Source organism: Methanobrevibacter sp. (assembly GCF_017406825.1).
Taxonomy (GTDB): Archaea; Methanobacteriota; Methanobacteria; order Methanobacteriales; family Methanobacteriaceae; genus Methanocatella.
In genome coordinates this window covers 1-57,671 of record NZ_JAFQXT010000017.1, presented here as the reverse complement: position 1 = coordinate 57,671, position 57,671 = coordinate 1, and the positions used below count along the sequence as shown (strand labels likewise).

Here is a 57,671-nt window from a genome sequence, read left to right as displayed (position 1 = left end):
CTTATGGTTTTGACGTGTTTCCTGTGAAATCAACTCAACCAATGTCCTTGTTTTCCCGGTTCCGAAGGGACCATGAATCAGGAAGAAGTTTTCACATGAAAGAGCATTTTCAATTGCTTTTTTCTGTGATTTATTGAGATTTTCATCAATGTATGAGATATATGGAACTTCCCGATTTTTTTTGGGATTTCTTTCATTCAAAATGTATTCGAGGGCATTTTTACCTTTTAGGCTTAAATGGTTTAAATTGTCCTCCATTCGCCTGAATGTAACGTCATTAGCATATAAATCAATTCTAACTTTCTTTTTAACTGCCCATTTCGGAACATTTCTTTCAAAAGCGACTGTGATAAATCTTGCACCCTTCTCCGTCACGGTACCTGTCAAATCACTTCGCAGGGGGTTGTCTGTACTGATTAAAACCATGTCGCCAACTGATATTTCAGTGTCGAAGGTTTCAGATCTTCCGAACTGGACAATCTGCAGGCCCAATTCGGTACCCATTCTTTTTCCCCTGACCTTATTGATGGCTCTTCCAAGCTCTTCTCTTCTCTGACCGGACATTGTGCTGATTTCATAAGTCATCAAGTCGATTTCAGCATCTCTTTCATAATTGATAAGCCTAATCAGGTTTTTAATATATTTCTTCATTTTCATACTTATTTTTAAATAAGAGTTTTACTGTATATTTAATTATGCTTTTCAAAAAAATTGAGGAATTCGGCAATCTTGAAATGTCTTATCTCTGCGATTTTTCAGGGGGATACATTTCACGAAACAAATCTATCATGGATAATTTGGATTTAAACAAATTCACTCAATTTGTACTTGAGAAATGTGTTCACGGAACTCCTATTTTTAAATTGGGAAATAAGGGCACTAGAATATTGATTCTTTCAGGCATTCACGGCAATGAACTGCCTTCACAAATCGCTAATCTTAAACTGTTGAATAGGATGCTGTATAAGGATTTGAATCACACATTATACTTTATTCCATTCGCATCTCCGAAATCCACTATGAATAATCAGAGGACATTAAATACAATGGATTTGAACCGTTCGGCCCATATCAAAGATTCATTAAGTAATTTAATTGTCCGGGCTGTTGAGGATTTGGGGATTAACTTTGTCGGCGATTTCCATTCAACTTCTTTTAACTCAAATCCGGGCATCGAATCTGTCTTTTCATCCAAGTCCCCTTCCGCTGAAAGTTATCTGATTGCAAATTATATTTCACAGGATATTGGATGCACGGTTTTATCAGTGGATTTTGCAGGGTCTTACTATAAAGGAGCGGTCGAGGATGTTTGTAATTTAAATGGAATTCCTGCCATCACAGGTGAAGTGGTATGTCCTTTTGCAAATGTCGGTGAAGGAACAGTTGAAAGGTCCTTCGCCCAGATGGTGAGCTTTTTGGATTATTTTGGTGCATAATTACTTTTCAAATGCTCTCTCATTAACCTTTTAAATATATAAAAACTATTTTTAACCAAGGTGATTTAATTGTCTTCATATAAGGGGCATTCAATATTTGCATTAGTACTCTCTTTGATGTTTTTTCACAATCCTCTAACAGTTGCTTTAACATTGATTGGTGCAAATATTCCAGATTTTGACCATAAATTCAAAAAGGACAATGTCTATAAGATGATTATTTTAGGGTTGATAGTGTTCATTTCACTATATATCCTTAAATTACCTTATTATATTGGCCCGATTATTGTATTTTTAGGCGCAACCTTTTATTTTTCGGAACACCGAAGTTTCACGCATTCGATTTTCGGGGTTCTGACTTTAACGGCAGCAGTTTCATTGGTGCTGATTTGGGCATTTCAATTAATTAATGCCGTAACAATTTTGGATAATAATTATCTGCTAATGGCCATTCTGATTGCTCTTTTGAGCTTTTTATTCCTGAATAGGAAATTGCTGATGATTTTTCTTCCATTATTCTTCATCGGCCTATTTCTTCTTCCGACTGCTGAGATTTCATATATCGAAATAATTCTTAGTGTATTCTTGGGCATATTTTCCCACATCGTTCTTGATTCGTTCACTCCGGCGGGAATTAAAATATTCGCACCCCTCTCTTCTAAAAAGGTTTATAGAAATTTTGGACTGAGCATGATTTTTGTTCTGGCGGTGGCTTCGATAATCTATCACATTCCGGTTCTGTTTAGTCTGTTCGGCAATTATGTTGTGAATTATTGGAACCTGGTGTAGTTGAATTCGTCGGATATATCATGTTTTTTAGTATATGAAAAAATCCTTTAATTTTAATTTTGACTATTGATTTGACATCATTTAATTAATCTGATGCGGATTTTTGTTCATGTATATTTTTTTGATTATTTTTAACAATTGTAATTCAGTTTTCGAATACTTTTTTTAAAAAGCATAACTTTATAATGAATAATCATGATAAATAATAATATTATTATTTAAGGTCAATTTTTGACTTTTTAATAAAAATTTGAAATGGAGCTTGTTTAATGTTTTTGACTAGAATCGGTTACGGAATTATATATTTCCTTGACCTTATTTACGAAATCATAAAAGCAACATTCAACGTTGCTTTTAATGGGGTTATGAGGAGAAATATTGACCCTATTGTCATGGATATTGAAACAGTTTTAGAGAGGCCTGTTTCACAGACAATTTTGGCAAACAGTATTTCATTAACTCCAGGTACTCTGTCTGTTGATTTGGACAGCGAGAATAACATTATCAAAGTAGCTGCTATTTCTCCAAGAAAAAAAGAGGATATCATTCCTTTTGAACCTTATATTAAGAAAATGTTGGAGTAATACATTTTCAAAAAAGTCGAGTGAGATAGTATGGATATATTGATTATTTCAGAATATATTTTGGTTATAGCATTAGTTATAATGATGCTGGCCAGCTTAAGGGCAAGTGCATATAGATCCACTTCAATGGGGCTTCTGGGAAGTTCTGTAATTGTCAACGCCTTTGCTGTAGCATTGCTAATTGGAGGCAGTCTATATAATCTTGAATTCTTTAGAGATATATCATTAGCTTTAATATTCTTTGGTTTTGTAGGAACTATTGCTTTCGCTGTAACGTTGGGAGGTGAAGATAAATGATTGAGTATGTTCAATCAATCCTTCTTATCATATCAGCTTTCCTGATAATCGTATCAGCAATAGGACTTATAAGCTTAAGTGGAAATACTCGAAACGTGGTTTATGGAAGAATCCACATTGTAGGGGTATTTGATATTGCTTGTATTATCGCTATGATTGCTTTAGGCCAATATCTCCTGGCTGGAATTTACTTTATTCTAGCACCATTCACAGCACACGCAATCGCTAATGCTTACTGGAAAAAAGAAGATAGAGAAAATAACGTCGATTTATTGACAGTTGAAGAAGAAGTAGATGAAAATCATCCATTCATCCATCCTAAGGAAAAGATGCAGGCTTTAGAAAGTGAAAACTCAGAGAAACTTAAGGCGGATGACAGATTTTCAGTAACTACAATAACAATTGATGAGGGTGAGTAATAATGTTGGAAATTGTATTGTGTATCATCGTGATATTAAGCGCAATTCTTGCTCTTATTCAAAAGGACTTGCTGAAGGCGGCAATTTTAACCGGATTCAGCGGCGGCGCTCTTGCAGTATTGTTCCAGATATTGCTGGCACCTGATGTTGCTCTGACACAGGCCATCGTTGGCGCTGCAATCGTACCGGTATTCATTGCTTTAGCTGTTAAGAAAACCCAGAGGAGTGATGGCTAATGGCACAAGTTCAACTAGCGATATTGTTAACATCTGCTGCATTGGTCATTATTGGGCTTTATTCAGCAATATTCATTGATAATATCATAAAAAAGATTATAGGTATTAGTTTCATTGAAGAAGGGGCTAACCTGTTCATTGTTGCTATTGGTTATAAGGCCGGAGGAGTTGTACCAATCCTGATGCCAGGAATGGACACTTCATGGTTTGCGGCAAACGCGGCTTATCCTTTGCCTTTCGGTTTAGTGCTTACCAGTATTGTAATCGGCGCAAGTACCTTGGCAGTAATGCTTGCTTTAGTAATGGTTTTATACAGAAGATACGGCACATTATCCACTAAAGTAATGTTGGCCGATACATCAAAACAGGAGGAATACAATGAATGAATTAATCCCCCTTATGGTAATCGTTCCTCTTATGGCGGCATTATTGATAAGCGCATTTTCAAAGTTCAACAAGGTAACTAAGATTTTCGCATTTGTTGTAGCAATATGTTTACCGCTGATTCCTCTATTGTCCAATTACGGTCTTCATTACTTCGGAGGTTATCAGCCGATGCTGGACAACGTCACAGGTGTGATGTATCACCCGGCAATTACATATTCATTCACATTCCTGCAACAGATTATCATTGGCGCTGTAGGTCTTTTAACATTCCTGGTTGTATTCATCTACCTGACCAAGTATAAGAAAGTTTCAGGACCGTACCTGTTCCTTCTGTTCCTGGGTACTGCTGCTGTAACAGCGATGATTTTAACCGACGACATATTCCACATGTTCGTATTCTTTGAAATACTCGCTTTGGCACAGGTAGGTATCGTTGCGGCCTCTTCAATTGATTACAGTTATGAAATGGCTTTGAAATATATGATTTTAGGATCCATCGGGTCTCCGATAATGCTTTTGGGAATTGGATTCTTATTGGCATTAACTGGTAGTGTAAATGTAACAGATATTGCACTAGCTGTTCACACAGGTTTAATTGATGCTACATCTCCAGTATTTTTATTATCACTCGCATTGATATTCTTTGGTTGGTTATACGCGTCAGGTTTACCACCGTTCCATACTATAAAATCTGGAATCTATTCAAAAGCAGAACCTCACGGAGCAGCGCTCCTGCAATCATTTACAGTTGTTTCAATGATTTCAATCGTATTAATAATGTTTAGAATTTACTCTTCACTTCCAATCTTTGAAGTTCTTGTAGTCTTCTTCTCTATCTTAGCTATGATATTGGGGGTCTCTCTTGCGTTAACCCAAACAGACTTCAGAAGAATGATTGGATTTTTAGCAGTAGGTGAATTAGGTTTCATTGGTTTAGGAATCGGGCTTGGAACAAACTTTGCAATTACAGCTGGACTCTTCCAGGCATTAAATGAAATCATAATCACTGCATTATTATTCATAGGTTTTGGTGCTGTTGTTCATGCAACAAATGAAGTAGATACAAGAAAATTAGGTGGAATTCTTGCATACCATCCGAAAGTGGCCATAATGCTTTTAATTGGTGGTCTTGCAATGGCAGGAGTTCCTCCATTAAGCGGTTTCCAATCTAAACTAATGCTTGTTCAGGCATCTTTAAGTTGCGGATTCCCTGAAATATCTATTTTGGCCATTATGGTAAGTATAGCAACATTTGTGGTATTTGTAAAGACATATTATACCATGTTTTTAAAACCAAAACCAAATGACTTAGACCTTGAAGGAAAAGAGGTTCCAAGAACTATGGTTTTCGCAATGGGAGTACTGCTGATTATTATCATACTTTTAGGTATTTTCCCAGATGTGGTTACAAGTGGAATTTCTAACTTTGTAGGAGGGATATTATGAAACTGTATGACCAAATCTTTGATGTTGTAAAGCAATTCAAAAAATTGTTTTCACCTGGACCGGTTACTAATGCCGATGTTTCAGGAAGCATTACGGCCGAGATATTCTTGATTGTATCTTTGGTCATATCTGCAATATTGCTAAGGCATGTAAGTGTTTTGCTTGCAGGATTGGTTACATTGATATTGACTGTCCTGCTGATTTCAAATATTCCGCTGATTCCGAAGTTCAAAATAGAGCAGGAAGATTCACTTGAAAAAATGATATTCTATGCGGTTTTAGTTCTGGCTCTTATTGTAACATTCATGTACTGGGGTGGTAATCTTGTCTAAAACTACAATACGCAATTTACTTGCAGCAGTCTTGACAGCGGTCTTTTCCGTTACTTTGCTTGATGCGATTTACAACCTGAGCAGCATCATAAATCCTGGTGTAAGCAATATTTACAATGCTTTAGGAACTCAGATTGCTCCAAACATGGTAACTGTTGTCATATTTGACTTTAGAGCATATGATACATTAGGCGAATCAATCATATTGTTAACTGCCGGATTAGTGGTCTTGCTGATATTCGGCAGAGGATTATTGGGGGCTAAAAAATGAGTCAGAATAGTATGATTTTAAAACTTATATCTTTACCGATTTCAATTATATTGTTTTGTTTAGGTATAATGACCATTCTTGGAGGCCACATCACTCCTGGTGGAGGTTTCCAGGGCGGTGCAATGATTGCAAGCGGAATTATATTGTCTGTTCTCGTTTATGGAGTAGGTAATTCCCCATTAGAATTGTCACATTTATATATTGAAGTTTTAGAATCTGTCGGTGCATTGGGATTCATAGTATTCGGATTGATAGGTCTTTTTGTAGGAGGATTCTTCCTATACAACGTAGGAACAGACTTGCTTAATGTCGTTCCTCAGGCAATCCAAAGCGTCCTGCATTATCCGGATGTTACAAATGCCGGTATAATTCCATATCTCAACATATTTGTGGGATTGAAAGTGTTTGTAGGATTGTCTTCAATCGTCATTGCATTTGCAGGTTTTAAAAAATTTGTAGAGGAGGGTGAACAATGATATCTTTCGGACCAATAATATTCGGATTGATATTGGGGTTAGTTATCGGGTCACGAATCAGGCTCGACGTCAATGATACTCATTTCACTCTCGGCGCATTTATAATAATACTTATTGCAGGAATAATTGTAGCATGGCAATCCGGCAATTATCCGTTTTACACTGATCTGCCGGCGTCCACTGCATTTTTATCTGCTTTAATAGGAATTTTTGTAGGCAAACTAATATTTGCAAGGAGTAAATAAGGAGTTTTTAAAATGTTTTTATCAACTAATGCATATGAAAAAAGCGAAGAATGTATTAAAACATGTCCTACAAAATCTATTAGGTTAATCAATGGCGTTCCATTCAGCTGTCTGACTTGCGGAATCTGTTATCAGAACTGTCCGAACCATGCAATATTTAAAAATAGCTACGGAGGATATGTTGTGGACAGAGCCAAATGTAATGGCTGTGGAATGTGCATGTACAACTGTCCTACAAATAACATTACTATCGACGACGGCATAGTATATGGTATTTGTTCACGCTGCGGCGTATGTGCAGAGCAATATCCTGAATATCGTGTTGACGGATTTGAATTTGAAAAGGAAAAACAGATTCAATTGATCAAGTCATTCAACATTTTAAATCCTCCATTGGATGATGTTCCTCATAAAACCGAAAGCGAAGTCAAGGTGGTTTCAAGAACCTACTTCGGAACTGACACTGAAAAATGTATTTTATGCGGAAGGTGTGAAGAGTACTGTCCGATGGGAGCAATTCATGTTAAAGTCGACAGGGATGAAGGAATCTGTAGGGAATGCAGATTATGTGCTGATGTTTGTCCAAACGAATCAATGAACAAGCATCAAATGGTAAACACTTCCTCATGCACACTTTGTCTTAACTGTATGAAAGCATGTCCGCACAATGCGATTTCAGTTGATGATTTCAGAATAGTTATTAATAAGCTAAATCAGGATGCGACCGGAAAGATTGTATCCTGTCTGAATTGCGGATTATGTGCAGATTTATGTGAAAACGAATCTCTTAAGCGTGACGGCGACAAATTGAGATATGACCCAACAATAGACACTGAAAATATCACTCATGATTTGGCTATTGGCCATTGTCCTATTCACACATTGCGTGAAGACGATGAAATGTTTATCTATGATGAATATAGTGAAGAGGAGTTCCCTGCATTGACAGGTTTCTGTGTGAGCTGCGGAAAATGTGTCCAGGTCTGTGATGAGGCAGGGGCCCGTCAGGTAATGACTCATACCTGGGACGGCAAGGTCACAGAGGATTGTATTTCCTGCGGAATCTGTGTTGAAATGTGTCAGGAGGATGCAATCACATTATACCGGGGAAACATTTCTGTAAATATGGACAAATGCATATTATGTGAAAATTGTGCAGTTCATTGTCCTGTTGACGCAATTCCTAAATCAACAATGTATAAAAATGAAATCAAAGACGGATTCAATTTCATTGAGCAAAAGTTATGTATGCATTGTGGAGTCTGTTATGGAATTTGCTCATATGATGCAATTGAAAAAGTTGACGGTAATTACGTGGTTAATGAAGAGAATTGTACTTATTGCGGCGCATGTAAGAATGCATGTCCTGCAAGGGCATTTTTATTCGAAAGAAATTTTAAAGATTCAATAGAGGGTATTTAAATGAGCAGTATACTGAGAATAGCTCTTGAAGGAGCATTTACTAACTTTAAAAGAATCTTTTTTGCAGCTGATAGGGTTACTGATATGGAAATGAGAAATCAGATTGCAACGCTGTCAGTGGAGGTTGATGACAGAGTTGATGAGAAGGCCTGTATTGGATGTGCGGGCTGTGCTAATGTCTGTCCGACCGGCGCAGTTGAGATGAAAGAATTGGCAAAGCCAGTTAAGATAACTGACGGATGGATTAAAACCGAAGTACCTGAAATTAATCTTGAAAAATGTGTTGTATGTTATTATTGCCATGATTTCTGCCCAGTATATTCACTTTATGGTCAAAAAGGAACCATACATCCAAGTAATGTTGGAGACCAGGAAGTTGACATTGGGCAAACCATGAGTCAGCCGTTTAAAATTTCTGATGACAAACTTAAGTTCATAGCACAATACCTTTCAGACAATACGGTATTGAAGAACAGAGAGGAGGGTGATTAGATGGGACTTAAATCATTTTCAAGAGCAAGAGCGATACATGTCATGCTGGTTTACACCGGCGGATGCAACGGCTGCGACATTGAAATTGTAAACTCAATTCTATCACCTAGATTTGATGCTGAGCAATATAATGTGTTTTTAACATGGAATCCTCGTGAAGCCGATGTGTTGGTTGTCACAGGTCCTGTCACACATTTGAATAGAAAACCATTGGAGGCAATTTATGAAGCCATTCCTAATCCAAAACTGGTTGTGGCTGCTGGAAGTTGTGCGCTGATGGGTGGTGTTTATAAGAATTGTTATGGTGACATTCCTTCAGAGGAAATTGAAGGGCCAGTTGAAAATATCATACCTGTAAATGCTAAGGTGCCGGGTTGTGCTGTAAGGCCTCAGGATGTTTTGGCTGGAGTTGTATCACTTTTACCTACATTATTAGATGCGGATTAGAGGGGATTTGATGGATAAGAAAGTACCAAGAAGCAATATTATCGAAACTGAAATTCCAATGGGTACGGTTCACCCTGCTGCATTGGAGCCATATAGGGTAAGGTTTTTTGTAGAGGATGAGATTGTTCAGGAAGCCGAAATCACTATTGGTGTTAATCATAGGGGTATTGAAAGGATCATGGAAGGCCTTCCGGTTGAAAAGGCAAATGCCCTTACCGAGAAAATCTGTGGAATCTGTTCAAATGCACATATATGGAACTCATGCAGAACAGCTGAATTAGGATTAGGTATTGAAATTCCTGAGAGGGCTTTATATATTCGCGTAATTATGAGCGAACTCGAACGTTTGCATTCACATTTCTTGTATTTGGCGCATGGTTGTGAAGTATTGTCTCATGAAACATTTTCAATGAGGGTTTTCTACCTGAGGGAGATTGTCATGGAACTGCTTGCGATGATTGGAGGAAACCGTGTGCAATACGGTTGTTCAGTCCTAGGAGGAGTAAGGCCAAGATGTGATTTGAATGAAGCTAAACTCTTAAGACTTAAAAACGACATGGACAAAATAGAGGAAGGACTAACAGGTTTTGTCGAAAGGTTTTTAGCAGATTCCATAGTAATGTCAAGGATAACCGGAATCGGAGTCTTGCCTCAAAAGCAGGCTATTGAACTTGCCGTTACCGGACCTACCCTAAGGGCAACAGGCGTTGCAAGGGATTTGAGAACCACAATGTTTGAATACGACGATTTTGACTTCAATGTAATAACCCAGCCTGACGGAGATGTCAAATCAAATCTTGTCATGAGGGCATTGGAATCATTCGAAGCAATAAAAATCATAAGACAAGCTATTGCCAACATTCCTGAAGGCAAAATTGTAAATCGCGACTGGGAAATGTTTGACACTGACATTAATGAAAGTTACATTGAAGTTCCAAGGGGAACCCTATATCATTCATATGCCTTGGAAAGTGGAAGAGTAAGGCACTGTATCATCAGGACTCCATCAATGGCGAATATTGGTGCAATGCAATACGCATGCATCGGAGACCAGATTACAGATGCGCAATTATGCATCGTACAATGTGACCCATGCTTCACATGTACCGATAGGGCAATTGAAATAATTAGGAGATAGAGAAATGTTGGAAAATATACTCACCAATCCGATTATTGCAGTAGTTCTTACAGTCCTGGTTTGTTTTGTCATTTCAACATTGCTCCCAGGAATCGAAAGGAAATATATTCATGCAAGGATTCAACAGAGAATCGGACCGATAGTAATCGCGCCCGGAATCATGGCTCCAATCAAATTCATGTTCAAGGAAAATGTAAATATATCATCTCCTGTTCCTAAGTTGTATAAGGCATTGCCAATCCTATGCTTTATTGTAGTTTTATGTATCTTGATTGCATTAACTCCTCAGGCTTATAAAATCCCGGCTCTTTCCAGTTTGGTGGCTATTGTAGGATTTTTAAAAGTGGAAGAAATCTGTTATGTCTTGATGGGGGCATTGTCAAAATCCGTAATGTCCGTTAGGATGCCTTTCCCTGATAGGATTAAAGGAGCGGTTCACATCAAATCAAACCGCTCATTTGTGGAGGATATAAGCGCAAGAAGATCACTCAGAATGATTACATACGGATCATTCCCATTGTATCTTGCATTATTTGCACCTATCACAGCGGCAAGAAGCGTATTTCTTCAGGATATCGTAACTTATCAGCAGTTAAACGGACCATTCTTATTCACGGTGGCTGGAGGAATTGCAGCAGTGGTATTTTTCATCGGTTATATGATTATATTGAACGAATATCCATTTTCAATTATCAAAGCCAAATCCGATGTAATTGAAGGGCCATATATGGAATATGCGGCAAAATATAGGGCAGTTGTCGTATTGACAAGAGGATTCTTCATGTTTGTTCTTGGTGCGGTCTTTTCAGTATTGTTCATTGGAGTTCCACCAACAATTTTATCATGGGGAATTGTACTAAATATTATTGTAGCGTTAATATTCGTAGTCTTAATGGGAATATTTTCAGCATTTGCTCCTGTATTTACAAATAGACAGTTATTACCATCTATTTTAGGAGCCACATTGCTAGGAATATTGGCTGTTGTAATAGGATTATTATAGGAGGAATTATTTATGAAATTTGTTATGAGGCCATATCATATGGTAAGTCTTGGAGGATATATTGTCGAATGGGATTTTCCTTACAGGAATCTGATTGTTGTAAATAAAACCTCTGAACCAATTAAAATAGAAATACCTGTATTTCATGAGGAATGGATTCAAGAACATAAGGAATTGGGTCTTGAAGTGATTCCCGTTACAAAGGACGATAATTATTTAAGCATGTGGAAAAGAGCGCATGCTGAACTAGACAAAGTAAGGCCATAAAATGACTGATTATACCTTAACAATCAAATCTGACGAGAAAATGGGAGTTTTGGATGACATTACCGATGTCATCACTGCTCATGGTGCCAATATCAGTTATGTCAATCTTTTCGTTGAGAAAAATAACATGGGTTCCATTAACCTGGAATTGGAACATGTTGAAGATATTGATGAGTTGGTTTCAGATTTGAATTCAATTGAAGCAGTAAAATCAGTGGAATTGCATGGTTCACAACTTGACATTTACGGAAAGCGTATAATCATTGTCGGTGGCGGGGCACAGGTATCCCAAGTGGCTATGGGTGCGATTACCGAAGCAGACAGGCATAATATACGAGGGGAACGTATCAGCATAGATACAATTCCATTAGTTGGAGAAAAATCTTTAGCCGAAGCTATTGAAGCAATATCAAGACTTCCTCGTGTGAGTGCTTTGGTTCTTGCAGGTTCTCTTATGGGTGGAGAAATCACAAAAGCCGTTAAAAAGGTTAAGGAAGAAAGCAACCTGGTTGTTATTTGTCTGAATATGCCGGGAAGCGTAACCGAATACGCCGACTTGATAATTACAGATCCTATTCAGGCAGGAGTTCTTGCAGTGATGTCAATTGCAGACACGGCCGTTTTTGATATTAAACGTTTAGGCGACAATATTAAATATTGATTCATGTTTATGGACGTATAGGATAGGGAGTTATTAATTAACTCCCTTACTATTTAATTTTTTAAGCAAATATCTTTATATTCGCATTTTTCACATTTTTTAGGGCTTTTTTTAACATCAGGCTTCTTTTTATTTTCAATTATCTCCTTAACTTCGCGAATTATATTGAAATAAGACTTTCTCAAATCAACATCCATTACTACCGGACGCCTGTCGCCTATTTTTTCATAATCCACAAAACCAACGTATACGTCGGTTGCAAATTCCTCTTCAATTAACAGGGCATATGCTGCCAGTTCAATGGCATCCTGATCCCAAACCCCTTTAAGAGGTGGAGTCCCGCTCTTAAGAAGTATAGGGTAATATCTTCCGTCATTTATTTCAATCTTATCGCAGATTCCGATTATATCCAACCCTTTATCTTTTATCAAATAGGAGTACATTGAATTTGGAAAGAACATGTCAATCACTTCAAAAGCATTTTTATCAAGAATTGTCATTGCCTGTTTTGTTTTTAAGGAGGTCATTTTAATGCTGAAATATGCATTTTCAATTATTTCATTAATCTGTGATGATTCAAGTCCCAAATTCATTGTTTTAATCGATTGGACAGTGCCTTTGATGTACTGGTCAATGTTTTCTGACAGCATACATTCGATTTCTGAAATTGTCATTTCCTTTTTTACTTTACGCATATTTTTCTGAATCAAGTCCTGAACATCGATTTTAAGCTTTTTAATCTCAATTGCCAGCTGGTAATCCTTGTTTTCTTTTGAATCTAAATGTATCTGGTGATATAATTTCAGTGGGCAGTACATATGTTGTTTAATTGAAGAAACTTTTATCATCTCATAACCTCTTAAAATTGTAATTATTAGTTTAAACTTACTAATATTTAAATTAAGAAGTTATAAATACCGTAAATCTTTCTAAATAAAATAAAAAAAGTAAATAGCTAATAATTTAGCTATCCACTATCAATTTAACTATTTGCATCATGAATTGCTTTTTGAAGGCAATACTGAAAGGATAACCGGAACAATAATCAGCACGATACATAATATAATCCTAACTATAAGGCTATTTACATCTCCGCTTGTTAATGTGGAATAAACTCCTTGCATCCAAAGGAAAAAGATACAAACAGGCAAGATGTATTTAATTACTATTTTCCAAAGTTTGCCTACTTTTACAGTGGAATATTGATTTAATGTGGCAATCAATTCATCGAATTTGTAAATCCAACCGAATATTATGCATTCCAGAAGCACTCCCAACAATAATGCGAAGTTATTTAAGAATGAGTCAAATATTCCTAAAATCATGCTTCCGGCGCTTGTTGCAAAGATGGATGAAATTAGAAATCCTGCAATGCACGCTATAGTAACTGCCTTTTCACGGCTTGCATCAAATTTTTCAGATAATGAATAGGCAACTCCTTCTAAAAGGGCTATTGCGGAGGTAATTCCAGCAAACAATATGCATAGGAAGAATAAAGGGCCAATAAGATATGCCCAATTGCCCATTATATTAAATACCTGTGGAAAAACAACAAATGCAAGGCCGGTTCCTTCTGTAACAAGTTCATCGAATGGGATTCCGGAAGTAAATGTCATGAATCCTAAAATTGAAAATATTCCTATTGAGTTAAAGACTTCAAATCCGGAATTGGAAAATGCTACAACAAGAGCATTATCAACTAATTTAGCTCCATCAGGCAAATAACTGGCATAAGTTAGTGCAATTGCCATGCCCAAACTTAATGAGAACACAATTTGTCCAAATGCAGCTAACCATACATTAGGATTTGTCAGCGCCGACCAATCTGGGGTGAATATTTGGGCATAACCGATTGATGCGCCAGGTAACATCAGTGAAAATGCAACGATTATCACTACAATTGCGCATAAAATCGGCAATAATATTCTACAGACTTTTCCAATTCCATCATTCAAGTCCCGTTTAACAATGAGCCATATGACAATCCATATGACAAATATTGAAACAAGAACATTTGGAACTATAGTTGCGAGTCCTGCAAATGAATCATTTGCATGCAAAACATGATTTGCGAAATATAAATCAGGATTGGCTCCCCACGCTTTTGTAAAACTCAAAACAAGATAAATCAAATCCCATCCCACAACACAAACATAATATGTTGTAATCAGGAATACGACTAATAAAATAAACCATGCTACCGGTTCTAATTTGCTATTAATGGAATAAACTATCCGTGAAAGTGATGTTTTGAATTTATATCCGACGGCATATTCCACCAGAACAAATGAGATTCCAAGGAGAAATAGGGAAACGATATACGGAATCATGAATGACCCTCCACCATTGGAGTACAATACATTTGGGAAACGCCAAATGTTTCCAAGTCCAACGGCGGAACTAATCATGGCCATGATAAATACAATATTGTTATTCCATTGCGATCTTTTTGAACTACTCATAATATCACATATTTCAGACTATAATATATTTTTGTCATCAATATTGATAAATGATTTGTTCTCAAAAGAGGTTAATGGGGATGGTTTAATATAATTTCGTCTTAGGCAGGGCTTTCCTTAAGCTTTAAATATTCATCAACCGCTTCACGGGTAGTTCCAACAACTATACGATAATGGCTGAATTCACCATTAACGATAACCTTTTCCACTTTTCCTTTTGCGACTACATGCTCTCCATCAATCACTTCGCCGGCATAGGTGTGTGTAAATGAAACGACTTCAGTTAGCGGGACATCGACTCCATCTATAATCTCCACATTTTCGATAGTGTAGAGTGAAGGGTTGTCAAATGCTCCAAGAGCACTTACAATGTCACATTCAATCTTGGCGATTCCCTGAGGTTCGTAAACGGTATCTCCCCATGTGCCTTCAATTTCATCGTAGTCTTTTGTGGCCAGAATGTCAAATAATGTGCCGTTGATGGTTCCCCTGTTTGCTTTCCTGTTTTCATACCATCTGAACTCCTCCTTGGTCAGGCTTTCATCGAACATTCTCTTGTCGTATACGAAATCCCAGTAATCGTTGGTGATTCCTTCAACGGTAATGTGTTTGTCGACCTCTTCAATATAAACTTCCTTGCCCCTATGTTCCTTGAAAGCGGCAATAGCCCTTCTGTGATTGTCAAGACCGTAGACAACAAAGTCCAGGTCTGAAACGTCACTTTTTTGAAGTCCCGGCAAGATCGAACCTGAAATTCCCAAATGGTCGTATGGAATGTCCGCCATGAAATGGAAGAAGTCGGCGACATCCATTAACTTTGCAATGAGTTCGGGGTTTTTGACTTCACCTCCGGATTCAAAGGTCTCTTTAAGTCCTAAAAGCCTTTTTTCCGGTTTGATTATTCTTTCAACTTTTTCCAGGGGAACACCCATCATTTCAACATTTGTGACATCAGAAAAATATAAATAATCAGGATGGTTTTCTCTAAGATAAGCGTATGCTTCCCCAGAACCAACTTTCCTATATCTTCTGCCGTCTTTTTCACGGTCTCCTTCAGGATCGGGAATATATCTTAGAAATGAAATTACTCTGTCTTCAGGGTGAATGTAATTGGTTGATGCGAAGTATAAATCGTCGCTTGTGTATATGAAATCTCTTGTTCTTACTTGTTCCATAATATTAACTCCTAAGTTAATTTTGTATTTTATATAATTAAATGATATTTATTTATATTAAATTTGTATAATATTTAATTGTTTATAATCATGGGGGGAATATCTATAAAACCAGCAATAATTCCTACAATGCTTTTTCTTTTTGTCTTAATAAGTTTAGGTTCTGTGGGCGCTGCCGATTGTAATCAAATAAATTTTACCATGTAGGATTACGATATGATTGCAGATGAAACATTACAGATGAAACGGATGTCGGCAATTTCACTGATTTGAATAACCTGATTATTGAGTCCGAAAATCAATTGATATTAAATAAAAATTATAAGTTTGACCCATCATCTGATAAAGATTTTGATGGATTTACAATTGCTAAAGATAATTATATTGTTGATGGACAAGGCCATACTGTAGACGGTTCAGGCCAAGTGAGGATATTTACTTTTACAGGATCAAATGTCACACTAAAAAATATTAATATAATCAATGCAAATGGGTCTAAGGGTTCAGCAGCAAATTTTGCTTCTTTAGCGATGGTCGATAATTGTACTTTTATAAATAATACGGCTTCTGGCTCAGGAGGGGCAATATACATTAATAATGCTGTTGAAAATTCTAAAATCAACTCCACTTTCATTAACAATACTGCAAATAATGGTGGAGCAATCTATTTCAACAATGAAACAATTAATACTTCAATAAATGGATATTATGAAGGAAATGCTGCAGAAAGAGGTGGTGGAGCAATTTACATTAAAGGAAAATCCACAAATAATAATTTCACTGCAGAATTCTACAATAATGTCGCAAAAGCTGCCAGTGGCGGGGGAATTTTCTTTTACTCTTTTGCTGAAAACAACAGATTTGAAGGTGTATTCAGATACAATAACGCAAGTTATGGTGCAGGAATCTTTTTTTACTTTAAATCAAACAATAATAAGTTCAACAGTGATTTCAGATTCAATATAGCAAAGTCTTGTGGCGGAGCAATGTTTTTCTACAATACCACAGATAACAATAGCTTTACAGGTTATTTCATAAATAACTCTGCTCTGGGACAAATCGACACCGAAAACGGAAACGGCGGAGCAATAACGTTCAAGGATACATCAACCAATTGTGTTTTTACCTCTTATTTTGTAAACAACACCGCGCGTCTATATGGAGGGGGTGTAAACTACAGGCAAACTCCCTCCAATATAACATTCAACAGCAATTTCATAAACAATGCTGCAGAATATGGGGGTGGAGTCAATTTCTTCGAAACTTTTGAAAAAATTGTTGTAAGTTCACCAACCAGTGTCATTGTTGACAGGTCCAAAAGCAAACATGAAGACATTCGCAACTTCAATAAGAGATTTTCATCAAGTCTCAATAATTCTGAGGGTCATTTGATAAACATAACTCATGCCAATTCCATTAAAGAAAAGGGATTGCAGATTGTTGACTTGATTGCATGGTCAATTTTTCAGAGTTTAGAGCATGGTGATTCTAAATTCATTGATTTGATTAAAAATAAGGACATTGATGAAGTCTTTAAATGATTTTAAAAGTAGAATGAGAGACTGAAGAACCTACAGCCAACTAATTGACCTATGAAATATTTATTTCATGGAAAGTCGCCACCAGCGGTGACAATGACATGTAGGCTGAGCCAATATTGGCTTTTACCTTCCAATCTTCAAATTGTATTTAGGCATGTTAAGATATATAAATATTTTCATGATTCGTTGAATTGCATCTAATCATAGTGGAAACAGTTGATGCTTAATTCAATTATTAATTCGCTTTTTTGGTTGAATCGAATCATAAGTAAATGTCCAAACATCTACTATTTTTTTCAATTCAGATACGATACTTTTTTAAACACTGTTAACTATATATTAATAGGTAATTTAATTATTATAGGTTATATCATGACAATTACTCACAAGCATGTTGACGAAATATTTGAATATGATGGAAGCCAGATTAATCCTTCATGGGCATTTCAGGAGTTTGGAATTTACGGATCATCAATCATAACATGGATTGGTCCGGTCAATATCACTCCGGATAACCTAAAGGATTTTGCCGATGTCGGTTTGGAAATCAAATCAAGCAATATGGTAAATTTCATCTGTGAATTCTTTGACCAGCAGCCTCCAAACATGAGGGTGGCTTATCTAAGGCAAAGGCTTCTTGTCATGATATTCACAGAGATATTGGCAGAATATGGAGTTCAGACAAAAAGGGAAGGCGACGACATCTTCATTGAGGACAGAAAGTTGTCCATTTCAATTGCAAGCATTTCATTAAGCTCTGCAAAAATACATTTCGCCTTAAATTTAGAGGATAAAGGAACTCCCGGTGATGTTGAAACCATTGGTTTATTTGACATCAGAATTGATAATAAACAAATATTTAATCACGATAATTTATTGGAATTAATTAACAAAACTGTCAATAGGTTCATTGACGAACTGGAAACTATTGAAAATGACATAAGCAAAACCAAGGTGTTATGATGAAAATTTTAGTTAATGGTATTCAATCAAATTTAAGATTCTCTTCAGCCCACGTGATTCCGGGCCACGAATCCTGCGGCTACATTCATGGGCATTCCTACTTTGTTGATGTTGAAATCGAAGGGGAAAGGGCAGGCGAATTTGAATTTGTAGTTGACTTTAAAGATGTGAAAGGTTATACCAAGGCGATTTGTGACGAACTGGATCACAGATTGCTGATTCCCGTTTATAATGATTTAATTGAATTTAAAGATTTTGACAAGAAAACCGATTCAATTTTTAACTTGAAAAAGAAACATTCAGTTCACTTTAAAATCGACGGCAAGGGATATTCCCTTCCGGGCGTTGATTGTGTGTTTTTACCGCTCCCTTATACATCTGCTGAGGAGTTGGCAAAGTTTTTCGCGGAAACTTTGGCCAAAAAGTTATCCGAGACTTATGACAATCTTGAATATGTGGCGGTTTGCGTAAATGAGGGAATCGGCCAGGGTGCCGAATATAGGAAAGAGTTATGATGAAAGCTCCAATCATTGAAATATTTTCATCCTTTCAGGGGGAAGGTCTTCTGATAGGTGAAAGACAAATTTTTGTCAGATTTGCGGGATGCAATTTGAATTGTAACTATTGCGACACCAATGACAGTAAATCCGAGAAATCAGGAACCTTAATGACTCCTAATGAAGTGACGGAGGAAATCAGAAAACTCATGACTCCTGATTGCAGAACCATTTCATTTACTGGAGGTGAGCCTAGCCTATACCCTGAATTCATTTCAGAGGTCGGCAAAAACTTCAAGTTAAAAATCATGCTTGAAACTAATGGAACTTTGCCTGAGAAAATAGACTTAATTGAGAAATTGGACATCGTTTCTTTGGATATAAAGTTGCCGGAGCATTTTGATGGCGATTTTGACAGTTCCATTTTTTTTAATGAGATTAAATCATTAAATTTATTAATTAAAAAATCTATAAATGTATATTGTAAAGTAGTTATATTGCCATCAACAAAAATAAAGTCATTTAAAGAGGTAGTTGATAAATTATCACAAAATATTTCAAACAAAAGCAACCTTAAAATAATTATCCAACCTTCTAGTCCATTGGGAGAATGGAAAGACATTAATTTTAAATTATTTGAGTTTTCCGAAGTTGTTGGGCAATATTTTGAAGTTTCCACCATTCCTCAAATCCATAAGATTTTGGATATCGAGTGAATTTTGTTTTTAATATTTATTCTGATTTTATTTTCGAGATGGCAATTGTAAATGAGGTGTGTAAATGAAAGATAAAACATCTATTAACAGAAAATCAAACACAGGCGCAGTTGAACGTGAAACCAAAGTTCATGATAGGGAAGGAGACATCATGGCTATTGCAACCAGAGACGTGGTTTCAATTCCTCCTTCAAAAAGTATCAAGGACACTGCTAAAGTAATGATGGAACATGAATTTAGAAGATTGCCGATAACTGACCCTGGTTCTGGAAAATTATTAGGTATTGTAACCGTAATGGATATATTAGATTTCTTTGGTGGAGGAAAAAAATTCAACATTATTGAGAAAAAATACGAAGATAATTTCCTGGCAGCTATCAACGAGCCAGTAAAGGAAATCATGACTCGTAATTTAATCACTGTGTCCAACAAGGCTTCAATCGGGGACACTCTTGAAGTGATGCTGGCTAATCAATTAGGAGCTATTCCTATTGTCGATGCTGATGAAAAACTTGCAGGTATCGTGACTGAAAGGGATATTGCTTTATCCCTGGCAGGCGTTGCAGGCAAAGACATTGTACAGGATTATATGAGTCCTAAAGTATTTACCACAACCCCTGGAACTTCTTTAGGAGACGCATGCAAAATCATGGTTAGAAACGGTTTGAGAAGAATTCCGATTGTCGGCGGCGAAGCCGATATCTCCAAAGCTGCTAAAAAATTATTGGGAATTCTAACTTCCACTGACGTCATCAGATACTTGAATGCAAAAGAATTGTTCGACCACCTGAATTCCAATTTGGCAAGCGATGTGCTGGAACAGACAAAAATTTCAGAAATCATGGCCAAAGACCCAATCACAGTCGAAGCAACCATGACTATTGGAGACTTATGCCAGCTCTTTGCCGATGAAAATATTGGTGGAGTTCCGGTTGTTAAAAATGATGATGTAATTGGAATCATCACTGAAAGAGACATATTAAACGCAGTTAAAAGATATTAAACTTTATAGGGGATGATAATATGCAAATTAAGAATTTGATGTCTGAGGACATAATTACCGTAGACAAAGATCAAAATCTTTCTGATGCTTTAAAGCTATTGCGCAAAAACAATGTTTCACGTTTGCCGGTAGTAAACAATAAGGAATTGGTGGGCATTATTTCTGAAAGGGATATTGCCGCTAAACTCGGTTCCTCAAAATATGAAAGTATGCCTGCATCAAGACTTCATATTTCCTCCGTAATGGTTAAAGACGTATGTACAGTTCCTCAAACAATGCAATTAGGTGAAGTGGCAAAAATCATGTTGGAAAAAGGCATCGGATCTGTTCCTGTCATGAGCGAAGACAAGATGGTTGGAATAGTTTCCAAGGCGGATTTTGTTACACTTGCTGTAGGAATTGCTTTTGACAAAGTAACTGTAAAAGAGATAATGACCAAAGATTTGGTAGCGGTTTCACCAACTGATAGGTTAATCCATGCAAGACGTCAAATGATGGAAGCCCATGTAGGTAGGGTTCCTGTCATCGAAGATGGAAAACTGGTGGGTATGGTAACTTCCAAGGATTTGATGAGAGCATTCATCGACTTTAGAAAAACCGTGCCGGAAAAATATCAAAAATCTCAAATAAAAGAGGTTTTAGTTGAATATATCATGTCTTCTAATCCAACAGTCACATCAAAGGACGCTACAATATCTGAAGTGGCTAAAATCATGATGGAAACCGGTTATAACGGATTGCCTGTCGTTGAGGATGGTGAAGTCGTTGGTATCATAACACAAACTGATATTTTAAGACTAATTGAAAAATTAGAATCTTAAATATCTCTTTTTTCTTTTTTTTGGAGTGATTAATATAACATCAATATCATTTTTAGGCCCAAAAGGAACATTCACTCATGAAGCTGCGAATATTTTAGGAGATGACTTGATTCCATACTGCACAATACCTGCCGTAATGGAAAGTGTCGCCAATAATGAAACGGAATTCGGCGTGGTTCCAATCGAAAACTCAATCGAAGGACCTGTTGGAATAACATTGGATTCGCTAGCACATAAATTCGATTTAAAAATATATAAGGAAATCATCATTCCGATCAATCAGAATCTGATTGTCAATCCCGGATGCAAGCTTGAGGATATTGAAGATGTTTATTCCCATTCCCAGGCAATAGCTCAATGCCAGGAATTCATTAACAGGAATAGGATTCAGCCTCATTATGCGGTAAGCACAGCCAATGCCGCAAAAAATATTGTAGGGGACAAATCCAAAGCGGCAATCGGAAACCGCAAAGCCGCTGAATTATATGGATTGGAGATTCTTGAAGCGAATATTCAGGATACGGATAACAATGAAACAAGATTCGTAGTCGTTTCAAATGAGGCTCATGAGCCGACTGGAAAAGACAAGACTTCAATCATCTTTTCAATTTATGAAGACCGCCCTGGAGGATTATATAATATTTTGGGAATTTTCCAGAAAAACAACATCAACCTGACAAAAATTGAATCAAGGCCTTCCAAAAAAGGCTTGGGCAAATATCTCTTCTTTGTAGACTTTAATGGCCATATAAATGATGAGATAATTAAGAATATACTTAATGAAATTGAAGAAAATACTTATTTTTTAAAAGTTTTGGGGTCATTTCCCGAATTTTAAGTAACATTTAAATTAATGTTTAAATATAATTTACATTATAATATTTTCGGGGAGGGTAGGCATGACAGAAGAAAGAGACAAACTTCTTCAGATAATGAGCAGTTTAGAATCAGATTACAAATCTGGCAAAATTTCACCTGAAAAGTATAGATACTTCCGTTCCAAATATGAAGACAAGCTCAATTCTATTGATGCATTGGAAGCGACCAGAAGAATCAGATCTATGCAGGGCAAACCAAATGCTCCTAAAAACGATAAAAAGAGAAGTAAACCTACCAGAAATAAGAAAAAACAAGAACAAGACTTGGTTCAGAAATATATTATTAATCCTAAAAAGGAAGATGCTAATTATAATAAACAGAAAAAGTCATCAATGAGCGGTGGCACTTTCAGATTTGTAGCGATATTGGTTCTGGTTATTGCATTCACGGCGGGTGTCGCATATGGTATATTTAATCTGGATACCGAAACAATTGCGGATACCAGTGTGGTTGCCATTGTTGAAGATACGGCGTTCCCTGAAATTGTAGCCGTTGTAAATGATACTCAGAAAAATGTCACTGTAGATGATAACCAGACCGTTGAAGAGGAAATTGAAACCACAACGGAAACCACTACGGATACAACTGATACGGATGATTCATCATCTGATTCCGGTTCAGATTCAAGTAGTGATGTCACTCCTACACCTTCTCCTTCTCCAGATGATGGAGGTGGAAGCGATGACGGCGGAGGAAGTGACGATGGAGGCGGAAGCGATGAGGGATAATTTCCATTTTAAGGTGATATTATGAAAGGTAAAATTTTAAGGGGAAGCATTATTACAATCATCCTGATTGCATTTTTAATAGCCAGTGTTAGTGCAGATACTAATTCTGAAGAGCCTACCACTATCCAAACTTTATCTAAAGGAGGTTTGGTTATTCATTACCCTTCAGATTGGGGTTATTCCCAGGCAACCTCAAATTATTCTATAATGGCAATCTCCAAATTGGATTCAATCGATGTTGCAGGCGTAGGTCAGGTCAATATCAACATCGAGAAAAAACCTATTGAAGGGGAATTTTATTCATTTGTAAACACTTCTTATAAATCCATGCAGCACGATAAGACATTCACTTTACTTTCTTCCGGTGAATCTGTCATTGGCGATAGGACTTCATTGGAATACATCTATATTTCTAATGACAATGGAACAGAACGTGAACATAAGGCTGTTTGGTTTGAAAAAGGTGGTCAGGCATATGTTTTATTATACAGTGCTCCACAGGACCAGTTTGAAGAAAATCTATATGTATTTGATTACATTATATCAGATATTCAAATCACTTAAGGTGTTTTTTTATGATCATATTATGTGTTACAGGCAGCATTGCAGCTACTGAATCTATTAAATTGGCACGTGAACTTAGAAGAGAAGGTGAGGAGGTTAAATGTTTCATGAGTGATTCGGCTTGTGAAATCATTCATCCGAATGCCATGGAATTTGCAACAGGCCATGAAGTTGTAACTAAGTTAACCGGAAAGATCGAGCATGTCAAGTATGCACAGGAGGATTTAATTCTTGTAGCTCCTGCCACTGCCAATACGATTTCCAAATTTGCTTATAAAATTGCGGATAATCCTATCTCAACCTTATTGATTACCGCTCAAGGTCATAATACTCCGATTATTTTTGTTCCATCAATGCATGATTCAATGTATGAGGCAATTAAAGAAAACATTGATAAAATCAAAAAAGAAGGTTCAGCATCTTTCATTAAGCCTAGAATGGATGAAGGCAAGGCGAAATTCCCCGCTAAAGAGGACATTGTTCTTGAATCATTAAGAACCATTAATTTAAATAAAGATTGATATGATTAAAGGCAAAAAGATTTTAATAAGTCTTGGGGGGACTTATGAGCCCATTGATTCTGTAAGGGGTATTACAAACAAATCCTCAGGTAAGATGGGATTGGCTCTTGCTCGTGAAGCATATATCCGCGGTGCTGACTTGACATTAGTCGTAGCCAAGGTCAGTGTTGAGATTCCATCTGTTTTTAATGTCATTCATGTTGAAACCAGCAATGAGATGAATGATGTGATTTTAGATTTAATATCCGATTTTGACATTTTCATATCTGCAGCTGCGGTTTCTGATTTTGAGTTTCGAAAGAAATCCGACAATAAAATCGATTCTTCAAGTTCGCTGTTTTTAAACCTGAAGCCAACAACAAAGATTATCCGTCAGATTAAAAAAATCAATCCGGATATATTTTTGGTCGGGTTCAAGGCGGAGTTCAATATTTCAAAATCTGAAATGATTGAATGTGCCCGAAGACAGATTGAAAATGCCGGTACTGACTTGGTGGTGGCAAATGACATTTCCAATGACAATTGTCATTTCGGATCGGATAAGAATGAGGTGTTGCTTGTCGATGAGGATGTTTTAACAATACCTTTGGCTTCGAAAAGGGAAATTGCAAAATGCATATTTGATGTAATCTCCAAAAAATTATAAGTTCATCTATCTATCCCATCAAGATTGGTTTATTTTTTTCTAACATATTATTTTTATTTAATTTATGCATAATTATTTGATAAGTTCATTGTGCAGATATTAATTTTATCAGGTTTAAAATCCATATAATTGAATTAATTTTCCAACCTCTCCGTTGCATGTGTTAAAAAAATTTGGCATGACTAAATTAATTTGTGGATGGCCTATTTCATCATAATATTTCTATACTAATTTTGTTTTTTGATTGTAATTTTATAGTTGGTGTAAAACTAACTTCATGCCTTAAGTTCAAACAGTTTAAATTTTTGGTAAAATCCACAAATCCATAGGCAATAATAAGCTCATTTGAGTAATACTTTTTTGATTAAAATGCTTTAAATCAATCTCGAAAAAAAAGTTTTTTTAAAATCAGTTATTTTAAAAAATAAGTTCATGCCTTTAGGCTAGAGTTAAATGGAGTGATTAATAGAGTGAATCAACCTAAAGGCCGTTTCAATGAACTTTTATTTTATTTGCATTAGCATTTATTATTTTTAATTTCATAGTATAAAAAGGTATCTAAGTAATACTTTTTCGCGTTTTTTGTAGTAATTTTTTAAGTTTCTCACAGCCATTTTTTTTACAAATTCTGTTGTGAAAACTATGTATTTTTTTTAAAAATTTTTTTCTACAAGCAATGCAATATGGTCTTTTTCGTAAGGTTCCAGTTTCACTTTTTCAATAATTTTAAAACCTTTCTCTTTCAATTTCTGTTCTTGTTCCTTGAAAACCTTTTTAGGCTTTTGTACAACATCAATACTTCTGGCTTTAATCATTAAAAGACCTAAACCATTATCCTTTCCAAACAAATTCATGTTTCTCATGAACAGTTCTGTCTGTGTCGGTTGGGCGACATCGCAGTATACCAAATCCGATTTTTCGACTATATTCAGATATCCTTTAGGTTTGGTTGCATCACCTAAAATCGGAGCAATATTAAGCCTTTGGCGTGAAAGTTGCACTAATTTTTTAGCCGTGGTGGGTGAAAACTCAACGGCATATACTCTACCATTGATTACAATGTCTGAAATATGTGAAACAGTTGTCCCGGTTGAAGCACCAAGGTATAGGACTTTTGAGGTGTCCTCAAGCTCCAAATTTTCCAATCCATTTAAGAGAGCTGCTGCCAATTTTGAACGTCGGGGATTCCAAATTCTATATTCTTCATCCTCTCGAATTAATTCTTCACCATAAACTGATATCCCTGGAGTTAAATTTTTGGTTGCAACATTTCCATCTTTAAAATAAACTTTCATGACCTATCTCCTCTTCCTTTTTTTCTTACCTTTTCTCTTCTTATTTTTCCCTTTTGAGTTTTCTTCTTTTCGTTTTTTGGTTGTTTTAGTTGGAAAAGGATTGCTTTTTTCTATTTCTTCAACTTTCTGCTTAAACTCTTCAGCAACATTCTCACCGATAGTTTTAGTAAATACGTCCCGTCTCACGGCCAGGGATATTTTGCCGGCCAACATCCGGGCTATTTTCCCACGATTCCACCATTTTGCGCCACGGACTTGGGGATGCTGATAAATCAGACCATATTTGGGAGGTCTGTCTCCGCTTTTCAAATGCCTGAACAACGCTTTTTCAGCACCCATTATCTGAACGGTACTTGAAGGATACATCGCAAGCCTTTTAATTCCTCCGGCATGTGATATTAATTTGGCGCCTAATGTGGATCCGACCAATAACCTTAAATTCGGTGCAATGCTTTCCATCTTATTGTCAATATACTCTTCAATATTTTTCCTTGATTTTTGGAGTTCATAGATGGATTTTGCATAATCATTCATTATTTCCAAGTCTAATGGATTGATGTCCTCCTCCAAATCAATAATATCCTGCGGGAATGCTTCAGGCTTTGCTTTTAAAATTTCTTCTTTTGTCTTGTTTTGGGAGATTAGTTTGATGTAGGTTTCATTGTTTTTGATAACGTCCATTTCAGGAAAATACAATGCATACCATTCGCGAATTCTCTCAATCAATTTGGAAATGCTTTCATCAATCTCATCAATGGAATTGACGGCCTGAATCAGATGCCTGTCTTCGCTTGCAGATTCCTTCTTGATTTTATATATTGCAAAATTCTGATAGATATTGCTCAATTCATCATCGTCCAAACCAAACTTCTCATAATTGCTTCTCAAATACTCTCCTGCCTGATTTGGGGTTTGGATGCTGATTTTATCGCTGTCATAATCGGATAATCTTTTATTTGATTCAATTATGATTTTATCATAAGATGCATCGACTTCGTTGATGATGTCCAATTCCTCTTTTACAATTTGTTTGTCATCAATTTCAGCCAGTCTGTTGATTATCTCATCTTCGGGAAATAATTTCTCACAAATCAGCTCATTTTCATCATTAAAAGCATAGAATCCTTTGACACAATAAGTAATATAACATTCCATGCAATAATTTATTCATTTTATTTTTAATAAGTATTTTTATGATGAAATTTAAACTATTAATATTATGTCAAAGCAAAGTTTTAGAGATTTGAAAAATGAGATTGAACTCAAAAATGCGGAAATCGATGAGTTGTCGATGGAGTTGGATGCGAAAAATGAGGAGATCAACAAGCTGAAGCTGTACTCCACCAAGCTCAAATATGAAAAGAAGAATTTGGAAGATAAGCTTGACACTAAGATAGATTACGATAAGGCACACATTAAGGAATTGGATGACTTGCAGGAAAACATCAAGCAAAAGGATGAAATCATAGAGGACAAACAGGATCAGGTCAGATATTTGAGGTCATTGATTGACGATTATAAGGTTCAGGTCAAGTCAAACTCTGAAGAGCTGGAAATACAGCTTAGAAAAATCTCTAAAACCTATGATGATTTGCTGTCCCAAAAGGATTCAATCATCGAAAAGCAGGATGAAATAATAAATAATCTAACCAAAGCCAATGAAGAAATGGTGAAATCCAATAAAACCAATATTATCAGTTTAAAACTACAAAACGAAAAATATCAGGAAATAATTGATAAATTTACAAAAACTAGTTAAACAATTAAATACAAAGTTGATATTATGTTGAAAACAAATATTTGCGGAGTGGAATTTCGAAATCCTTTGATGCTGGCGGCAGGCATTATGGGAAGCAATGCTTCATCAATGAACTGGATTTTAAAATCCGGTGCAGGAGGAGTTGTATCCAAGTCATTTTCACTAAATCCTCATCCGGGATATGTCAACCCTACAACAGTTGCCGTCGATGGGGGAATCCTCAATGCAATAGGCCTTTCAAATCCGGGTGTTGAAAATTTCAAAGAGGAACTGAAGAAAATCGAAAGGGAAAACAATGTTGTCATCGCTTCAATTTACGGTGCAACACCGGACGAATTTTCAACACTTGTCAGTGAAGTGCAGGGCCTTGTCGACATGATTGAGCTGAATATCTCTTGCCCTCATGCGATGGACGGTTATGGCGCATCCATTGGTCAGAGCTGCGATTTGTCCCATACAATCGTTTCAGCTTCTAAAGATGCGGCAGATGTGCCTATAATTGCCAAATTAACCCCTAATGTAACGGACATAACCGAAATTGCAAAAACCTGTGAAGATGCAGGTGCCGATTGCATTTCCTTAATCAACACTTTAGGTCCTGGGATGAAAATCAATATTGATGTTGCAAAGCCTGTTTTGTCAAATAGATTTGGCGGAATGAGCGGCAAAGCCATCAAGCCAATTGCAATACGCAATGTGTATTCGGTTTATGAGGCTGTTGACATACCTCTGATCGGTGTAGGAGGAGTATACACTTATGAAGATGTTGTGGAATTCATTTTCGCCGGAGCCCGCGCGGTCCAGATCGGTACAGCAATCATGGATGAAGGTGTAGACGTGTTCAGTAAAATCAACAGTGGCCTGGAAACTTTCATGGCGGAAAAAGGTTATAATTCAATTGACGAAATGGTGGGGATTGCACATGATCAATGAGCCAAAAATCGTTGAAATTAAAGAAATAATCACTGAAACTCCTACAATCAAGACATTCAAATTCAATTGGGATTTTGATAAACTCGGAAAACCTAATCCCGGCGAGTTTCTAATGATTTGGAATTTCAAAAATGAAAAGCCAATGTCCATATCACAGATTAATGATGACGAACTTGCAATAACCGTAAAGAATATCGGGGAATTCACTTCCCAGCTCCATGAACTTGAAGCCGGAGACCTGATAGGTGTCAGAGGCAGTTACGGCAACGGTTTTGACAATACTTTCAAGGACAAACGGATTATCGCAATAGGGGGTGGAGTGGGTATGGCTCCTGTCAATGCTATTGCAACCGATTTGGCCAAAAGTAATGAGGTTGAAGTCATTTCCGCTGCTCAAACAAAGGACGAATTGCTGTTCATAGACTCTTTGGAAAAATCCGGTGTTGATGTTCATGCATGCACTGATGACGGAAGTTTCGGATTCAAAGGATTTGCGACAGATTGTCTAAGCGGTTTGCTTGAAAGTTCAACTTACGATTATGCATTTGTATGCGGTCCTGAAATAATGATGAAGGGAATATTTGAAATCCTTGAATCTTCTTCAATACCCGGCCAGTATTCTCTTGAAAGATATATGAAATGCGCACTTGGAGTGTGTGGCCAGTGCTGTGTCGACAGCGAGGGATGGAGAATATGTGTGGAAGGGCCTGTTTTTGAAAACGATAAGATAGAAAAGATCACAGAATTTGCCAAATACAGAAGAGACGCTTCCGGTGTAAAATACTAAATTAGGGATTGATGAAATGGGAATAAATATTGAAAAGCACTTGACCCCGCCACTTTTATTGGTGATATTCTTATTAATCGTTTCACTGATTTTCATGTTCCCAGTCTTAAATATGGTGGTTTTAGGCGCAATACTTGCTTATGGTGTTCGTCCGGTAGCCCGCAACATCCAATCCAAATTAAAGTACAATTCCATTTCAATTATTCTTGCAATGATAATTGTTTTAATTCCTTTAATCATATTATTTGCCTATATTGCAATAGAACTGGTGGGATTGGTATCTTTGATTTTGGCATCCAATACTTATGCTGATGTCAGCAGTTCCATAACCGCAATAACCACATATATTCCTTTAAACCTGGATGTGCATTCATTATCCGCATCCATTTCTTCATCCATTCAGGAAATTGGAGGCTATATCTTAAATTATCTTGTTAAATTCTTAAGCAGTCTGATGAATATTGTTCTAGACTTGTTTATCCTATTCTGTTCAGTGTTTTACTTTGCCCGTGACGGGGATAAATGTCTGAACTTCATCATGTCATTTGTTCCTGCGGATTCAAAACATTTCTTCGACACCACCATTGAAGCGATCAAGGATGTTTTAAGAAGCATATTCTACGGACACTTCCTGACATCCGTAATAATAGGAATATTTGCTGCGATAGGTTATACTGTACTGGGATATCCATATGGAGTATTTCTAGGTGTTATTACAGGCATTCTACAGCTGATTCCTGTATTCGGGCCATGGCCAATTTATTGGATTCTATTTTTCATCGATGTCCTTTCAGGCAATTACCCAAGGGCAATCGTGGTTCTGCTTTTCGGATTTTTCTTAAGTACTGTGGATATGTACATCAGACCGGCATTATCAAGCCATTATGCAGATATCCATCCATTAATCCTGTTAATCGGATTCTTATCAGGGCCTCTTGTTTACGGAATTGTCGGTTTTATAGTGGGTCCTTTAATTTTAGGAATAACTTATGCAGTTCTTGATAATTACAGAAAGGAGTTTATCCCGGGTGATGAATAAATGCAGAGAAATGTTGTGATTTTGGACATAGATTACGTAACCTATGAAGATAAACCGGTAATCAGATTGTTTTCAAAGGACGGCGATAAGAACATAATCCTGATAGATGACACTTTTGAACCCTACCTCTATGTTGTTTCGGACGATATCGAGGAATGCATATCCGAAATTGAAGACAATCTCGATGTTGTCAATATCGAAAGGGTAGTAAAAAAGGATTTTCAGGTTGAAAGCGAATTTATCAAAGTCACATTCAAGCATCCTCAGGAACTGGCCAAAAACCGTGATGCCTTAAGGGATTTGGAGAGCGTCATTCAGATTAGGGAATTCGATATTCCATTCTACAGAAGATATCTGATGGACCGTGATGTGATTCCAATGACTGAAGTCATTGCAATCGGAGAAAAACTGGATAAGTTTCTGGATTTGGATTCAGCAAAACAGGATATTGAAATAATTAAATTAACAGAAAGATTAGAACGAATAGCGGATTATCCTCAACATTTCAGAATATTGAGCTTTGATTTGGAAGTAAGAAATCCTCATGGAATGCCCGATTCTGCTGAAGACGAAATCATCATGATCGGTGTGGCGAGCAACTTCGGCATAAACCAGGTCATTTCAACAAAAACAAATTCCAAAGATAGGGACGATTTTGTAAAACAGGTGGCGTCCGAAAAGGAAATGATTGAGGAATTTGTAAAGATAATCAAGGACAATAATGTGGATATCATTGTCGGTTACAACTCGGACAATTTCGATTTCCCATATCTAAAGGACCGTGCAAAGATATTGGGTGTCGATTTGGATATTGGAATGGATGATTCAGATATCAGATTCATTCGCAGAGGATATGCAAACGCGGCATCATTTAAGGGATTGATTCATGTTGATTTATATCTTGTCATGAGAAGATATATGACATTGGACAGGTACACTCTTGAAAGAGTTTACTATGAGTTATTTGGAGAAGAAAAAATTGATGTTCCAGGAGATAGGATATGGGAGTTCTGGGATAACGGCGGCGAAGAGCGGGATACATTGTTTGATTATTCGCTTGACGATGTCATTTCAACTTTAAAAATTGCCGAACAGACATTGCCGCTCAATTTAGAGCTCACCCGTATCATAGGCCAACCGCTATTCGATGTGTCCCGTATGGCCACAGGACAACAGGCCGAATGGTTTTTGGTAAAACAGGCATATTTTGATGATGAAGTTGTTCCGAATAAGCAGGGATCAAATTTCGCCGACCGGGCTTCTGCCGAAGACAATGAAGGCGGATATGTAAGGGAACCTGAAAAGGGACTTCATGAGAATCTTGTGCAATTCGATTTCAGAAGCCTGTACCCGAGCATAATCATTTCTAAAAACATATCCCCCGATGTGATGACATTGGGTGATGTTGAAAACGAGGAGGATTATAACATTTCTCCAGAACACGGTGTCAAATTTAAGAAATCCCCTCAGGGATTCATTCCATCCGTCATAGATAAGATTCTGCAGGAAAGATTCAGAATCAAACGTGAAATGAAGGCATCCACTGATGAAACTGAGAAAAAGGCTTTAGATGTACAGCAGCAGGCTATCAAACGACTTGCAAATACCATGTATGGGATATATGGTTTTCCGCGATTCAGATGGTATTCATTTGAATGTGCAAAGGCCATTACTTCATGGGGCAGGCAATACATCAAATCATCTATAAAAAAAGCGGAAGAATTCGGTTTCTACACAATATATGCAGACACTGACGGGTTTTACGCCAAGTATAAAAAAGATTAATTTTTTAAAAAAAGAAAAGGGTTAAGAGAAAATTGATTTTCCCTTATTTTTTAATTTTAATAGTTGATTTTGCTTGTTTAGCAGTACAGTATTTGTTAGCGGATGTAACAACTACTTTGTGTGTTCCAACTTTTAATTTGTTTGTACAGATTTGTGCAATACCTTTTGAATTGGTTTTAGCAGTATAGGTTTTTGCTTTTTTACCTGTATAAACTTTAATTTTAACTTTAACTCCTGCAATTACTTTTTTGGTCTTTTTGTTTTTAACAGTGACCTTGAAGTATTTTTTAGCTCCTTTTTTAGCAGTCAATTTCTTAGGAATTAATTTTGTTGGAGCCTTTTTGATTACAATTTTTGATGTAACTTTCTTAGCGGTAAATGCTTTGGAATTTGCACCTGCCACTTCAACTTTATATGTTCCCGGTTTCAAAGTGTTAAGCAATAATTTTATTTGACCGTTTGATCCGGTGTTGCCGTTATAGTTGTAGTATTTGTTGTTGGTTACATAGATTTTGATGTTGAGTTTTGCATCATAAATCGCTTTTTTAGTTTTGGAGTTTGTTAATTTCACAGTCAGGTATTTGACACCTTTATAGTAATCAGTTACTTTCGGCGCTTTGATGGTTGCACTGGCCTTTTTAACGGTAATTGTTTTTGTGACTGTGCTTCCTTTGTATCTTGTGTCTGCTGTACTTATGACTAGCTTATGTTTTCCAACAGTTAAGGATGCTGCAAAGGAGAATGTTCCTTTATTGTTGGTTTGGAAAAGATAAGTCTTTTTGGAATCACCATCAATTTGCACTAGCACGATTGCTCCTGCCACCGGTTTACCTGTTGATTTGTCGGTAACTTTGATAGTTGCGGTAGTTCCGCTGTTGAAATAAATTGTCAAGCTGCTTGTAAGTGAGATTACAACAGGTTTTTGAACAATTGTAATTTTGGTTTTAGCGGAAGTGTTGTTTATGTTTTTAGTGTCATTGTTGCTTACGGTTACATCATATTCTCCACCAACCAATCCGCTAACGCCGATTTCACTGGTTCCGTTGGAATTGGTCTGGAAGTAGTAATCTTTTCCAGAAGTCTGCGGCATGTATAAGTGAAGAATGATGCCAGGAACTGCTTCGCCGTTGTTTGCATTAGTTACGGTAATTTTAACTTTTTTGTCGCTGCCGTAGTATTCTTTGTACGGGTCAATAGTGATTATGATGTTAGCAGGGACAATAGTTAAATTGGTAGTGACTTTCTCGGATTTTAGATTTCCGCTGGTACTTAATTCAACGCTGTAGTTTCCAACTTCTAACTGTTTCATGCTGAATCCGCCACCACTTTGATCAAATATGTATAAATTACTAGTTTTAAATGAAGCGATACCTTCATCATTGGTGGTTGCAGAGTGTCCGACTGAAATATTTCCTTTTAGCAATAAGGATAATGTTTTACCTTTTAGAGGAGTTTCCTCATCGTCCTCATCAACTAATCTGAATGTAAAGTTGCCGTTCTGATACTCATTGACTGTATTGATAATTTCGATTCTAACGTTGAATATTCTATTTATAGTAATATTCTTTGTTGCATTGCCATTTTTATAATCAATGATCATTGTGGCGGTAGTGAAATTTGCATTTTCAAGAGTAAAGGAAATTGTGGAGTTGACCAAGTCCCATTCACTAACAGTAATGTTTTTGGTTTCGTTTCCATCTTTGTAGAATACGGTAATATTCAAGTCGTCCTTATTGAAATCAAAAGTGTCTACACCATTGGTGATATTGATAATTTGAATTTCGCCTTTTTTAGTGGAATTGACATCAATTGCAGTGCCGTTCGTATTGATTTCCGCCGCACCGTGAACATTGATTAAGACTGTAGCGTGAGAGGTATTGTTAACATCGTTGCCTTTGAATGTAACGGTTAAATTGTAAATACCCTTTGTCATATTAAGCAATGTCAATTCACCGGTTTCGTTATTGAATTTGTTTTCAAATCCAGTTTTTGTAATGGTTAAATTTTTGTTAACAATATAAATTTTTTGTCCATCTGCTCCATAAACAGTTACTGTGAAGGTGGCATTTTGCCCTTCAGTAATATTGATCACTGTTGGATTTATAACAAATTGAGTTCTATTTTTAACTGTAATCTTTTTAATGATTGAAATGCCGTTTTCAGTATAGTTAATAGTTAAGGTTGTAGGAACTGTGGTTATGTTATTGACGGTCAGGACATTACCGGAAATTTCCCAATCTGTAAGGGGTACGTTATTCTCCCCATAAGTAATGTTGGTATTTGAACTGTTCATAAGGCCGGTATTATCATCTATACCGTTTGTTAAGTTAATTGGTATTTCCACACTTGTAGCATTGGTGTCCACTACTGTAGGAACGTCCAATGTATTGTTAGTATATATTTTTAGAGAAATCAGTATTGATGAATTGGTGTAATTTGCATTGCCCAAGTAACTAATCAATAAGTTATGTTCCCCAACTGATAGTTTGTCTTTTATTGTAATTATTGAGTTATTATAATCAAAACTGATGCTTTTGTTGTTTTCAGTAACTGTTAAATTACTTTTTGTTATTTCAAGCACATTGCTTGCATTGTCTTTAACAGAAACGGATATGTTTTTGTCATTATCATCTTCATGATATTTTGTATTGTTTTGAGCATCAATAGTTGTATTTGTCTTTTCTTGAATGGAATCCCCATTGCCACCACTCTCATTTACAAGAATAATATTGGTTTCTGTACTTGTTAGCGCTGCATCATCATCTGCAGCGACATCATCACTAGCGCATACAGAACCTATGCTTATCAATAGGAATATTGCCATTACCATTAATAAGACATATGAATTTTTAAGTTTCATAAATTTTTATCCTCCCTTATTGAATAATTTATAATATTCTAAAATTCGGAATTTGATATTAAGATATTAATTTTTTTTAACATTTAAAGGTTTGTTTATTTTAACATATGCTTTAAAAAGATTCAGATATTTTTTAAAATGTTCATGAAAAATGGGTAAAAAATAGTGCATTAAATGTTAAAAAAAGAGTTTGTGAAGAATAGTGGTTATTCTTCAACATAAGAATCTATGTCAATATCTAAATCATCACAGATTCCTTTTAATTGTTCGTATAATTTTTCATCGATTGCCACACCATTGGCTTCCGCTTCAGCAATTCTTTTTACTTCCAAATCTCCCGGAATGGCTACGGTTTCACCGGTTGCCCTGACTTGTGAGATGAAGTCTTCGGTATTTGCTTTGAATTCATCAAAGTCACCAAATTTGGAAGGGTCGATTACAACATATAAATCCCCTTTTGTACAGTCCTTATCTGGTGAAGCTGTACCGGATACTCCAAGGCCGTATCCTGCCTGTACCAATGGACCGGTTAAGATTTCAATCAATAAAGCTAATGCGTATCCCTTAAATCCTCCAAATGGCAAAATGGATCCTTTAAGTGCTGCTTCAGGGTCATTTGTCGGGGTTCCATTTTCGTCTAATGCCCAACCGTCAGGCAAATCAAGTCCTTTTCTTTTTGATTCGATTATTTTTCCACGGGCAGTAACTGAAGTCGCCATATCCACAGTGATGTATGAATCGGAAGGTATGCCCAATGCAAGAGGGTTGGTCCCGATTAATGCATTTTTACCGCCTAACGGAGCAATGGCAGGGTCTGTATTTGCAAGGACAAGTCCAATACAGTTTTCCCTTAATGCCAAATCTGAGTAAAATCCGGTAACTCCGAAGTGATTGGAATTGTGAACTCCAACACATGCAATACCAACTTCCTTGGCTTTTTTAATTGCAATCTGCATCGCCTTATATGATACCGCTTGTCCAAATCCGCTGTTACCGTTGATTAATGCAATGGCAGGGGTTTCTTTTTCGATAGCGATATTGTCTTCCAGATTGATTGTGCCTGCTTTGATACTAATTAGGTATTGTGGGAATCTTCCAAGCCCATGTGATGTAAATCCTTTCAAATCCGCATCCACTGTTGCTTCTGCAACAAGTTCCTGATCTTCTTCGCTGGCTCCAAGCTTAGCCAATATCTCTTTTACAAGAGCCATTTCCTTATCTTTCATTATCTTCATGATTTCACTCCCTCTTTAATTAGTATTCAATTTCAGATCCTTCAAAAGCTTTAACAGTAATCTTTTCATCATCGGTTACATTGCCTATTATTTGGCAACTACAATATTCGTTTAAAGTTTCCATGATCTTGTCTGCTTCCTCTTCGTCGCAGATGACAACAAAACCGACACCCATATTGAAAACCCTGTACATTTCCTTGATGTCCACGTTTTGTTCATAAATAAGTTTAAATATTTCCGGAACTTCCGGAAGGTCGGTGATGTCATATCCCACACCTTTTTTCAAACGTCTAAGGTTGGTGAAACCGCCTCCGGTGATATGGGCAAGTCCGTTAATATTATATTCTTTTTCAAATAGGCTGACAATAGGTTTAACGTACAATTCAGTTGGTCTGAGCAACTCTTCTCCAATGGTGGTTTCGCCATTTGGCATTTTATCGTCAACGCCAAATCCTGCATCATCGAATAACGCTTTTCTGGCTAGGCTGTATCCGTTTGAATGAATACCGTTACTGTTTATACCAATCAGAACGTTTCCAGGCTGAATGTTTTCACCGCTGATGATTTTATCCACATCAACAAATCCGATACCTGTTCCGGCAATGTCGAAGTCTTTGATAATTCCTGGCAGTGATGCAGTTTCCCCACCGATGATTGCAATTTTTGATTCTAAAGCTCCTTTAACTAAACCGTCTGCGATTTCTGCCGCTCTTTCAGGGTCAGGTTTTTCAACGGCAAGATAATCAACCAATGCGATAGGTTCCGCTCCAACACACAATATATCGTTTACAACCATTGCGATACAGTCGATACCTATGGTATCGTATTTGTTCATCATTTCAGCAATTAATATTTTACTTCCGACACCATCAGTACTCATTGCAATGGCTTTGTCGCCTAATCTTACCAAAGCTGCATAATGACCACTGTCGGTGATTATGTCTCTACACTCTAATGTTGATTTGAGTTTATCTGCTAATTTTGAAACAGTAACAGCTTCTAAATCAATATCCACACCAGATTCTGAATAAGTAACCATGATTACACCTATTTAAAAATAAAATTTATGTTGTAATGAGTTTTACAACATATCATAATACAAATTTTGTTTTATATACTATATAATTATTATTAATGTATTCTCACACAATCTAAATTAATCGGTGTTTTAGTCTCAATCTTATAGCTTCTATGAATTGATGAGGCCAAATCCACTGCCTTGTAAGGGTCTCCGTGACATGTGATGACCTTTTCAGGTCTAGGATTGAGTCTTTTAACATATTCCATTAACTGTCTTCTGTTGGAGTGACCACTAAATCCATTGATGGTTTTGACTTGCATTTTAACACAGAATTGCCTGGTTCTTCCATCATCATCTTCAAGAGGAATTTCCTTCCAGCCTTTTTGGACTCTTCTTCCCATTGAACCTTCAGACTGATATCCTACGAATATGATTGTGTTTCTCTCATCTTCACATAACCATTTGAAGTACTCAACGGAGTTTCCTCCGGTCAGCATACCTGATGTTGACAGGATGATTGCAGGCTGTTTTGCCTCAACAATGTCCTTTCTTTGGTCACGGTTTTGGACCTTTTCAAACATTTCGGAGACGAACGGGTTTCTTCCCATGTGGAAGATTTGGTCTCTTAAATCCTTGCTCAGGTATTCCGGCCTTGCAGTATGGATTGCTGTAGCTTCCCATATCATTCCGTCAATGTAAATAGGCACTTCTTCAATCATTCCATGTCTCATGTACTCTTCAAGCACAACCATCAATTCCTGTGCTCTTCCCACTGCAAATACCGGAACCAATACTTTTCCGCCACGTTTGAGTGTTTTGTAGATGGTTTTCATCATTTCTTTTTCAGCATTGTTTCTGGAAGGCTGCACGTCCTCTTTTCCTCCGTAAGTACTTTCCATAATTACGGTTTCGGCACGTGGGAAACGGATTGTTGCAGGTTCAAGCAATCTTGAAGGTTCATATTTGAAATCTCCAGTGTACACCAGGTTGTGAGCTCCGTCTCCGATGTGCATATGGGAGATTGCTGAACCCAGGATGTGTCCTGCATTGTGTAATGTTAATCTTATGTCGGGTGAAATGTCAGTGACTTCACCGTAATCCAATGTAATTGTATTTTTAATTGCTTGCTTTACATGTTTTGATGTAAATGGAAGGGGATTGCCTTCCCTGTGAGCAATATCTAAGTGATCAAACTGCAATAGGGTTGTCAAATCCCTGGTTGGGGTTGTACAGTAAACAGGTCCGTCATATCCATAATGGAAAAGATACGGTACAAATCCGCAGTGATCTAAATGAGCGTGAGATATGATAACTGCATCCAATTCCTCAATTGAAAATTCAGGCGCATTCAAATAAGGGAATGCGCTTTTGTTATCCGGTGCAGCAACATTGACTCCGCAATCGAGTAAAACACGGCTGTTAGGTGTTTGCAGTAACATTGATGAACGTCCAACCTCTTTAAATCCTCCCATGGAAGTTACTCTGGCCCAGTCGTTCGGGTATTTGCTTCCCTGGTGAATCTGACGTCCAAGCTTTTGCAATAATTTTTTCCTGTCCTTGCTGCTGTTCTTTTGAATATTTCTGATTTTTCCAATAATGTCTGAACTGATTGGAGGTGTCCTTAAGATTTTCGGAGCCCATCCGGTATTCTTGACAATGCTTCTTGAAGTCACACCGTATTTTCCAATGACAAGTCCAGGTTTTTTAGCGGTAATAACCACTTCACAGGTTACAGTATCAAAGTAAATGTCTGTAATTTCAGCACCGTCCGGAACAATTTCATGAATTTTGTTGATTGTTTCTTCCGGTTCAAGCAAAGCGCTCTTGTCGGATCTGATAATGATCCTTTTTCTAAGTTCTTTTGCAAGTGATCTTATAAGATCGCCATTTTCAGTAATGATTTCCGGATTTTTAGTGTAAACTACTACTTCAGGTCCTTCGAATTCAACCTTTGAAACCTGAATTTCATCAGGCAGTTTATCTAAAATCTCTTTTTTAATATCTTCTAAAATATCTGAAGTCATATAATCCCTTCAAAAAAAGTTAGTGTAGTATAATAGTTTATGAAAGCATTAAGCTATAATAAGTAAAATTTCATAAACTATGTACACTTTTTTATATGAAAAAAACAGTTAGTTATGAAAAATTAGCTTACTTATATTTTTTCAAGAATCTCATTAATTTTTTCATTGTCTAACATTTCAAAGCCGTTTTTATCCACTTTAGCAACCAGATATCCATTTCCTGAATAAGTGTCACGTTCAGCAGCGGCTCTAATAGCTCTTATGGCTATTTCAATTCCTTCGTCAGTTGTTAAATCATCTCTAAACCTGTCTTCAAGAACTCCGTATGCCACGATAGAACCTGATCCGGTTGAGATATAAGTATCTTCAATCATTCCACCGGCCGGGTCGAGTGAGTAGAGAGATGGTTTGTCCCCGTCCATTCCTCCAAGTAATGTCTGAACATACATTGGTCCTGAACGTAAGATGTTGGCAGTCAAGGATGCGGCTGCTTTGACGCTTATTGAATCGTTGTTTCTCATTTGGTAAAGAGAAACTTCAGCTTCAATAACTTTCATTAAACTTTGGGCATCTCCAACGGAACCAGCTATGGTGGTTACAATATGATCATCAATTTTAAATATTTTTTCTGCTACTTTGTGAGCTACAAGGTTTCCCATACTAGCCCTTCTTTCGCTTGCAAATACAACACCGTCTTTACAAGTGATTCCAACGGTTGTTGTACCTTCCAGTATTTTATCATCCATTTAAATACACCTCATATAAGTATTTAAAATATCTAATTTCAACTACTCATAGGTTAATATAACAAAATATAAACTAATCTGCAAGATTAATTTTATTTAAAATCAGAATCAATAATTAGTATAAACTAACAATATTAATATTAGCTATTTGCATATATAAACTTTTCTTTTGAAGGTGGGAAATGAAATATAAAAAAATTGGTGATATCCTAATTTTAGATAATAACAGCCGAAATGAGGATTTTGAAGGCCTATCTAAAAAACATAATGTCAAAACCATAATGAAGATTGACCATATTCAGGGAACAAGAAGGGAACCAGTTTATGAAGTCCTGTATGGAAGCGAAACAGAAACAATAAATAAGGAGAACGGATGCCTTTTTAAATTGGACCTGTCTAAGGTGATGTGGTCAAAGGGAAATAACAATGAACGGCTAAGGATAGCCAAGCTAGTCGAGGATGGGGAAACAGTAATTGACATGTTTGCAGGAATCGGTTATTTTTCTATTCCCATTGGAGTCCATGCTAACGCTCAAGAAGTGATTGCAATCGAAATCAATCCCAATTCCCATTATTTCCTATGCCAGAACATAGAATTGAATAAGTTAAATAATATCACTCCGATTTTGGGGGACTGCATGGTCGAGACTCCAAAATTCAAGGCGGATCGCATCATAATGGGATATGTCAAGACAACCCATCACTATCTGAAAGCGGCTTTGGGCAGCTTAAATGAAGGGGGAATCCTGCATTATCATGAGACTGTCCCTGAAAAACTGATGGAAACACGCCCTATTGAGCGAATAGTTTCTCAAGCGAACGGGCGTGATGTTGAATTGCTAAAAATAAATAAGATTAAAAAGTATTCTCCAGGAGTAATGCATGTGGTTATTGACGCTCGGATATACTAGCAATTTTTTCTAAAAGGGTTTCATTCAGCCATTCGCTGTTGACGTATTTTTCATAAACACATAATCTCTCAGTTAGCTCAAATCCAGCATCTTCAGTTAACTTACGCAATTCTTCAATTCCCGGCCATGGTGAAGTTATGTTTACATAATCAGGACTTACCGGTGAAACTCCACCCCAATCATCAGCACCGCACAAGAGGAATATCTGGGCGGTGTCGTTGTTTAGATTTGGCGGGACCTGAATGCTGACGTCAGTATCGCCAAACAGTAATGTTCCTGCAATAACAGTTCTAATCATATCTAAAAAGCTTGGTTCTGGCCAGTTTTCCATTTCAATTCCAGGAATTGGAGTAAAATTCTGTATGATAACTTCCTGAATATGACCATATTTGTCGTATAAATCTTTAATGGCAAGTAATGATTCGGCTATTTCCTCTCGGGTTTCGCCAATTCCAATCAGGATTCCTGTGGTGTATGGTATTTTAAGTTTTCCCGCATTTTCAATGGTTTCAAGTCTGATTATAGGGTTTTTTCCAGGGCTTTTGTTGTGGGCGGGCAATTCCATTAGTCTGGATGATGAATTTTCAAGCATCAGACCCATTGAGGCATTGACCTCTTTCAGTCTTTTTAAATCTTCAAAGGAGTAATTTCCTCCATTGGTATGGGGTAAAAGGGAAGTCTTTTCAAGGGTCATTTGGCAAATATCGACAACATAATCAATCATTCTGCCATAACCGTACTCATGCAATTTTTGACGAACGCTTTCTTCCTCGTCAGCATCTTCACCAAATGTAAACAATGCTTCTTTGCATCCGTATTCTTCAGCTTCCTTTAAATCAGCCAGCACTTCTTCTTTGGTTTTTAAAATTATAACGTTCGGGTCTGCAGGATTCTTCTTAAAATTACAATATCCGCAATCATTCCTGCAGATTTCAGTCAATGGTATGAAAATGTTTTTAGAATAAGTAATAAGATTATTCTCCCTATATCTTACAGTTTCAGCCATATATCTAATTATATCGCTATCAGTTGCATTTAATATTTGGAGAATATCATCTTTAGTTAAATTTGATTTCATTTCAATCTTCACGTTCAGAAACAGTAACTTCTACATAGAGTGGTGGAAGTTCATTCTTATCTTCCCAAATTGCAATAATCACATCAAATTTTGGAAGTTCGAACACTTTGTATTCAACAAAAAGCCCCATGGATTCCAATTCCTCTTTCATTCTGACAAGTCCATGGCTGTCCATGTCATTAGTATTTGATTCACTTCTTTTGATGTTCTTGTCCCCAACTTCGAGAATTTTTGAAACTTTCTCGGATGTGGCGTCCACTTCAGTTGCCCCAAGAATTTCACCAATTTCTGCAAGTTTTGATTCAAATTCATTAAGAGGAATGATTTTTCTGGATTTTCCTCTAACGATCAGTATTCTTTCATTATCTATTGCAGGTCTTGATCCTTTAAATGAATCAAAAAATCCCATCACTTCTCCTGCAATTTCATAAGTTTTTTTCATTAAATCATTTCCTTAGATATTTAATTCTTCTTTTAACTCACCGAGTGTAGTTACTTTTTCGGCAAATGCATTGTGCCTGTGAATACTTTCTTGGTTTTCTTGACGGGCTGTGATTAATGTGTCATCTGGGAAATCAGCATATTTCTGAACAATCTTTTCCATCATATTTCTAACACAGTCTTCAACAAAAACAGGTTTTCTGTGGGCATTCATCACTGTTGCATTTTCATCAGGTCTTTTAAGCAATTCACACACTGGAGAACTCATTGAGGTTTCTATGATTTCAATTAGGTCTTCTGCTTTAACACTTTTATCTTTGGGAACTTCAATTAATAATGTTCCTAATCCCCTTTGGTTGTGAGAAGCAAAAGTAACTGTATCTAAGACTTTTTGAGTTGTTTCTTCATCTAAGAATTCTAGTAATTTAAGTTTATCAGATTCCCTAACGGATTCCTGTGCACATGGACATACTGTCATTCCAATAAGTTCTGCACCAATACTTTTTCTAATCTCAACATTGCCTTCATCATCTCTGTATCCGATGGCCTTTGCTTTTAGCTGGGCCATCTCCTGAGTTTTATTTTTGGTAACTGGTGATTCCTTCATGAACATAAAATCGGTTGTCATTGAGATTTCAACACGTCTTGCATATTCGTGTTTTGTCATCATTCTTTCAACGATTTTTGCACATAATGATTCGACATCTACAGTGGAGTCTTCAGCGACTGTTTCGAGAACTTCGCTGATGGCTTCCGGGTTCCTAGACATATGTACTCCTTTTTGATCACTTGGCAAATCGACAAATGCATCAAAAGTAGGAAGTAAAATTATTGGTCTTTTATTTGTTCTTTCAAGTTGTAATAATTTTTTTACTCCAGTCACGCCTACTCTGGTCAATTTTATAGGTACATTTGGAGTGTCGTCTTGAGTATCGGGTAAGCATACTGCCAATTTAATTACCTCTTATTAATTAATTAAACATGATTATTTTTTGTTCTTTTCATTTATATATTTAAATGATTTTAGTGTAAAATTGTAAAATGAATGTTTCATTAAGAAATGTGCTTTCTAAAATTAAAAAAATAAGAAATTTAAAGTAGTTTTGAACTACTTTTAAAAATTTTATAAGATGTTTGAAGATCCCATATCTTCTTTGATAACATCAAGAACAGTTTGGGTATAAGTTCTTTCTATAATTGGGTCTTTTAATAATTCTTTAATAAATGCGTTTAATTCATTTGTGTTTCTGAATTTGGCGATTAAAAATGCGTCATATTCTCCGGTAACATCATAAATTCCTACAACATTTTTATTGAAGAATGTTTTTTCTTCCCAATTCTTTAGCTTTCCCCCTTTGACTCTGACGCCTATAATGGTTGTTAAGACAAAGCCTAATTTTTCATGGTCAATGACTGGTGAGAACTTTTTAATCACTCCGGATTTAACCATTTTATCAATACGATTGTGGACGGTTCCTACAGAAACATCTAAACTGCGGGATATTTGTCTGTAGGATGTTCTGACATCTTCATTGATAATTTTTAGGATTTTGACGTCAGTATCATCGAGTTTTATAAAATCATCTTTGGTTTTCATATTAATCTCCTTAATTAATTTTAATAATTGGTTAAAATATTAACCTTTATTATTTTATAATAATGTTTTTATGTTATATAAAAGTTCGTGTATTTTTTTTATTATTTTGTAATTTTTTCTATAAAAATTAACAATTGTAATGTTCATATCATTAGTTTTTTTTAAAAAATGATTAACATTTAAATGGGATATTGATTATTTTATTTAATTTTAATAAAATTAAAAAATCGTATACATTATTTAGATATCATTAAGTTTCATCAAAATGTTTTTAATATTTTCAATATCTGCATCAGTTTTAATGCCTATTGGATTAAAATGAGTTTTGATGGCTTCAAAACCCTGATTTTCAAGTTCATCAAGAATCAAATCGAATTTAGGAGCACTAATTTTCAGAGATTTGCAAATGCTGTGCACATCAAAAAATGTGGCGGGAGCGTCTGATTCAATGAGGCATTTATTCAGCAACTTTAGGGCTTCCTTTTCAGTATTGATTTTTTTATTTGCTGATTCATCAATCATTTTTTGAATAAATTCTTTATCCTGAATACTTCCTAACCATAAAGGTCCTGCATGCACCAGTTTTTCACCGCAAACAGGACAGACATCATCAATCGGACTTGCCAGTCCGTTGCTTGTTTGGCGGTGCAGACAATTTTTGCAGTGACTGATATATCCTATGTTTTTCAAGGATTCATCAGTTTTTTTCGAACCCTTTTTAATTTCAAGGTATAATCTCATATAATGTTCAGTGCTGTGAGACATTTTCACTTCAATGTATTTTGCATATTTTGAAAGTGTCAGCGCAACAAAACCGGCCAGTATCCGGATTCCATTTTCATGGCAATATTCGCTTTTGTAAGGTTTAGAATTATACTTGCGAATGCAAGGTTCTTCGTACGTTCCGCATAAGGCAGAAGTGTCTGTTGCAGTAACGCATAAAAGTGAGTTTCTACGAGCGCAGTAGCCTGCCGAATCCAGAAACGGTGAAGGGGTTCCAAAAGGATCAATGTCAATAACATCAAACTCCCCACGTTTCATCCTTAAAAACATACTGGCGTCATGCTGATACACTTCGATATCTTTCAGATTGTTCAGCTCTATGTTGTGTCTTTCGTAATGGTTGGCGGTTTCACTGATGTCATTAATGGAAACTTCACCCACTCCCTCTATTTCATTTTTATATCTCACGCCTCTAATTCCGCTTCCTCCAAATAAATCGCAGATGTTTATTTCACGGTTTTCTTGCTTTTGGAATACTTGGATTGCTAGAATGGATAAATCCCTATTCAGTTCCATATGTGGATTATAAAAAACAGGAGCTTGTGATGAAACTTTTTCAAATTCTGGAAATTCGATTTTGGTCAATCCCTCAGTAATACTTTTTATTTTATATTTCTCCATTACTTCACACTCGTAGTTTTATTTGATAACTAATATTTTAAATATTATTAGATTTAAATATTAGTATAGTAATTTATTCTATTTGGTGATATTGTGTCAGAAATTAAAGTTCCCATTGCAAAACCAATAATTGGCGATAAAGAAATTGAAAATGTAGTTGAAGTATTAAAATCAGGAATGATTGCTCAAGGTCCTAAAGTTGAAGAATTTGAGCAAAAATTCGCCGAGTGGGTTGGTGCGAAGTACGGCATCGCCGTTAACTCAGGAACCGCTGCATTACATGTTGCTTTATTGGCGTGTGGCATTGGTGAAGGGGATGAGGTAATCACAACTCCATTCACATTCATTGCAAGCGGAAACGCAATTGTATACACCGGCGCAAAACCGGTTTTTGCAGACATCGATTTAAAGACTTATACTTTAAATCCTGATGCAATTGAAGATTTGATAACTGAAAACACCAAAGCCATTATGCCTGTTCAGTTATATGGGCAATCTGCAAATATGGATAAAATTAACGAAATCGCTGAAAAACATGGCTTGATTGTCATTGAAGATGCTGCACAGGCTCACGGCGCAACATGCAACGGCAAAAAAGTAGGCAGCATAGGGGACATGTCCTGTTTCAGTTTCTATCCAACAAAAAACATGACCACCTCTGAAGGGGGAATAATCACCACTGATGATGCAGATTTGGCTGAAAGCGCAAAAGTATTCCGGGCACACGGAGCAAGCGTGAGATATCACCACGATGCAATAGGATACAACTTTAGAATGACTGACATTTCCGCCGCAATCGGCCTTGCACAATTGGAAAATATCGACGAATTCAATAAAAAAAGAATTGATAATGCAGCATATTTAAATGAAGGTCTAAAGGATGTTGACGGAGTTGTAACTCCATACTGTGCTTATGGATCAAAACATGTATATCACCAGTACACAATCCGTGTGGAAAAAGGAAACCGTGATGATTGGGTGGATATAATCAATGACTGCGGTGTGGGAACAGGCATCCATTATCCTATTCCATTATACAAACAGCCAATCTATAAGGCATTGGGAATTGAAGGAAATTGTCCGAATGCGGAACTTGCTGCAGATAATGTAATTTCACTTCCTGTTCATCCTTCCTTAACCAAGGAAGATTTGGATTTAGTTATCGAAGCGGTAAAAACCGCTTCCCATGAGTTAGATTAAACACTAACTCATTTCAACATTTTTTCTACAGTTTCAACTTTAGCGTCCAATGTTCTGTTTTTCAAATCCCTTCTGTCATCTACTTTTATGACAGTGTATACTCTGCCAAGTCCAAGTTCAAAAATCGCTTCTTGAGCGGCGGCTATTGCCGAGTATAATTCTTCAAGGTTTTCAGCTTCAATTTGGGTTCCCATTCCGGTCAATTGATAGTTTAGTCCTGAATCTTTAATTGACTGGACGGCTGCGGTTACATAATCTTTACATTCTGTAGTTTCTGTTCCCACAGGCAATATCGCAAAATCACATGTAATCATTTATTTCACCTGAAAAATTATTTATTTATCTTTCTATAAATTATTTTAGTAATGGTGAAATTAGATAAGGATGAATTCAACAAGCATATCTTTACAAGAATAAATAATTTAATCTCTGATTATGAATTAATCAGGGAAGGAGAATTAATAGCTGTTGCATTGTCTGGTGGTAAGGATAGTGTTCTGACTTTGCATGCCCTAAAAAATTATAAACAGTTCCTTGATTTTGATTTAGTGGCCATCAGTGTCGATGAGGGCATCGAAGGCTATAGGCAGCACGGCATAGATTCGGCTATTCAAAACGCCAAGGAATTAAACGTTGAATTGGTGCAGAAATCATTCAAAGATGAGGAAGGTTTCAGTCTCGATGAGATTTGCTCTAATTTTAAAAGTGCATGCATCCCCTGCGGAGTATTTAGGAGAAATATTTTAAATAAGACAGCTTATGAATTGGGTGCCTCTAAAATTGCTACCGGACATAACCTGGATGATGAAATTCAATCATTCTTAATGAGTTTTGCTCGTGGGGATACGATAAAATTTTCAAAATTCGGCCCTGAACTTGATGTGATTCATCCGAAACTGGTTCCGAGAATCAAACCTTTATGGAACACTCCCGAAAAGGAAGTTGGTATGTGGGCCGTAATAAACAATATTGACATTCATTTGGAGGAATGCCCTTACTCCCATTTGTCATTAAGAGCAAAAATCAAGGAATTTCTAAATGTCAGCGAGGATCAATATCCAGGTGTTAAAAGCAATGTGATGGAATCCTTCAAACAAATTTTAACATTTGAAAATGACATTAATACACGCCTCAATGAATGCGAAATTTGTGGCGAGCCGACATCATCAGATATATGTAAGGCATGTGAGCTGAAGGAATTGCTCAGGACATAGTGTAACATATATTAATCACTTCCAATTAATACTAATTATAAAAAAGTTTTTCATTGATTAAGATTAAAAACTTGTTTTACACAACTTTAAAGGAAACTTAATCATGTCCGAGGATAAAAATGAATGGGGCAGTAATTTATCATTTATTTTAGCAATGATAGGTTCTGCTGTAGGGTTAGGAAATATTTGGAGATATCCATACGTATTATACTCCAATGGTGGGGGAGCATTCTATATTCCATATATTGTAGCCATTCTTTTAATGGCCATACCGTTTTTGATTTTAGAATATGGGGTGGGATATAATTTCAAATCATCATTTGCAAAGGCTATCCGGAAAATTAACCCTAAATGGGAGTATCTCGGATGGTTTTTACCCGTTTCTGTTTTCATGATAATGATTTATTATTCGGCCATTCTCGGTTGGGATGGAATTTATGTAGTATTAAGTCTGTTTAAAGGATGGGGAGCCGACCCCAATACTTATTTTACTTCAACTCTATTACAATCCACAGGTTCTAATATTGGGTTAACCAGTTTCATTCCGGTAATAGCCGTTGCAATGCTTGTTGGTTGGGTGATCGTTTGGCTCATATCACACAGGGACTTAGAAAAAGGTCTTGGAAAAGTTTCAAAATTTTTGGTTCCATTATTATTTGCCATTATGGTTGTGATTGTCGGATTTTCTTTAACATTGCCCGGCGCTTCCGTAGGTCTGGTGGAACTTTTCAATCCCGATTGGTTACTTTTAACCCATTTTGATATTTGGATGGCTGCATTTGGACAAATCGTGTTTTCCTTAAGTTTGGGAATGTCAATCGCTTTTACATATGCAAGCTATACCAAGGATAATGCCGACCTCATTACCAATACTATCTCAATCGCTTTTGCAAACTCTTTATTTGAGAATTTTGCCGCTTTAGGGGTATTTTCAATTTTAGGATATATGTCTGTTCAGTCAGGTACTCCTGTAGCCGAATTGGTAACTCAGGGAACAGGGCTAGTTTTCATAGTATATCCAATTGTATTTAATGTGTTGGGTCAATGGGCCTATGTTTTAGGACCTTTATTCTTTATAACAGTTTATCTTGCTGGTCTAACAAGCATTCTATCCACTATCGAACCTTTGTCTTTTTCAATTCAGAATAAGTTTGGCCTGTCAAGGAAAAGAACCATGACTATTTTAATTGTCATTGGGGCTGCGGTTTCCATGATTTATGCTACAGCAATTGGAAGCTATGTTTTAGGATATGTTGATACATTCATTAATCAGATTGCCATATTGTTAGGAGTTATTTTTGAATGTATTTTATTTGCTTGGATATTCAAAGCCGAAAAACTTATAGATTTCCTAAACGCCAGATCCAAAACCATTAAACTTGGCAGATGGTGGATTTTAATAGTGAAATACATTCTACCGATTTTCGTTTCAATCGTTTGGATTGGAGGAATGGTTGATGTGATCAGTTATTCTTCCTATGATCAGTTAATCGTTACTGTAATCGCTGCGGCGGCATTGTTAATTGCAACTTTCATATTTACAATATTGCCTGCTAAAAACCCTGACTGGGACAGTGTTGATGAAAGAGTTTGATAAAAAAAGTAAATTATAAAAAGAGAGTATGATAACTCTCATTTCTATTTTTTTTAGATTAATTTCTCATAATTGCAAATGCCATATATATTATGAATAGTGCAATTAATATGATTCCTTCTTTTTTGTCGTATTTGTCTTGGGTTTTACCGAATATGAAGCATAATACAGTTACTGCAAGCATAAAGATAACATCTATCAGCATGCCGGAATTGATTGGTATTGCACTTATTGCACTGCTTGCACCAAGTACGAATAGGATGTTAAACAGGTTTGAGCCAATAACATTACCTATAACCAGCTGGTTTTCTCCTTTCTTTAAAGCGGTAATTGAAGTGACAAGTTCAGGTAAAGAGGTACCGATTGCCACAATGGTCAATCCAACAAGTGTTTCGCTCATTCCAAGTGCAATTGCTATAGCTGAAGCGCTATCAACAACGAAATCTCCACCAAGAATAATTCCAACAAGTCCGAGAAGCATTAACACTATACTTTTTGGAAGGCTGAATTTCGGTTTTTCGACAACATTGGATTCACTTGATTTCCTTGCATTGCGAATTAGATAAAATAGGTATGCAATTAATATCACTAACAGGATTATTCCTTCAACATTGGAAATGTCCCCTCCAATGAATATGAACAGCGCAAATAATATTGTAATTCCGACAAGGAACGGCAAATCTTTTTCTAAAACGTTTTTTTCCATTAGCAGGTTACTGAGCAATGCCGCTACACCAATTACTATTAGCATGTTAAAGAGATTGCTTCCTATAACATTACTTACAGCCATTGCATTGTTTCCGGTCAATGAAGATGTAATTGAAACAGCGGCTTCAGGTGCACTTGTTCCAAATGCAACGATGGTCAAACCAACAATTATTGTAGGCACTTTCAAAATTGAAGCAATGCTGCTGGCCCCATCAACAAAAAAGTCAGATCCCTTAATCAAAAATACAAATCCTACAAGCAATAAAACAACTTGAATAATTATTGATGCATCCATTTCATCCCTCGGTTGTAATAGGTTCTTCAGGTCCCAAATCAGTCACAAGGACCTTATCAATTTGATGGCCGTCAATATCAATAATTTCGAAGATGAATCTTCCACATTCATACTTGTCTTCCTCATTGGGAATAGTTCCGCTTAAGCTTAAGATAAAACCGGCCAAGGTAGTGTAATTGTCCTCTTCCTCATCAGGCAATTTGTCTTTAAAGTCAAATAACTCTTTGAATTTATCAATCGGGTATCGTCCATCGATTAGCCAGGTTCCGTCATCTCTTTGGACAGCTTGAGGTTCGTCTTCCTCATCTATTCCAGGAATGTCTCCCACAATGCCTTCAAGCAAATCGTTTAATGTAATCAAACCCTCGACACTGCCGAATTCATCAACAACAAGGGACATGTGAACGTATTCCTGGTTTTCTTTGAATTCTCTAAGCAACTCCAGGGTTTCAAGATGTTCGGAAACCACCAATGGTTCTTTCACGATTTTGTAAACATCAAATTCCTCCTCGCTGAACATGACTGAAAGAATATCTTTTGCCTGGACAACTCCAATGAAATCATCCAATTCTCCCTTGGCTATTGGGAAAATGGATCTTTTGCTTTCAATGATTTTAACTTTATTCACATCCCTGTCATCTTCAAGGTTAATCCAAATGATTTCATTTCTCGGGGTCATGATGGTTTCAACTTTTTGGTCATCAAGTTTGAAAACCCTTTTGATAATGTCCTCTTCCTCCTGTTCAATGGTTCCGTCTTCTCTTCCTTCCTTAATCATCAGTTCGATTTCCTCTTCGGTAACTGTGTCATCATTTTTATCCTCTATTCTAAGCAACCATAAAAGAAAACTGCTTGATTTTGCAAGAACAAAACTGACTGGTTTTGAAACTTTTTCAAGAACCACCATGCTTTTAGCGACTCTTAAGGCAATTCTTTCGGGGTCATTTAAAGCGATGACCTTCGGAACAATTTCCCCAACAACCAATGTCAGGTAAGTTGTGACAATTACAACAATTGCAACACTTACAGGTTCGCTGTAAGGGATAAAGGAAATATGCTTTGACAGGGGTTCGGCTAAAGTTACTCCACCGAATGCACCTGTTAAAACGCCAATTAGTGAAATTCCAATTTGAACCGTTGATAAGAATTCATTAGGGTCTTCCAATAAATCAAAAACAATTTGTGCGTTTTCATTACCTTCTTCTAAATATTTCTGCATTTTCGCTTTTCTTATAGATACAACGGCAAGTTCTGCCATTGAGAGATATCCTGTAAGAATTATTAAAATTAATATGATAATTATTTCGAGTGTCGTTCCAATCATTTTTAACAACCATTAAAACTAATTATAAGTCACTGGCTTTCATAAAACCGGTATTATTGTATATTTTATCTTGCATTTCCTGTACTGCTAATGAGGCATCTTCTCTAGTGGCCACTTTTTGAAATATTCTTCTTGATTTGACTTTCAATGTTTTTCCGCATACACATTTGCGTGTTGCCACTCCTTCCTTTGCATACAATGCCCTTCCGCAGTCGCAACGAAATATAAGATACATGATTCTTCCATTAAAATTAATTGTAATTATAAATTTATCAGTATGTTATATAAAATTAATTATTACATTCCGAATATTTTCATAAATAATGGTATGAATACTTTAGAGGGCAATATTACTAATGTAGCTAAGCTAACTCCCAGGTTAGTTCCTATAACTACTAGAAGTATTCTGAATATGTTGTTTTCCCATAAATCCCTAAAACTTTCAATGTGGGCTAAATTCTTAATATCTCTTTGTCTGACCTTTCTGAATTTTGCTTCACACAATCCTGAAAACCATCCTGCTGCAAGCAATGGGTGAATGATTGTCAATGGCGCAACCAGCCCTCCAACAATTGCGGATTGGATTTTTGATCCTGAAAGAATGGATCCGATAAATCCCATTATCATGCTGATCACGATGAAGTCGTAGATGTTCCAGGCGATATTTATCCCATTAAAGTATGCCAGAAAAAATATCACAATGAACAGTATTGGAATCATGGCTAAAAATATTTTAAGCCATGGAATGCCTTTTTTGTCATCGATAACTTCCAAAGACCTCAAATTCGGTAATGTTTCAGGATTGTCAAGGTATCTTTCGATTCCGGGTTTGTGTCCTGCCCCGACAACGGCAATGACATGGTCTTGCGGCAGCATCATTATGCTTCCTGCAAGATACGCGTCTCTTTCATGAACAAGGACTTCATGGACATTTGGAGCCTCATCCTTGAACATTTCCATTAAATCATCCAAGTTATCAGGATTTTTCAGCTCTTCAATGTCGACATCCTCTTCATCCCCAAATCCTAAAACTGAAGCGATCAATCCATATAGGAATTTCATTTTTTCAATAAAGCCCATTTTATTCAAGGCTCTTTGAAGGGTAACATTAACGTCTCTGTCGATGAGGGCTATGGGAATTCCCAAATCTTCGCTCGCTTCAATGGCACCAATCATTTCAGAACCCGGCGCCACATCAACTTCCGCTCCGATTTTGGACTGGAAATAACCTAAAAGTGTGCTTGTGAAGAATAACCCCACTTTGTTTTCTTTGATGATGTCGGTTACGGAAATGCTGTCGTCCTGTTCAATACCCATCATTTCCTGTTTTAGTCTGTGGTATCTGTTCCTGTCAAGTTCAATTGCCACAACATCCGGATGCTGTTCATAGATTGCATCTTTTACTTCATTAACACTTTCTTCAGATACATGGGCGGTACCGATTATGGTTAAACATTCTCTTTTCACAAAAACACTTCTTCTAAATTATTCTATCTAATATTATGAGATTTAAATATATAAAGTTAATTCCCCATTTTCGTATATTGCAACATTCCCGCTAATGTTTTTCAAACAGCATAGCTCAACATCGTCAAGGCAGCCCAGTTCAATTAATCTCTTGGCAGTCTTTGAATTTATAAAATCCTTCTTCAGGGATTCATAATCTCTGGTTTTTAAAATTGCATCTTCAGCATATTCACTTAACTCGCAATCCTCCAGGTTTTCCCTTATCCAATATAATATTTCACCTGCCGCAAGAAAATCCTCAACTGCAAATTTTCCCTTGACCCCCGCCATCACGACATCGATATGTTCTCCGGCCAATTCGATGCTTTTCAGGCCAACGGCTTTAGCATTTACCAGACATCCCACTAAAACTTTTGAGGTCATGTTTTCAAGTATTCTTGTTCCGTTGGTTGATGTGAAAATTAGCGTGTCATGTTCGGGTCTGAAATCCTTTATAACATAAGGGCTGTTTCCAAGTTCGAACCCTTCGATTTGTTTTCCGTTGCGTTCGCCTGCAAGAACTCCTCCAATATTCTCTTTCAAATCCAGCGCTTCTTCAGGTGTAAAGCAGGGAATTATTCTTTTAAAATTATCCAAGGCTAATGTAATTGTTGTGCTTGCCCTTAGGGCATCAACCATAATGGAAACGTCACTGCTTGCACTTTCCTCAAAACTTAATGTCACTTTCATGAAGTAATTTATACTCGATGAGATATAATAATATTATGAAAATTGTCACTACTCCCATGTGTGAGGAAATTGTTAAATTGGCAGGCATTAAGGATTATGCGGTAAACAGATTTCCCGATGAAGAGGAGGGGGATTTGGCGATACTGCTTTCGGAAAGCAAAGTCAAGATGAATTCTCTGCCAATCAAAATCAATACGGCCACACAAATATTTGAAAGTATTAAAAAGGTTTGTGAAATCGCGGGAAATGATTTGACGGATGATGAAATACTTTCCTTTTTTGAGGATTACGAGCTTTGCAGGAAATATTTGAATTCGGATTTTAAAAGGAGCGTCAATGTTAAGGTTTATTCTGAGTTTTTAAAGGACATAGTTTCCGATGTGGGATTTAATATAGTTTCAGATAACTTCAATCATGTAATCTATCCTGATTACTTGAAGGATAAGGTAATTGAAACGGACAATCTTGTTGAAATCCCATCACACAATGACATTTCTAAAAATCCCTTTAAAAAAGCAGAATTAAGATACTCCATTTTAGAAAATTTAATATAAGAAATAAATTATAAATTATTATACTACATAATTGCATTTTTGAGAGTTGTTAAGATGTATGAAACATTGATATTTACTGGTGGAGTTCACAAAAGTGAAGAAATAAGAGAATTAATTGAAGATTTAGGGGGCTTTATTCTTCAGGACAGCATTCAACAAATGGAACTGGTTTTAAATATGGCTGTTCCTTTGGAAGACGTTGATAAGATTGAAGAGAAATCCAAGGAATTGCTTGCGAAATTATCAGTTGCCCCTATGGCAGGTTCTGAAATAGCTATCGTTTCACCAACACTTGCAAGACACCATTTGCCTCATGCGGCATGTGACATTTCCGAATATCTGCGTGAATTCGGTGCTAAAGACAATATGATCGGTCTTGCAAGAGGGGATGGTAAAGGAACTGCAGGAATCACTGAAGAAGAAAAAGACTTAATAGAAGAGCATGACATTGTCATTTTTGCATTAGGCAGTTTTGAAAATTGCATTAAAGAAAAAGCTTTCCTTTATGATGATATTGATATACCTGTAATAGTAACAGGAGCACCAGAAATCGATGTTGAAGAACTCCCGGGTGCAGACGCATATGTCGGAGGACTTGGAAGAATCCCGAGAAGGCTTAGAAGAGGTCCGGATATACGTGCACTTGATAAGTTAGTTGAAACCATCGAACAAATCTTAAATGATAAAAAACGTGAAATGGCATTGGATCCACCATTGGTGCCATCCATCGTTGTTAAAAATGCAATTGAAAATCAAGTGAAAGAAATAAAGGACGTAATTTCTCCAACACCAGTAACCTCACAGCTCGACGGTGTCCGTGTGAAGTTGAATTATGATAATTATGCCGATACAATTGCAGATGTGGTTATTGACGGTAAGAAATTATCCGAACTTGCAGAAATCAAAAAATCAAAAATGTATGATTATATTTTAGTGAAAATTAATAGTGAGAGTTCTCTTGTCGAGGATTCTAACTAACTCCTTTTTTTTAAATCAATCTCATTCCAAAGAAGTTAATGGCATCCACTAGGTCGTTAAAGCGTTCTAATTCTCTTTCAATGACATTTTCATCTGTCATATCAATACTTAATTCACCATCAACGGTTAATGTATCAGGGCCACGACCAACAAGCCTGTCGACACCATCAGCACTTAGAATTCTTTCAGCGTCAAGCTGATGAACAAAAGATCTGCCGGGTATGATTACGGCATCCTTAATTTCGCTCAAGTCAAGTTTTTCCAAATCTTCCTTTGTTATTAAACAGGCTATTTCCTTTTCGCAGGCGACAATATTAACGCTATCCACCTGGAGTTTTTCAAATATATTTGATATGTATGGCGCGGCGATTTTTGAAGTTATCAGTGTTGCTTCACCTGTAACCGGCTTAATGAATTGCAGGAATACTTCATTTTCGTCTTTTGCTATTGCAAATGGTCCTCCAGTTTCAGGGTCACATATAGGTGTTCCGCTAACCCTGAATTTGTATTCGGAATTGATCTGTTTAACAAGTTCTCCGAATTCTTCAACGGGCTGGGATTCAATGCCTTTAATGATAGGTTCGTTTCCCAATATAAGTCCCTCGTTGAATGTGTTTGCAAATCTCATCAGAAGCATGCCCTTTGCACCCCATTCTTCAAGAGTGTTGCAGGTTTCTCGCAAGACGTCTCCGTCATTTACTCCAGGTATGATTACTGCTGCACCTGTCAGGTCAATGTTTTCGCAAAAAATCTGGCATGCCTTAAGTGCTTCGGCAGGATTCGGGTCTTTAACCCATTCTTTTCGAAGTTTCGGATCGGATGAAAAAATAGTAAAGGAAACTTCTTTAACGCCATTGTTTATTAATCTTGTAGCCATTTCGCTGTCGTTAATGCCTTTTCCGCATGTATACCCCAGTACTGAAGAGATGGAAAATTGATTTAGGCTGGCGGTCAGGTTTTCAAGGTGGGGATAACAGCTTATGTCTCCTCCTCCGCTAATGTATGCGCTAACTTCTCCCTGAGGCATTCCCATCATCAATGCGGTCTGTACCTCATTCATCACTTCAAAGGGAGCTTTAAAATCGCCTTGTGAATCGGCAACGCCTTTGCTGCATCGTTCACACCCAATTTTATTGGGCAGGCAATGTGCACAGCCAAAAGTTTTGATCTCTTTTACCTTTCTGAAGTAACAGTATTTGCAAAAACCGTTACAGTCCCTTCCAGGTATACCTCCAACATCCGCTACAAGTTGCATATATTTTTAATTTTTATTTCATTTTATTTATAAATTCATGATTTTTTGTTTGACTAAATAATGTATTACTTTTAGTATTATTTATTACTTCCAAGCTTGAAAGTAATAATTTTTTATTTATCTTTATTTTTAAAAATTTTTGTTATTTGATATTAATTCATCTTTAAAATTAATTTTAATGCGATTTTTTTATAAAAAATAATTAAAGAGATAAAAATTATAAAAAAACAGATTTTAATCAATAATAAAAAGTATTACTTTCAGACGATTTTTTCTTAAAGAAAAAATATTTTATTATACTTTATAAACTTTTCTAAAATATCCCATAGGTAATCTTTATATTATATCTTTTATAAAATAAAATTTGTATACCATATGGCTGGCTATTGCAAAAACTTGCTTTGTAGCTAAAAACTCAATTTGGTAAAAAAATTTACCATTGAGAGTGGTATATTAGTTAAACTCTATTTATTTAGGAGGGAAAAAATGGCAAAGTTTGATGATAAAATCGATTTATTCGATGATAGAGGCAACGAAATTGCATCTGACGTACCAATCGAAGCTATCAGTCCAT

General features: G+C 36.4%; 65 protein-coding genes (1 of these 65 running past the window's edge). 42 read left to right on the top strand and 23 right to left on the bottom strand.

Annotation, left to right across the window (positions count from 1 at the left end; genetic code table 11):
* Positions 1–651, bottom strand: the start of a protein-coding gene (locus tag IJF99_RS02945; RefSeq protein WP_366931245.1) for an IGHMBP2 family helicase. It extends 1,272 nt beyond the left edge of the window; only the first 651 of its 1,923 coding nucleotides appear in the window; it begins with the start codon at positions 649–651; its stop codon lies off the left edge, out of view.
* A gap of 44 nt (positions 652–695) precedes the next feature.
* Here IJF99_RS02945 and IJF99_RS02940 point away from each other — a divergent pair, with 44 nt between their 5' ends.
* The 19 genes from IJF99_RS02940 (at position 696) to IJF99_RS02850 (ending at position 12,348) form a co-directional block, all read left to right on the top strand.
* Positions 696–1,436 carry a succinylglutamate desuccinylase/aspartoacylase family protein gene (locus IJF99_RS02940; protein ID WP_292791884.1) on the top strand — a complete coding sequence of 247 codons (741 nt, stop codon included), beginning with the start codon at positions 696–698 and terminating at the stop codon, positions 1,434–1,436.
* A 69-nt stretch (positions 1,437–1,505) separates the two neighbouring features.
* The gene (locus tag IJF99_RS02935) at positions 1,506–2,225 is read left to right on the top strand and encodes a metal-dependent hydrolase (protein ID WP_292791881.1); all 720 of its coding nucleotides are present in this window, start codon (positions 1,506–1,508) and stop codon (positions 2,223–2,225) included.
* 269 nt (positions 2,226–2,494) lie between these two features.
* Positions 2,495–2,809, top strand: coding sequence for a monovalent cation/H+ antiporter subunit E (locus IJF99_RS02930; RefSeq protein ID WP_292791878.1), 315 nt, complete (start codon positions 2,495–2,497; stop codon positions 2,807–2,809).
* A 30-nt stretch (positions 2,810–2,839) separates the two neighbouring features.
* Positions 2,840–3,106 (top strand): hypothetical protein, encoded by a 267-nt coding sequence (locus IJF99_RS02925; protein WP_292791875.1) that lies wholly within the window; start codon positions 2,840–2,842, stop codon positions 3,104–3,106.
* Positions 3,103–3,525: a cation:proton antiporter gene (locus tag IJF99_RS02920; RefSeq protein WP_292791873.1), complete on the top strand. Its 423-nt coding sequence runs from the start codon at positions 3,103–3,105 to the stop codon at positions 3,523–3,525. The genes IJF99_RS02925 and IJF99_RS02920 overlap by 4 nt, the downstream gene beginning before the upstream one ends.
* A 2-nt stretch (positions 3,526–3,527) precedes the next feature.
* Positions 3,528–3,761, top strand: coding sequence for a DUF4040 domain-containing protein (locus tag IJF99_RS02915; RefSeq protein WP_292791870.1), 234 nt, complete (start codon positions 3,528–3,530; stop codon positions 3,759–3,761).
* Positions 3,761–4,147 (top strand): cation:proton antiporter subunit C, encoded by a 387-nt coding sequence (locus IJF99_RS02910; protein WP_292791867.1) that lies wholly within the window; start codon positions 3,761–3,763, stop codon positions 4,145–4,147. Before IJF99_RS02915 ends, IJF99_RS02910 begins: the two co-directional genes overlap by 1 nt.
* Positions 4,140–5,594, top strand: coding sequence for an energy conserving hydrogenase EhbF (ehbF, locus tag IJF99_RS02905; RefSeq protein WP_292791865.1), 1,455 nt, complete (start codon positions 4,140–4,142; stop codon positions 5,592–5,594). Before IJF99_RS02910 ends, ehbF begins: the two co-directional genes overlap by 8 nt.
* A complete protein-coding gene (locus tag IJF99_RS02900; protein WP_292791862.1) occupies positions 5,591–5,926 on the top strand; it encodes a hydrogenase in 336 nt (111 codons plus the stop codon). Before ehbF ends, IJF99_RS02900 begins: the two co-directional genes overlap by 4 nt.
* Positions 5,919–6,197: an EhbH gene (locus tag IJF99_RS02895; RefSeq protein ID WP_292791859.1), complete on the top strand. Its 279-nt coding sequence runs from the start codon at positions 5,919–5,921 to the stop codon at positions 6,195–6,197. Before IJF99_RS02900 ends, IJF99_RS02895 begins: the two co-directional genes overlap by 8 nt.
* The gene (locus IJF99_RS02890) at positions 6,194–6,673 is read left to right on the top strand and encodes an MnhB domain-containing protein (protein ID WP_292791856.1); all 480 of its coding nucleotides are present in this window, start codon (positions 6,194–6,196) and stop codon (positions 6,671–6,673) included. Before IJF99_RS02895 ends, IJF99_RS02890 begins: the two co-directional genes overlap by 4 nt.
* Positions 6,670–6,918, top strand: a complete 249-nt coding sequence (locus IJF99_RS02885) for an energy-converting hydrogenase B subunit J (protein ID WP_292791853.1) — start codon at positions 6,670–6,672, stop codon at positions 6,916–6,918. Before IJF99_RS02890 ends, IJF99_RS02885 begins: the two co-directional genes overlap by 4 nt.
* 12 nt (positions 6,919–6,930) lie before the next feature.
* Positions 6,931–8,340 carry a 4Fe-4S binding protein gene (locus IJF99_RS02880; protein ID WP_292791851.1) on the top strand — a complete coding sequence of 470 codons (1,410 nt, stop codon included), beginning with the start codon at positions 6,931–6,933 and terminating at the stop codon, positions 8,338–8,340.
* Positions 8,341–8,832 (top strand): 4Fe-4S dicluster domain-containing protein, encoded by a 492-nt coding sequence (locus IJF99_RS02875; RefSeq protein ID WP_292791850.1) that lies wholly within the window; start codon positions 8,341–8,343, stop codon positions 8,830–8,832.
* Positions 8,833–9,279 carry an NADH-quinone oxidoreductase subunit B family protein gene (locus tag IJF99_RS02870; protein WP_292791847.1) on the top strand — a complete coding sequence of 149 codons (447 nt, stop codon included), beginning with the start codon at positions 8,833–8,835 and terminating at the stop codon, positions 9,277–9,279.
* Between the two features lie 10 nt (positions 9,280–9,289).
* Positions 9,290–10,417: a nickel-dependent hydrogenase large subunit gene (locus IJF99_RS02865; protein ID WP_292791844.1), complete on the top strand. Its 1,128-nt coding sequence runs from the start codon at positions 9,290–9,292 to the stop codon at positions 10,415–10,417.
* Positions 10,418–10,421: 4 nt separating this feature from the next.
* The gene (locus tag IJF99_RS02860) at positions 10,422–11,420 is read left to right on the top strand and encodes an NADH-quinone oxidoreductase subunit H (RefSeq protein WP_292791841.1); all 999 of its coding nucleotides are present in this window, start codon (positions 10,422–10,424) and stop codon (positions 11,418–11,420) included.
* Positions 11,421–11,432: 12 nt separating this feature from the next.
* The gene (locus IJF99_RS02855) at positions 11,433–11,687 is read left to right on the top strand and encodes an energy-converting hydrogenase B subunit P (protein WP_292791838.1); all 255 of its coding nucleotides are present in this window, start codon (positions 11,433–11,435) and stop codon (positions 11,685–11,687) included.
* Between the two features lies 1 nt (position 11,688).
* Positions 11,689–12,348 carry a DUF5612 domain-containing protein gene (locus IJF99_RS02850; protein WP_292791835.1) on the top strand — a complete coding sequence of 220 codons (660 nt, stop codon included), beginning with the start codon at positions 11,689–11,691 and terminating at the stop codon, positions 12,346–12,348.
* A 53-nt stretch (positions 12,349–12,401) separates the two neighbouring features.
* Here IJF99_RS02850 and cas4 read toward each other — a convergent pair whose 3' ends face one another.
* The 3 genes from cas4 to IJF99_RS02835 all read right to left on the bottom strand — a co-directional run bounded on the left by cas4 (position 12,402) and on the right by IJF99_RS02835 (position 15,985).
* Complete coding sequence (cas4, locus tag IJF99_RS02845) at positions 12,402–13,196, bottom strand: CRISPR-associated protein Cas4 (RefSeq protein ID WP_292791833.1); 795 nt, start codon at positions 13,194–13,196, stop codon at positions 12,402–12,404.
* 147 nt (positions 13,197–13,343) lie between these two features.
* Positions 13,344–14,810, bottom strand: coding sequence for a sodium-dependent transporter (locus IJF99_RS02840; RefSeq protein WP_292791831.1), 1,467 nt, complete (start codon positions 14,808–14,810; stop codon positions 13,344–13,346).
* A gap of 101 nt (positions 14,811–14,911) precedes the next feature.
* A complete protein-coding gene (locus tag IJF99_RS02835) occupies positions 14,912–15,985 on the bottom strand; it encodes a DNA polymerase subunit beta (RefSeq protein ID WP_292791828.1) in 1,074 nt (357 codons plus the stop codon).
* Positions 15,986–16,287: 302 nt separating this feature from the next.
* Between IJF99_RS02835 and IJF99_RS02830 the strand changes: the two genes are divergently transcribed.
* The 11 genes from IJF99_RS02830 (at position 16,288) to IJF99_RS02780 (ending at position 24,864) form a co-directional block, all read left to right on the top strand.
* A complete protein-coding gene (locus IJF99_RS02830; RefSeq protein WP_292791825.1) occupies positions 16,288–17,526 on the top strand; it encodes a hypothetical protein in 1,239 nt (412 codons plus the stop codon).
* A gap of 372 nt (positions 17,527–17,898) precedes the next feature.
* Positions 17,899–18,489 carry a DUF366 family protein gene (locus IJF99_RS02825; protein ID WP_292791822.1) on the top strand — a complete coding sequence of 197 codons (591 nt, stop codon included), beginning with the start codon at positions 17,899–17,901 and terminating at the stop codon, positions 18,487–18,489.
* Complete coding sequence (locus IJF99_RS02820; protein WP_292791819.1) at positions 18,489–19,004, top strand: 6-pyruvoyl tetrahydropterin synthase family protein; 516 nt, start codon at positions 18,489–18,491, stop codon at positions 19,002–19,004. Before IJF99_RS02825 ends, IJF99_RS02820 begins: the two co-directional genes overlap by 1 nt.
* Positions 19,004–19,702: a 7-carboxy-7-deazaguanine synthase QueE gene (locus IJF99_RS02815; protein ID WP_366931244.1), complete on the top strand. Its 699-nt coding sequence runs from the start codon at positions 19,004–19,006 to the stop codon at positions 19,700–19,702. Before IJF99_RS02820 ends, IJF99_RS02815 begins: the two co-directional genes overlap by 1 nt.
* Positions 19,703–19,766: 64 nt before the next feature.
* Positions 19,767–20,705 (top strand): CBS domain-containing protein, encoded by a 939-nt coding sequence (locus IJF99_RS02810; RefSeq protein ID WP_292791813.1) that lies wholly within the window; start codon positions 19,767–19,769, stop codon positions 20,703–20,705.
* A gap of 20 nt (positions 20,706–20,725) precedes the next feature.
* Positions 20,726–21,526, top strand: a complete 801-nt coding sequence (locus IJF99_RS02805) for a CBS domain-containing protein (RefSeq protein ID WP_292791810.1) — start codon at positions 20,726–20,728, stop codon at positions 21,524–21,526.
* Positions 21,527–21,551: 25 nt separating this feature from the next.
* Positions 21,552–22,364, top strand: a complete 813-nt coding sequence (gene pheA, locus IJF99_RS02800; RefSeq protein WP_292791807.1) for a prephenate dehydratase — start codon at positions 21,552–21,554, stop codon at positions 22,362–22,364.
* Between the two features lie 61 nt (positions 22,365–22,425).
* Entirely contained in the window at positions 22,426–23,133 is a 708-nt protein-coding gene (locus IJF99_RS02795; RefSeq protein ID WP_292791804.1) for an endoglucanase, read from the top strand.
* 21 nt (positions 23,134–23,154) lie between these two features.
* Positions 23,155–23,697 (top strand): hypothetical protein, encoded by a 543-nt coding sequence (locus IJF99_RS02790; RefSeq protein WP_292791801.1) that lies wholly within the window; start codon positions 23,155–23,157, stop codon positions 23,695–23,697.
* An 11-nt stretch (positions 23,698–23,708) separates the two neighbouring features.
* Entirely contained in the window at positions 23,709–24,218 is a 510-nt protein-coding gene (locus IJF99_RS02785; RefSeq protein WP_292791798.1) for a flavoprotein, read from the top strand.
* 1 nt (position 24,219) lies between these two features.
* Positions 24,220–24,864 (top strand): phosphopantothenoylcysteine decarboxylase, encoded by a 645-nt coding sequence (locus IJF99_RS02780; protein ID WP_292791796.1) that lies wholly within the window; start codon positions 24,220–24,222, stop codon positions 24,862–24,864.
* 653 nt (positions 24,865–25,517) lie between these two features.
* Here the strand turns inward: IJF99_RS02780 and IJF99_RS02775 are convergent.
* Together IJF99_RS02775 and IJF99_RS02770 are read right to left on the bottom strand one after the other, a co-directional pair.
* Positions 25,518–26,159 carry a fibrillarin-like rRNA/tRNA 2'-O-methyltransferase gene (locus IJF99_RS02775; RefSeq protein WP_292791793.1) on the bottom strand — a complete coding sequence of 214 codons (642 nt, stop codon included), beginning with the start codon at positions 26,157–26,159 and terminating at the stop codon, positions 25,518–25,520.
* 3 nt (positions 26,160–26,162) lie between these two features.
* A complete protein-coding gene (locus IJF99_RS02770; protein WP_292791790.1) occupies positions 26,163–27,314 on the bottom strand; it encodes an ATP-binding protein in 1,152 nt (383 codons plus the stop codon).
* 64 nt (positions 27,315–27,378) lie between these two features.
* On the opposite strand from IJF99_RS02770, the gene IJF99_RS02765 reads away from it, so the two are divergent.
* From IJF99_RS02765 to IJF99_RS02745, 5 genes are read left to right on the top strand one after another with little or no spacing between them, the layout of a single operon-like run.
* Positions 27,379–27,918, top strand: a complete 540-nt coding sequence (locus tag IJF99_RS02765) for a glycosyl transferase (protein WP_292791787.1) — start codon at positions 27,379–27,381, stop codon at positions 27,916–27,918.
* Between the two features lie 24 nt (positions 27,919–27,942).
* Positions 27,943–28,851, top strand: a complete 909-nt coding sequence (locus IJF99_RS02760; RefSeq protein ID WP_292791784.1) for a dihydroorotate dehydrogenase — start codon at positions 27,943–27,945, stop codon at positions 28,849–28,851.
* Positions 28,841–29,638, top strand: a complete 798-nt coding sequence (locus IJF99_RS02755; protein ID WP_292791781.1) for a dihydroorotate dehydrogenase electron transfer subunit — start codon at positions 28,841–28,843, stop codon at positions 29,636–29,638. Before IJF99_RS02760 ends, IJF99_RS02755 begins: the two co-directional genes overlap by 11 nt.
* Positions 29,639–29,654: 16 nt before the next feature.
* The gene (locus tag IJF99_RS02750) at positions 29,655–30,677 is read left to right on the top strand and encodes an AI-2E family transporter (RefSeq protein WP_292791779.1); all 1,023 of its coding nucleotides are present in this window, start codon (positions 29,655–29,657) and stop codon (positions 30,675–30,677) included.
* A complete protein-coding gene (locus IJF99_RS02745; protein WP_292791776.1) occupies positions 30,678–32,462 on the top strand; it encodes a DNA-directed DNA polymerase in 1,785 nt (594 codons plus the stop codon).
* 43 nt (positions 32,463–32,505) lie between these two features.
* On the opposite strand, the gene IJF99_RS02740 is transcribed toward IJF99_RS02745, so the two are convergent.
* The 5 genes from IJF99_RS02740 to psmB all read right to left on the bottom strand — a co-directional run bounded on the left by IJF99_RS02740 (position 32,506) and on the right by psmB (position 40,348).
* Positions 32,506–35,322 (bottom strand): hypothetical protein, encoded by a 2,817-nt coding sequence (locus IJF99_RS02740; protein WP_292791773.1) that lies wholly within the window; start codon positions 35,320–35,322, stop codon positions 32,506–32,508.
* A gap of 206 nt (positions 35,323–35,528) precedes the next feature.
* On the bottom strand, positions 35,529–36,557 hold the full coding sequence (gene comC / locus IJF99_RS02735; protein WP_292791770.1) for an L-sulfolactate dehydrogenase: 1,029 nt from the start codon (positions 36,555–36,557) through the stop codon (positions 35,529–35,531).
* 19 nt (positions 36,558–36,576) lie between these two features.
* Positions 36,577–37,596, bottom strand: a complete 1,020-nt coding sequence (gene purM / locus IJF99_RS02730; protein ID WP_292791767.1) for a phosphoribosylformylglycinamidine cyclo-ligase — start codon at positions 37,594–37,596, stop codon at positions 36,577–36,579.
* Positions 37,597–37,688: 92 nt separating this feature from the next.
* Positions 37,689–39,602 (bottom strand): beta-CASP ribonuclease aCPSF1, encoded by a 1,914-nt coding sequence (locus tag IJF99_RS02725; protein WP_292791763.1) that lies wholly within the window; start codon positions 39,600–39,602, stop codon positions 37,689–37,691.
* Between the two features lie 131 nt (positions 39,603–39,733).
* Positions 39,734–40,348, bottom strand: a complete 615-nt coding sequence (gene psmB / locus IJF99_RS02720; RefSeq protein ID WP_292791760.1) for an archaeal proteasome endopeptidase complex subunit beta — start codon at positions 40,346–40,348, stop codon at positions 39,734–39,736.
* A gap of 182 nt (positions 40,349–40,530) precedes the next feature.
* Between psmB and IJF99_RS02715 the strand changes: the two genes are divergently transcribed.
* Complete coding sequence (locus IJF99_RS02715; RefSeq protein WP_292791757.1) at positions 40,531–41,259, top strand: class I SAM-dependent methyltransferase family protein; 729 nt, start codon at positions 40,531–40,533, stop codon at positions 41,257–41,259.
* On the opposite strand, the gene cofG is transcribed toward IJF99_RS02715, so the two are convergent.
* The 5 genes from cofG to IJF99_RS02690 form a co-directional block, all read right to left on the bottom strand.
* A complete protein-coding gene (cofG, locus tag IJF99_RS02710; protein ID WP_292791754.1) occupies positions 41,237–42,337 on the bottom strand; it encodes a 7,8-didemethyl-8-hydroxy-5-deazariboflavin synthase subunit CofG in 1,101 nt (366 codons plus the stop codon). The two genes, IJF99_RS02715 and cofG, sit on opposite strands and share 23 nt — an antisense overlap.
* A gap of 1 nt (position 42,338) precedes the next feature.
* Entirely contained in the window at positions 42,339–42,779 is a 441-nt protein-coding gene (locus IJF99_RS02705) for a DUF2120 family protein (protein WP_292791751.1), read from the bottom strand.
* 12 nt (positions 42,780–42,791) lie between these two features.
* The gene (mptA, locus tag IJF99_RS02700; protein ID WP_292791748.1) at positions 42,792–43,730 is read right to left on the bottom strand and encodes a GTP cyclohydrolase MptA; all 939 of its coding nucleotides are present in this window, start codon (positions 43,728–43,730) and stop codon (positions 42,792–42,794) included.
* Between the two features lie 171 nt (positions 43,731–43,901).
* Positions 43,902–44,375 (bottom strand): Lrp/AsnC family transcriptional regulator, encoded by a 474-nt coding sequence (locus tag IJF99_RS02695; RefSeq protein WP_292791745.1) that lies wholly within the window; start codon positions 44,373–44,375, stop codon positions 43,902–43,904.
* Positions 44,376–44,615: 240 nt separating this feature from the next.
* Entirely contained in the window at positions 44,616–45,779 is a 1,164-nt protein-coding gene (locus IJF99_RS02690) for a tRNA (guanine(10)-N(2))-dimethyltransferase (RefSeq protein ID WP_292791742.1), read from the bottom strand.
* Between the two features lie 93 nt (positions 45,780–45,872).
* On the opposite strand from IJF99_RS02690, the gene IJF99_RS02685 reads away from it, so the two are divergent.
* Positions 45,873–46,979, top strand: coding sequence for a DegT/DnrJ/EryC1/StrS aminotransferase family protein (locus IJF99_RS02685; protein ID WP_292791739.1), 1,107 nt, complete (start codon positions 45,873–45,875; stop codon positions 46,977–46,979).
* A gap of 8 nt (positions 46,980–46,987) precedes the next feature.
* Here the strand turns inward: IJF99_RS02685 and IJF99_RS02680 are convergent, their stop codons facing one another.
* The gene (locus tag IJF99_RS02680) at positions 46,988–47,293 is read right to left on the bottom strand and encodes an MTH1187 family thiamine-binding protein (protein ID WP_292791736.1); all 306 of its coding nucleotides are present in this window, start codon (positions 47,291–47,293) and stop codon (positions 46,988–46,990) included.
* A gap of 51 nt (positions 47,294–47,344) precedes the next feature.
* On the opposite strand from IJF99_RS02680, the gene IJF99_RS02675 reads away from it, so the two are divergent.
* Both IJF99_RS02675 and IJF99_RS02670 read left to right on the top strand, forming a co-directional pair.
* Positions 47,345–48,193 (top strand): TIGR00269 family protein, encoded by an 849-nt coding sequence (locus tag IJF99_RS02675; protein ID WP_292791733.1) that lies wholly within the window; start codon positions 47,345–47,347, stop codon positions 48,191–48,193.
* A 103-nt stretch (positions 48,194–48,296) separates the two neighbouring features.
* Positions 48,297–49,787, top strand: coding sequence for a sodium-dependent transporter (locus IJF99_RS02670; protein WP_292791730.1), 1,491 nt, complete (start codon positions 48,297–48,299; stop codon positions 49,785–49,787).
* A gap of 58 nt (positions 49,788–49,845) precedes the next feature.
* Here the strand turns inward: IJF99_RS02670 and IJF99_RS02665 are convergent, their stop codons facing one another.
* The 5 genes from IJF99_RS02665 to comB all read right to left on the bottom strand — a co-directional run bounded on the left by IJF99_RS02665 (position 49,846) and on the right by comB (position 54,310).
* A complete protein-coding gene (locus IJF99_RS02665) occupies positions 49,846–50,790 on the bottom strand; it encodes a calcium/sodium antiporter (protein ID WP_292791727.1) in 945 nt (314 codons plus the stop codon).
* A 1-nt stretch (position 50,791) separates the two neighbouring features.
* Positions 50,792–52,114 (bottom strand): hemolysin family protein, encoded by a 1,323-nt coding sequence (locus IJF99_RS02660; protein ID WP_292791724.1) that lies wholly within the window; start codon positions 52,112–52,114, stop codon positions 50,792–50,794.
* A gap of 22 nt (positions 52,115–52,136) precedes the next feature.
* Entirely contained in the window at positions 52,137–52,349 is a 213-nt protein-coding gene (locus tag IJF99_RS02655; RefSeq protein ID WP_292791721.1) for a DUF1922 domain-containing protein, read from the bottom strand.
* A 62-nt stretch (positions 52,350–52,411) separates the two neighbouring features.
* Complete coding sequence (locus IJF99_RS02650; protein WP_292791718.1) at positions 52,412–53,581, bottom strand: TraB/GumN family protein; 1,170 nt, start codon at positions 53,579–53,581, stop codon at positions 52,412–52,414.
* Positions 53,582–53,623: 42 nt separating this feature from the next.
* A complete protein-coding gene (gene comB, locus IJF99_RS02645; RefSeq protein WP_292791715.1) occupies positions 53,624–54,310 on the bottom strand; it encodes a 2-phosphosulfolactate phosphatase in 687 nt (228 codons plus the stop codon).
* A gap of 35 nt (positions 54,311–54,345) precedes the next feature.
* Between comB and IJF99_RS02640 the strand changes: the two genes are divergently transcribed.
* Both IJF99_RS02640 and IJF99_RS02635 read left to right on the top strand, forming a co-directional pair.
* Complete coding sequence (locus IJF99_RS02640) at positions 54,346–54,864, top strand: hypothetical protein (protein ID WP_292791712.1); 519 nt, start codon at positions 54,346–54,348, stop codon at positions 54,862–54,864.
* A gap of 54 nt (positions 54,865–54,918) precedes the next feature.
* Positions 54,919–55,842: a methanogenesis marker 7 protein gene (locus IJF99_RS02635; protein WP_292791928.1), complete on the top strand. Its 924-nt coding sequence runs from the start codon at positions 54,919–54,921 to the stop codon at positions 55,840–55,842.
* A gap of 10 nt (positions 55,843–55,852) precedes the next feature.
* Here IJF99_RS02635 and mmp10 read toward each other — a convergent pair whose 3' ends face one another.
* Complete coding sequence (gene mmp10 / locus IJF99_RS02630) at positions 55,853–57,097, bottom strand: methyl coenzyme M reductase-arginine methyltransferase Mmp10 (RefSeq protein ID WP_292791710.1); 1,245 nt, start codon at positions 57,095–57,097, stop codon at positions 55,853–55,855.
* A gap of 486 nt (positions 57,098–57,583) precedes the next feature.
* On the opposite strand from mmp10, the gene IJF99_RS02625 reads away from it, so the two are divergent.
* A partial coding sequence (locus tag IJF99_RS02625) for a hypothetical protein (protein WP_292791926.1) occupies positions 57,584–57,671 on the top strand: 88 nt, incomplete at its 3' end.

Bases quoted from the DNA above. Each gene is read 5' to 3' on its own strand.
- IJF99_RS02925 (WP_292791875.1), top strand. From the start codon at position 2,840: ATGGATATATTGATTATTTCAGAATATATTTTGGTTATAGCATTAGTT.
- IJF99_RS02655 (WP_292791721.1), bottom strand. From the start codon at position 52,349: ATGTATCTTATATTTCGTTGCGACTGCGGAAGGGCATTGTATGCAAAG.
- IJF99_RS02920 (WP_292791873.1), top strand. From the start codon at position 3,103: ATGATTGAGTATGTTCAATCAATCCTTCTTATCATATCAGCTTTCCTG.
- IJF99_RS02660 (WP_292791724.1), bottom strand. From the start codon at position 52,114: ATGATTGGAACGACACTCGAAATAATTATCATATTAATTTTAATAATT.
- IJF99_RS02805 (WP_292791810.1), top strand. From the start codon at position 20,726: ATGCAAATTAAGAATTTGATGTCTGAGGACATAATTACCGTAGACAAA.
- IJF99_RS02715 (WP_292791757.1), top strand. From the start codon at position 40,531: ATGAAATATAAAAAAATTGGTGATATCCTAATTTTAGATAATAACAGC.
- ehbF (WP_292791865.1), top strand. From the start codon at position 4,140: ATGAATGAATTAATCCCCCTTATGGTAATCGTTCCTCTTATGGCGGCA.
- IJF99_RS02915 (WP_292791870.1), top strand. From the start codon at position 3,528: ATGTTGGAAATTGTATTGTGTATCATCGTGATATTAAGCGCAATTCTT.
- IJF99_RS02855 (WP_292791838.1), top strand. From the start codon at position 11,433: ATGAAATTTGTTATGAGGCCATATCATATGGTAAGTCTTGGAGGATAT.
- IJF99_RS02810 (WP_292791813.1), top strand. From the start codon at position 19,767: ATGAAAGATAAAACATCTATTAACAGAAAATCAAACACAGGCGCAGTT.
- IJF99_RS02725 (WP_292791763.1), bottom strand. From the start codon at position 39,602: ATGACTTCAGATATTTTAGAAGATATTAAAAAAGAGATTTTAGATAAA.
- IJF99_RS02740 (WP_292791773.1), bottom strand. From the start codon at position 35,322: ATGAAACTTAAAAATTCATATGTCTTATTAATGGTAATGGCAATATTC.
- IJF99_RS02840 (WP_292791831.1), bottom strand. From the start codon at position 14,810: ATGAGTAGTTCAAAAAGATCGCAATGGAATAACAATATTGTATTTATC.
- IJF99_RS02695 (WP_292791745.1), bottom strand. From the start codon at position 44,375: ATGAAAACCAAAGATGATTTTATAAAACTCGATGATACTGACGTCAAA.
- IJF99_RS02870 (WP_292791847.1), top strand. From the start codon at position 8,833: ATGGGACTTAAATCATTTTCAAGAGCAAGAGCGATACATGTCATGCTG.
- IJF99_RS02790 (WP_292791801.1), top strand. From the start codon at position 23,155: ATGAAAGGTAAAATTTTAAGGGGAAGCATTATTACAATCATCCTGATT.
- IJF99_RS02775 (WP_292791793.1), bottom strand. From the start codon at position 26,159: ATGAAAGTTTATTTTAAAGATGGAAATGTTGCAACCAAAAATTTAACT.
- purM (WP_292791767.1), bottom strand. From the start codon at position 37,596: ATGGTTACTTATTCAGAATCTGGTGTGGATATTGATTTAGAAGCTGTT.
- IJF99_RS02670 (WP_292791730.1), top strand. From the start codon at position 48,297: ATGTCCGAGGATAAAAATGAATGGGGCAGTAATTTATCATTTATTTTA.
- IJF99_RS02755 (WP_292791781.1), top strand. From the start codon at position 28,841: ATGATCAATGAGCCAAAAATCGTTGAAATTAAAGAAATAATCACTGAA.
- IJF99_RS02940 (WP_292791884.1), top strand. From the start codon at position 696: ATGCTTTTCAAAAAAATTGAGGAATTCGGCAATCTTGAAATGTCTTAT.
- IJF99_RS02750 (WP_292791779.1), top strand. From the start codon at position 29,655: ATGGGAATAAATATTGAAAAGCACTTGACCCCGCCACTTTTATTGGTG.
- IJF99_RS02890 (WP_292791856.1), top strand. From the start codon at position 6,194: ATGAGTCAGAATAGTATGATTTTAAAACTTATATCTTTACCGATTTCA.
- IJF99_RS02930 (WP_292791878.1), top strand. From the start codon at position 2,495: ATGTTTTTGACTAGAATCGGTTACGGAATTATATATTTCCTTGACCTT.
- IJF99_RS02900 (WP_292791862.1), top strand. From the start codon at position 5,591: ATGAAACTGTATGACCAAATCTTTGATGTTGTAAAGCAATTCAAAAAA.
- psmB (WP_292791760.1), bottom strand. From the start codon at position 40,348: ATGGATGATAAAATACTGGAAGGTACAACAACCGTTGGAATCACTTGT.
- comB (WP_292791715.1), bottom strand. From the start codon at position 54,310: ATGAAAGTGACATTAAGTTTTGAGGAAAGTGCAAGCAGTGACGTTTCC.
- IJF99_RS02705 (WP_292791751.1), bottom strand. From the start codon at position 42,779: ATGAAAAAAACTTATGAAATTGCAGGAGAAGTGATGGGATTTTTTGAT.
- IJF99_RS02825 (WP_292791822.1), top strand. From the start codon at position 17,899: ATGACAATTACTCACAAGCATGTTGACGAAATATTTGAATATGATGGA.
- IJF99_RS02690 (WP_292791742.1), bottom strand. From the start codon at position 45,779: ATGGAGAAATATAAAATAAAAAGTATTACTGAGGGATTGACCAAAATC.
- IJF99_RS02675 (WP_292791733.1), top strand. From the start codon at position 47,345: ATGGTGAAATTAGATAAGGATGAATTCAACAAGCATATCTTTACAAGA.
- IJF99_RS02865 (WP_292791844.1), top strand. From the start codon at position 9,290: ATGGATAAGAAAGTACCAAGAAGCAATATTATCGAAACTGAAATTCCA.
- IJF99_RS02795 (WP_292791804.1), top strand. From the start codon at position 22,426: ATGACAGAAGAAAGAGACAAACTTCTTCAGATAATGAGCAGTTTAGAA.
- cas4 (WP_292791833.1), bottom strand. From the start codon at position 13,196: ATGATAAAAGTTTCTTCAATTAAACAACATATGTACTGCCCACTGAAA.
- IJF99_RS02910 (WP_292791867.1), top strand. From the start codon at position 3,761: ATGGCACAAGTTCAACTAGCGATATTGTTAACATCTGCTGCATTGGTC.
- IJF99_RS02815 (WP_366931244.1), top strand. From the start codon at position 19,004: ATGAAAGCTCCAATCATTGAAATATTTTCATCCTTTCAGGGGGAAGGT.
- IJF99_RS02680 (WP_292791736.1), bottom strand. From the start codon at position 47,293: ATGATTACATGTGATTTTGCGATATTGCCTGTGGGAACAGAAACTACA.
- IJF99_RS02880 (WP_292791851.1), top strand. From the start codon at position 6,931: ATGTTTTTATCAACTAATGCATATGAAAAAAGCGAAGAATGTATTAAA.
- IJF99_RS02850 (WP_292791835.1), top strand. From the start codon at position 11,689: ATGACTGATTATACCTTAACAATCAAATCTGACGAGAAAATGGGAGTT.
- IJF99_RS02820 (WP_292791819.1), top strand. From the start codon at position 18,489: ATGAAAATTTTAGTTAATGGTATTCAATCAAATTTAAGATTCTCTTCA.
- IJF99_RS02785 (WP_292791798.1), top strand. From the start codon at position 23,709: ATGATCATATTATGTGTTACAGGCAGCATTGCAGCTACTGAATCTATT.
- IJF99_RS02885 (WP_292791853.1), top strand. From the start codon at position 6,670: ATGATATCTTTCGGACCAATAATATTCGGATTGATATTGGGGTTAGTT.
- IJF99_RS02770 (WP_292791790.1), bottom strand. From the start codon at position 27,314: ATGGAATGTTATATTACTTATTGTGTCAAAGGATTCTATGCTTTTAAT.
- IJF99_RS02780 (WP_292791796.1), top strand. From the start codon at position 24,220: ATGATTAAAGGCAAAAAGATTTTAATAAGTCTTGGGGGGACTTATGAG.
- IJF99_RS02635 (WP_292791928.1), top strand. From the start codon at position 54,919: ATGTATGAAACATTGATATTTACTGGTGGAGTTCACAAAAGTGAAGAA.
- cofG (WP_292791754.1), bottom strand. From the start codon at position 42,337: ATGAAATCAAATTTAACTAAAGATGATATTCTCCAAATATTAAATGCA.
- IJF99_RS02860 (WP_292791841.1), top strand. From the start codon at position 10,422: ATGTTGGAAAATATACTCACCAATCCGATTATTGCAGTAGTTCTTACA.
- IJF99_RS02665 (WP_292791727.1), bottom strand. From the start codon at position 50,790: ATGGATGCATCAATAATTATTCAAGTTGTTTTATTGCTTGTAGGATTT.
- comC (WP_292791770.1), bottom strand. From the start codon at position 36,557: ATGAAGATAATGAAAGATAAGGAAATGGCTCTTGTAAAAGAGATATTG.
- IJF99_RS02745 (WP_292791776.1), top strand. From the start codon at position 30,678: ATGCAGAGAAATGTTGTGATTTTGGACATAGATTACGTAACCTATGAA.
- IJF99_RS02835 (WP_292791828.1), bottom strand. From the start codon at position 15,985: ATGGAACAAGTAAGAACAAGAGATTTCATATACACAAGCGACGATTTA.
- IJF99_RS02875 (WP_292791850.1), top strand. From the start codon at position 8,341: ATGAGCAGTATACTGAGAATAGCTCTTGAAGGAGCATTTACTAACTTT.
- mmp10 (WP_292791710.1), bottom strand. From the start codon at position 57,097: ATGCAACTTGTAGCGGATGTTGGAGGTATACCTGGAAGGGACTGTAAC.
- IJF99_RS02640 (WP_292791712.1), top strand. From the start codon at position 54,346: ATGAAAATTGTCACTACTCCCATGTGTGAGGAAATTGTTAAATTGGCA.
- IJF99_RS02765 (WP_292791787.1), top strand. From the start codon at position 27,379: ATGTCAAAGCAAAGTTTTAGAGATTTGAAAAATGAGATTGAACTCAAA.
- IJF99_RS02760 (WP_292791784.1), top strand. From the start codon at position 27,943: ATGTTGAAAACAAATATTTGCGGAGTGGAATTTCGAAATCCTTTGATG.